52 protein-coding genes and 1 tRNA gene (1 of these 53 cut by a window edge) are annotated in these 56,869 nt (G+C 63.7%); 38 read left to right on the forward strand and 15 right to left on the reverse strand.

Features of this window, described 5'->3' with window-relative positions; all coding sequences use genetic code 11:
• Positions 1–612 precede the first annotated feature (612 nt).
• The 9 genes from RMO51_RS19010 (at position 613) to RMO51_RS19050 (ending at position 5,824) form a co-directional block, all read left to right on the forward strand.
• Positions 613–1,539, forward strand: coding sequence for a carboxypeptidase regulatory-like domain-containing protein (locus RMO51_RS19010; RefSeq protein ID WP_310397385.1), 927 nt, complete (start codon positions 613–615; stop codon positions 1,537–1,539).
• Between the two features lie 14 nt (positions 1,540–1,553).
• The gene (locus tag RMO51_RS19015; RefSeq protein WP_310397387.1) at positions 1,554–2,063 is read left to right on the forward strand and encodes a hypothetical protein; all 510 of its coding nucleotides are present in this window, start codon (positions 1,554–1,556) and stop codon (positions 2,061–2,063) included.
• 40 nt (positions 2,064–2,103) lie between these two features.
• Positions 2,104–2,484 (forward strand): TIR domain-containing protein, encoded by a 381-nt coding sequence (locus RMO51_RS19020; RefSeq protein ID WP_310397389.1) that lies wholly within the window; start codon positions 2,104–2,106, stop codon positions 2,482–2,484.
• Between the two features lie 14 nt (positions 2,485–2,498).
• Positions 2,499–3,461, forward strand: a complete 963-nt coding sequence (locus RMO51_RS19025; RefSeq protein ID WP_310397391.1) for a caspase family protein — start codon at positions 2,499–2,501, stop codon at positions 3,459–3,461.
• Positions 3,458–3,940: a hypothetical protein gene (locus RMO51_RS19030; RefSeq protein ID WP_310397393.1), complete on the forward strand. Its 483-nt coding sequence runs from the start codon at positions 3,458–3,460 to the stop codon at positions 3,938–3,940. The genes RMO51_RS19025 and RMO51_RS19030 overlap by 4 nt, the downstream gene beginning before the upstream one ends.
• A 257-nt stretch (positions 3,941–4,197) precedes the next feature.
• Positions 4,198–4,398, forward strand: coding sequence for a hypothetical protein (locus RMO51_RS19035; protein ID WP_310397395.1), 201 nt, complete (start codon positions 4,198–4,200; stop codon positions 4,396–4,398).
• Positions 4,395–4,607 (forward strand): type II toxin-antitoxin system HicA family toxin, encoded by a 213-nt coding sequence (locus RMO51_RS19040; protein WP_310397397.1) that lies wholly within the window; start codon positions 4,395–4,397, stop codon positions 4,605–4,607. Before RMO51_RS19035 ends, RMO51_RS19040 begins: the two co-directional genes overlap by 4 nt.
• A 261-nt stretch (positions 4,608–4,868) precedes the next feature.
• Positions 4,869–5,033 carry a DUF3606 domain-containing protein gene (locus RMO51_RS19045; RefSeq protein WP_310397399.1) on the forward strand — a complete coding sequence of 55 codons (165 nt, stop codon included), beginning with the start codon at positions 4,869–4,871 and terminating at the stop codon, positions 5,031–5,033.
• A 212-nt stretch (positions 5,034–5,245) separates the two neighbouring features.
• Positions 5,246–5,824: a type 1 glutamine amidotransferase domain-containing protein gene (locus tag RMO51_RS19050; RefSeq protein WP_310397401.1), complete on the forward strand. Its 579-nt coding sequence runs from the start codon at positions 5,246–5,248 to the stop codon at positions 5,822–5,824.
• A 148-nt stretch (positions 5,825–5,972) separates the two neighbouring features.
• Here the strand turns inward: RMO51_RS19050 and RMO51_RS19055 are convergent, their stop codons facing one another.
• The 3 genes from RMO51_RS19055 to RMO51_RS19065 form a co-directional block, all read right to left on the reverse strand.
• Positions 5,973–7,139: a CocE/NonD family hydrolase gene (locus RMO51_RS19055; RefSeq protein WP_310397403.1), complete on the reverse strand. Its 1,167-nt coding sequence runs from the start codon at positions 7,137–7,139 to the stop codon at positions 5,973–5,975.
• 227 nt (positions 7,140–7,366) lie between these two features.
• Positions 7,367–7,882, reverse strand: coding sequence for a DUF6992 family protein (locus RMO51_RS19060; RefSeq protein WP_310397405.1), 516 nt, complete (start codon positions 7,880–7,882; stop codon positions 7,367–7,369).
• A gap of 125 nt (positions 7,883–8,007) precedes the next feature.
• A complete protein-coding gene (locus tag RMO51_RS19065; RefSeq protein ID WP_310397407.1) occupies positions 8,008–8,694 on the reverse strand; it encodes a porin family protein in 687 nt (228 codons plus the stop codon).
• A gap of 201 nt (positions 8,695–8,895) precedes the next feature.
• Here RMO51_RS19065 and RMO51_RS19070 point away from each other — a divergent pair.
• Positions 8,896–8,970 (forward strand) — tRNA-Val (locus tag RMO51_RS19070).
• A gap of 357 nt (positions 8,971–9,327) precedes the next feature.
• Here the strand turns inward: RMO51_RS19070 and RMO51_RS19075 are convergent.
• The gene (locus tag RMO51_RS19075) at positions 9,328–9,723 is read right to left on the reverse strand and encodes a hypothetical protein (protein ID WP_310397409.1); all 396 of its coding nucleotides are present in this window, start codon (positions 9,721–9,723) and stop codon (positions 9,328–9,330) included.
• A 274-nt stretch (positions 9,724–9,997) separates the two neighbouring features.
• Here RMO51_RS19075 and RMO51_RS19080 point away from each other — a divergent pair, with 274 nt between their 5' ends.
• Positions 9,998–10,903, forward strand: a complete 906-nt coding sequence (locus RMO51_RS19080) for a histone deacetylase (protein ID WP_310397523.1) — start codon at positions 9,998–10,000, stop codon at positions 10,901–10,903.
• A gap of 387 nt (positions 10,904–11,290) precedes the next feature.
• The gene (locus tag RMO51_RS19085) at positions 11,291–11,596 is read left to right on the forward strand and encodes a hypothetical protein (RefSeq protein ID WP_310397412.1); all 306 of its coding nucleotides are present in this window, start codon (positions 11,291–11,293) and stop codon (positions 11,594–11,596) included.
• A gap of 32 nt (positions 11,597–11,628) precedes the next feature.
• On the opposite strand, the gene RMO51_RS19090 is transcribed toward RMO51_RS19085, so the two are convergent.
• From RMO51_RS19090 to RMO51_RS19100, 3 genes are all read right to left on the reverse strand, one after another.
• Entirely contained in the window at positions 11,629–12,432 is an 804-nt protein-coding gene (locus tag RMO51_RS19090) for a methyltransferase domain-containing protein (protein ID WP_310397414.1), read from the reverse strand.
• A gap of 16 nt (positions 12,433–12,448) precedes the next feature.
• Positions 12,449–13,639, reverse strand: a complete 1,191-nt coding sequence (locus tag RMO51_RS19095; RefSeq protein WP_310397416.1) for a type III polyketide synthase — start codon at positions 13,637–13,639, stop codon at positions 12,449–12,451.
• Between the two features lie 184 nt (positions 13,640–13,823).
• Positions 13,824–14,969, reverse strand: coding sequence for an FAD-dependent oxidoreductase (locus RMO51_RS19100; protein ID WP_310397418.1), 1,146 nt, complete (start codon positions 14,967–14,969; stop codon positions 13,824–13,826).
• 153 nt (positions 14,970–15,122) lie between these two features.
• Here RMO51_RS19100 and RMO51_RS19105 point away from each other — a divergent pair, with 153 nt between their 5' ends.
• Positions 15,123–15,512 (forward strand): T9SS type A sorting domain-containing protein, encoded by a 390-nt coding sequence (locus RMO51_RS19105; protein WP_310397420.1) that lies wholly within the window; start codon positions 15,123–15,125, stop codon positions 15,510–15,512.
• Between the two features lie 285 nt (positions 15,513–15,797).
• Here the strand turns inward: RMO51_RS19105 and RMO51_RS19110 are convergent, their stop codons facing one another.
• The 3 genes from RMO51_RS19110 to RMO51_RS19120 all read right to left on the reverse strand — a co-directional run bounded on the left by RMO51_RS19110 (position 15,798) and on the right by RMO51_RS19120 (position 21,238).
• Positions 15,798–16,886, reverse strand: coding sequence for an NAD(P)-binding domain-containing protein (locus RMO51_RS19110; RefSeq protein WP_310397421.1), 1,089 nt, complete (start codon positions 16,884–16,886; stop codon positions 15,798–15,800).
• A 14-nt stretch (positions 16,887–16,900) separates the two neighbouring features.
• Positions 16,901–19,795 (reverse strand): PAS domain S-box protein, encoded by a 2,895-nt coding sequence (locus RMO51_RS19115; protein WP_310397423.1) that lies wholly within the window; start codon positions 19,793–19,795, stop codon positions 16,901–16,903.
• Positions 19,796–19,879: 84 nt separating this feature from the next.
• Entirely contained in the window at positions 19,880–21,238 is a 1,359-nt protein-coding gene (locus RMO51_RS19120; protein ID WP_310397425.1) for a sigma-54 dependent transcriptional regulator, read from the reverse strand.
• Between the two features lie 524 nt (positions 21,239–21,762).
• Here RMO51_RS19120 and RMO51_RS19125 point away from each other — a divergent pair.
• The 15 genes from RMO51_RS19125 to RMO51_RS19195 all read left to right on the forward strand — a co-directional run bounded on the left by RMO51_RS19125 (position 21,763) and on the right by RMO51_RS19195 (position 41,423).
• On the forward strand, positions 21,763–23,844 hold the full coding sequence (locus RMO51_RS19125) for a T9SS type A sorting domain-containing protein (protein ID WP_310397427.1): 2,082 nt from the start codon (positions 21,763–21,765) through the stop codon (positions 23,842–23,844).
• Between the two features lie 266 nt (positions 23,845–24,110).
• Positions 24,111–24,995 carry a DNA/RNA non-specific endonuclease gene (locus RMO51_RS19130; RefSeq protein WP_310397429.1) on the forward strand — a complete coding sequence of 295 codons (885 nt, stop codon included), beginning with the start codon at positions 24,111–24,113 and terminating at the stop codon, positions 24,993–24,995.
• Positions 24,996–25,521: 526 nt separating this feature from the next.
• Entirely contained in the window at positions 25,522–26,559 is a 1,038-nt protein-coding gene (locus tag RMO51_RS19135; protein WP_310397431.1) for an amino acid--tRNA ligase-related protein, read from the forward strand.
• A 215-nt stretch (positions 26,560–26,774) separates the two neighbouring features.
• The gene (locus tag RMO51_RS19140) at positions 26,775–27,614 is read left to right on the forward strand and encodes a hypothetical protein (protein ID WP_310397433.1); all 840 of its coding nucleotides are present in this window, start codon (positions 26,775–26,777) and stop codon (positions 27,612–27,614) included.
• Positions 27,615–27,727: 113 nt separating this feature from the next.
• On the forward strand, positions 27,728–28,507 hold the full coding sequence (gene pyrF / locus RMO51_RS19145; RefSeq protein ID WP_310397436.1) for an orotidine-5'-phosphate decarboxylase: 780 nt from the start codon (positions 27,728–27,730) through the stop codon (positions 28,505–28,507).
• A gap of 52 nt (positions 28,508–28,559) precedes the next feature.
• Complete coding sequence (gene pyrE, locus RMO51_RS19150) at positions 28,560–29,186, forward strand: orotate phosphoribosyltransferase (protein ID WP_310397438.1); 627 nt, start codon at positions 28,560–28,562, stop codon at positions 29,184–29,186.
• A 162-nt stretch (positions 29,187–29,348) separates the two neighbouring features.
• Positions 29,349–32,501, forward strand: coding sequence for an AIR synthase-related protein (locus RMO51_RS19155; protein ID WP_310397440.1), 3,153 nt, complete (start codon positions 29,349–29,351; stop codon positions 32,499–32,501).
• A complete protein-coding gene (locus RMO51_RS19160) occupies positions 32,501–34,051 on the forward strand; it encodes a phosphoribosylformylglycinamidine synthase subunit PurQ (RefSeq protein WP_310397442.1) in 1,551 nt (516 codons plus the stop codon). The genes RMO51_RS19155 and RMO51_RS19160 overlap by 1 nt, the downstream gene beginning before the upstream one ends.
• Entirely contained in the window at positions 34,048–35,469 is a 1,422-nt protein-coding gene (locus RMO51_RS19165; RefSeq protein WP_310397444.1) for a phosphoribosylaminoimidazolesuccinocarboxamide synthase, read from the forward strand. The genes RMO51_RS19160 and RMO51_RS19165 overlap by 4 nt, the downstream gene beginning before the upstream one ends.
• Before the next feature lie 32 nt (positions 35,470–35,501).
• Positions 35,502–36,038, forward strand: a complete 537-nt coding sequence (locus RMO51_RS19170; RefSeq protein ID WP_310397446.1) for an N-acetyltransferase — start codon at positions 35,502–35,504, stop codon at positions 36,036–36,038.
• Complete coding sequence (gene purD, locus RMO51_RS19175; RefSeq protein ID WP_310397448.1) at positions 36,035–37,324, forward strand: phosphoribosylamine--glycine ligase; 1,290 nt, start codon at positions 36,035–36,037, stop codon at positions 37,322–37,324. The genes RMO51_RS19170 and purD overlap by 4 nt, the downstream gene beginning before the upstream one ends.
• Positions 37,325–37,413: 89 nt before the next feature.
• Positions 37,414–37,986: a phosphoribosylglycinamide formyltransferase gene (purN, locus tag RMO51_RS19180; RefSeq protein WP_310397450.1), complete on the forward strand. Its 573-nt coding sequence runs from the start codon at positions 37,414–37,416 to the stop codon at positions 37,984–37,986.
• 105 nt (positions 37,987–38,091) lie between these two features.
• Positions 38,092–39,594: an amidophosphoribosyltransferase gene (gene purF, locus RMO51_RS19185; protein WP_310397452.1), complete on the forward strand. Its 1,503-nt coding sequence runs from the start codon at positions 38,092–38,094 to the stop codon at positions 39,592–39,594.
• 137 nt (positions 39,595–39,731) lie between these two features.
• Positions 39,732–40,907, forward strand: coding sequence for an AIR synthase-related protein (locus RMO51_RS19190; protein WP_310397454.1), 1,176 nt, complete (start codon positions 39,732–39,734; stop codon positions 40,905–40,907).
• 48 nt (positions 40,908–40,955) lie between these two features.
• Positions 40,956–41,423 carry a hypothetical protein gene (locus tag RMO51_RS19195; RefSeq protein WP_310397455.1) on the forward strand — a complete coding sequence of 156 codons (468 nt, stop codon included), beginning with the start codon at positions 40,956–40,958 and terminating at the stop codon, positions 41,421–41,423.
• 183 nt (positions 41,424–41,606) lie between these two features.
• Here RMO51_RS19195 and RMO51_RS19200 read toward each other — a convergent pair whose 3' ends face one another.
• Complete coding sequence (locus RMO51_RS19200; protein ID WP_310397456.1) at positions 41,607–43,097, reverse strand: nicotinate phosphoribosyltransferase; 1,491 nt, start codon at positions 43,095–43,097, stop codon at positions 41,607–41,609.
• 266 nt (positions 43,098–43,363) lie between these two features.
• On the opposite strand from RMO51_RS19200, the gene RMO51_RS19205 reads away from it, so the two are divergent.
• Complete coding sequence (locus RMO51_RS19205; protein ID WP_310397458.1) at positions 43,364–44,026, forward strand: DUF1345 domain-containing protein; 663 nt, start codon at positions 43,364–43,366, stop codon at positions 44,024–44,026.
• 169 nt (positions 44,027–44,195) lie between these two features.
• Here RMO51_RS19205 and RMO51_RS19210 read toward each other — a convergent pair whose 3' ends face one another.
• A complete protein-coding gene (locus RMO51_RS19210; protein ID WP_310397460.1) occupies positions 44,196–44,852 on the reverse strand; it encodes a response regulator transcription factor in 657 nt (218 codons plus the stop codon).
• 267 nt (positions 44,853–45,119) lie between these two features.
• Here RMO51_RS19210 and RMO51_RS19215 point away from each other — a divergent pair, with 267 nt between their 5' ends.
• From RMO51_RS19215 to RMO51_RS19235, 5 genes are all read left to right on the forward strand, one after another.
• The gene (locus RMO51_RS19215; RefSeq protein WP_310397462.1) at positions 45,120–45,767 is read left to right on the forward strand and encodes a response regulator transcription factor; all 648 of its coding nucleotides are present in this window, start codon (positions 45,120–45,122) and stop codon (positions 45,765–45,767) included.
• Positions 45,768–46,127: 360 nt separating this feature from the next.
• A complete protein-coding gene (locus tag RMO51_RS19220; protein WP_310397464.1) occupies positions 46,128–47,033 on the forward strand; it encodes a hypothetical protein in 906 nt (301 codons plus the stop codon).
• 218 nt (positions 47,034–47,251) lie between these two features.
• Positions 47,252–48,016 carry a DUF1223 domain-containing protein gene (locus tag RMO51_RS19225; protein WP_310397465.1) on the forward strand — a complete coding sequence of 255 codons (765 nt, stop codon included), beginning with the start codon at positions 47,252–47,254 and terminating at the stop codon, positions 48,014–48,016.
• A gap of 209 nt (positions 48,017–48,225) precedes the next feature.
• Positions 48,226–48,804 carry a sigma-70 family RNA polymerase sigma factor gene (locus RMO51_RS19230; protein ID WP_310397467.1) on the forward strand — a complete coding sequence of 193 codons (579 nt, stop codon included), beginning with the start codon at positions 48,226–48,228 and terminating at the stop codon, positions 48,802–48,804.
• Positions 48,805–48,815: 11 nt separating this feature from the next.
• The gene (locus tag RMO51_RS19235; RefSeq protein ID WP_310397469.1) at positions 48,816–49,070 is read left to right on the forward strand and encodes a hypothetical protein; all 255 of its coding nucleotides are present in this window, start codon (positions 48,816–48,818) and stop codon (positions 49,068–49,070) included.
• 104 nt (positions 49,071–49,174) lie between these two features.
• On the opposite strand, the gene RMO51_RS19240 is transcribed toward RMO51_RS19235, so the two are convergent.
• The 3 genes from RMO51_RS19240 to RMO51_RS19250 all read right to left on the reverse strand — a co-directional run bounded on the left by RMO51_RS19240 (position 49,175) and on the right by RMO51_RS19250 (position 51,163).
• Positions 49,175–49,501 carry a 2Fe-2S iron-sulfur cluster-binding protein gene (locus RMO51_RS19240; RefSeq protein WP_310397471.1) on the reverse strand — a complete coding sequence of 109 codons (327 nt, stop codon included), beginning with the start codon at positions 49,499–49,501 and terminating at the stop codon, positions 49,175–49,177.
• Positions 49,502–49,593: 92 nt separating this feature from the next.
• On the reverse strand, positions 49,594–50,601 hold the full coding sequence (locus RMO51_RS19245) for an NAD(P)/FAD-dependent oxidoreductase (RefSeq protein WP_310397526.1): 1,008 nt from the start codon (positions 50,599–50,601) through the stop codon (positions 49,594–49,596).
• Between the two features lie 172 nt (positions 50,602–50,773).
• Positions 50,774–51,163 (reverse strand): hypothetical protein, encoded by a 390-nt coding sequence (locus RMO51_RS19250; RefSeq protein WP_310397473.1) that lies wholly within the window; start codon positions 51,161–51,163, stop codon positions 50,774–50,776.
• A 253-nt stretch (positions 51,164–51,416) separates the two neighbouring features.
• Here RMO51_RS19250 and RMO51_RS19255 point away from each other — a divergent pair, with 253 nt between their 5' ends.
• The 4 genes from RMO51_RS19255 to RMO51_RS19270 all read left to right on the forward strand — a co-directional run.
• The gene (locus RMO51_RS19255; RefSeq protein ID WP_310397475.1) at positions 51,417–52,748 is read left to right on the forward strand and encodes a hypothetical protein; all 1,332 of its coding nucleotides are present in this window, start codon (positions 51,417–51,419) and stop codon (positions 52,746–52,748) included.
• 129 nt (positions 52,749–52,877) lie between these two features.
• Positions 52,878–53,288 (forward strand): hypothetical protein, encoded by a 411-nt coding sequence (locus RMO51_RS19260; protein ID WP_310397477.1) that lies wholly within the window; start codon positions 52,878–52,880, stop codon positions 53,286–53,288.
• 108 nt (positions 53,289–53,396) lie between these two features.
• The gene (locus tag RMO51_RS19265) at positions 53,397–54,884 is read left to right on the forward strand and encodes a hypothetical protein (protein WP_310397479.1); all 1,488 of its coding nucleotides are present in this window, start codon (positions 53,397–53,399) and stop codon (positions 54,882–54,884) included.
• A gap of 180 nt (positions 54,885–55,064) precedes the next feature.
• Positions 55,065–56,869, forward strand: the 5' portion of a protein-coding gene (locus RMO51_RS19270) for a hypothetical protein (RefSeq protein ID WP_310397482.1). Its footprint extends 1,606 nt past the window's final position; the window shows 1,805 of its 3,411 coding nt (coding positions 1–1,805); the start codon lies at positions 55,065–55,067; its stop codon lies off the right edge, out of view.

The raw sequence follows: 56,869 nt of genomic DNA on the forward strand, positions 1-56,869 counted from the left end.
GGGGAGGGAGTTGGTGGGGGGTAAAACTACGCGGGGGTGCCTCACCCCCCGGCCCCCGGCCCCCTCTACTTCAGAGAGGGGGAGACACGGCGGCGCTTGGTGCCAGGTTATGTAAGGACGCATACTTGCGTCTCGTCGTTGAACGGCCTCGATGGGCGGTGCCCGTGCGGCGCGGACGACGAGACGCAAGATGTTGCGTCTCTACACCGTTCCGAAAATAAGATGTTTCGGGTACCGCCGAGGAACGAATTTGGAGCATCGAGGAACGAATTTGGAGCACCGAGGAAGGGAATTGGAGGGAGCGGGGAAGTAATTGGAGCGGCGTGTAACGGAATTGGAGGGAGACAAAAGGGGATTGGAGGGGGTGAGAAAGGCATTGGAGGCGGACAGAATGGCAAAATCGGGGGTGGGGACGGGTATGGAGGGGGCCGGGGGCGGCGTGGAGGGCGCGGGGGCCGCAACGGCTGCGGACGGGGCAAAAGCCGGTGCTGGAGGAGAGGCGTTTTTGTGTTTTTCTCCTATTTAAGCAGAAGGGTAACTGCCTGGGAATCTTCGCCGGAATATCGGCCTACATTTGAGACTTACGAACCACAACAGTCTACCCCTGAACGGATGAAGAACCTCCCAATGTCGCAGAGCGACCTGGCGCTGCTATTGCCCCTGGCCTGGCAGCACTACCTCGACCACCAACCCAAATTCGGGGAATACAAGGCGAGCTACTCGCCCGAACTGGCGGCAACGGCGCTGGCGCGGCTGAAGGCGGCCGAGGCCCTGCCCGACGAGGCGGCGCGCGGGGCGCGGGCGGAAATGACGCGGGGCGAGCTGCTGGAGCAGGGACGCGAGTTTCTGGCGGTGTGGCAGCAGCTGGACGGGTACATCGAGGGGGCGTTTCCGGCGCCGACGGCCTACAAGGCCATGCGCGAGGCGGCGGGCTACGGCCGCTACGAAGGGGCGGCCGATAGCGACTGGCCGGCGATGACGGCGCTCATCAACTCGGCGCTGGGCTTTGTGGCGGCGCAGGGGGCGGCGCTGCGGGCGGGCGAGATGCCGGAGGCGTTTGCGGCGCGCCTGGCGGCGGAGGCGGCCGACGTGCAAGTGCTCATCGGGCGGTTTAACCAGGAGACGGCGGCGGCCCAGCAGGGGACGAGCGCGCGGGGCGCGGCGCTGCTGGCCTGCTTCGAGGAGTTTGTGAAGATGGGGCGCGACGGGCAGCGCATCTTCCTGCGGCAGCCGGAGGTGGCGCGGCTGTTTCAGACGGACTACTTGCTGAGCATCGTGCGCGGCACGGGCCAGGCGGGGGTGCGCGGCACCCTCACCCTGGCCGATGGCGCGCCCGCGGCGGGGGTGGCAGTAGCGGTTTCGGGGCCAAGAGCCGGGGCGGCAGTGAGCGACGCTGACGGCCGCTACGCGCTGGCCCTGCCGGCGGGTGACTACACGGTGGCGTTCAGCGGCGCGGGGTTCGTGCCGCAGGAGGTGGCGGTGACAGTAGAAGCCGGGGTGAAGCGGCGGGTGGATGGGGTGATGGGGCGGGTGGCGTAACTAAAACGAGTTGAATGAAAATCCCTGTCTTTGTATCGCGTCCATCAAATATTAGTGACAAGCAGCAGATAAGTTTAGACTTAGTGCTTGAGGAATTGGATGCGCAACGTTTAGAGCCCCGCTTACTTGGCCAGAGTGACTACCCGACAAATTTGCCATTGCGTGACGTGCTCAGCATTGCACACCACTGCGCAGGAGGAGTAGTTCTTGGCTTCAAGCAATTTGAGGCAGAATTCGGTCTTTGGAAGGAAGGGACTGATAAAAAGCGCTTACAAGAAACCCCAGTCAAGTTCCCCACTCCTTGGAATCATCTTGAGGCAGGAGTAATGTATGCCCTGCAATTGCCCCTCTTAATATTTCGTGAGCCGGGCATAGAAGGTGGAATATTTGACATTGGAAGCAGTGAAGCATTCGTTAATGAAATGCCTGCAGGCGAACTGACTGACAAACAATCTGAAGGTTTGAGGCATCTTTTTATAACATGGGCTGCAAGAGTCCGACAGCACTATTATAAAATTAATTAAGCTATAAATTTTTCAATTCTCATTTTAACAAATCAAAATCATGGCAGACAAAAAGATTGTTTTCATAGCATTTGCAATTGAGGACGAAGCGCAGCGAAACTTATTCACGGGGCAATCAGTGCATCCAAAAACGCCATTTGAATTTATCGATATGTCTGTCAAAGAGGCGTACGAGTCAGATTGGAAGGTAAAAGTCCAAACAAGAATCCGCCGCTCGCATGGGGTCATCTTATTGGTTAGTAATAATTCTCTCAAATCTGATGGCCAAAAGTGGGAGGTTGAGTGTGCAAAAGCGGAAAAGAAAAAAATAATTGGAGTGTGGTGCTACTCTGATGACAGAACTAATCCTGCTTTCATGAATGGGATTGAGATTACCGAATGGACTTGGCAAGCAATTGCAAACTTTATTGACACACTTTAATCGTCTAGTTAATCATGTTAAAGCGCGCATTATTAGTCGGAATTGATGATTACGACGAATTTTCTTGCCTCAGGGGTTGCGTTAATGATGTAACCGCATTGTATCCTTTACTCCGACGTAATGATGATATCAGTATAAACTTTAGCTGTCAGGTTTTGACAAGTGACAAACACAGGATAGATAGAGAAATATTACTGGAGTCAATTGAAGCACTGCTTGCGCCAGGAGCAGATGTAGCATTATTTTATTTCGCAGGACATGGCGATAGGGTGTCAAATGGTGCCGATGTAGCACTTGTGGCTCAAAACGCTACTCACCGCGAACCAGGGGTTACATTGTCATCAGTTCTTGCACAAGTAGTAGCTTCTCCTGTAAAAGAGGTGATTATAATACTAGATTGTTGTTTTTCAGGGGCAGCAGGAGGGGTACCACAACTCGGTGAAAATAGTGCTTTGTTAAAACAAGGGCTATCCATACTTACAGCAAGTAGAGGAGACCAGTTGTCTGCTGAAACACCAGATGGTCGCGGTCTTTTCTCTACTTACCTCTGCGGCGCATTGGACAATGGGGCTGCTGACACGCTGGGAAAAGTTAATTTGGCTGGAATCTATGCCTATCTCACAGAATCTTTTGGAGCTTGGGACCAAAGGCCTACATTTAAGGCCAATGTAGATGGGCTACATGATTTAAGAAGGTGCAAGCCAGCGGTGCCGCATGAAGAATTGTTGCGGTTGACGGAAATCTTTACCGATGTCGACTACGTTTTGCCTTTGGATTCCAGTTACGAGCCGGAAGCTGAACCACAGCACCCAGAGCACCAAGACATTTTTGCTATACTACAACGTTGTAGGGCCGCGAAGCTCGTAGAACCTGTTGGACATGAGCATATGTGGCATGCTGCAATGTTTAATTTTGGATGCCGCCTAACGCCATTAGGTAAACACTACTGGACGATGGTTGATAAAGAGCAATTATGATTCGTAAAGTCTTTGGCGTAACAGGTCATCAAGTAATTCCATCAGAAGCCATTCCTTTTTTGCAAAAAGGAATGGCTGATATAATCACTAGTATTCGCGAGGAAATAGTTTGTGTTTCTTCGCTGGCCGCAGGTGCAGACCAATTATTTGCTAAAGCGGTTTTAAAAGCAGGTGGGCACCTTCATGCGGTGATTCCATGCAAAAACTATGAAACAGCTTTTTCTGAAAAGGCACAGATTGCCCAATTCCGAAAGCTATTGAACAAGGCAGAAAATATTGAAATCCTTGACTATGAATCGCCATCGGAAGATGCTTTTTTGAAAGCAGGATTTCAGGTGGTTGACCTCTCCGATGTTCTTTTGGCAATATGGGACGGAAAGAAAGCAAAGGGAAAAGGTGGAACAGCAGATATTGTCAGTTATGCTAAGCGGCAAAACAAACAAGTAATAGTAATGTGGCCTGAGGGAGTTGAGAGGTAGATAAACGTGTAAAATTTAAAGCCCCGCCTAGTCACCCAAGCGGGGCTTTTGTGTCCCTGGTTGCTTCAGTTACTTGCGCACGGGGTGGTTGGGGACGCAGCTCGCTAACAGGGCTGAAGCTGCTAAAGCGGCTTTGGTTGCTTGGGCGCGACGGGCTGGACAGTGGAGCTAGGTCACTAGGCGAGGGAGGGCCTTGACCGTCCTGAGGATAAGGGGTAATTCGTGTAAATTTGGATAATCAACTTAGGTGACGGCTTATGACTATTGAAACGGAACGCGAAGCGGATGGCCGCTGGCTAGCGGAGGTGCTGGAAATAGCGGGGGCGCTGACGTATGGCGCGACGCGGGAGCAAGCCATTGCTGGCGCGAAGGCCTTGGCGTTGCGGGTGATGGCGGAGCGGTTGGAGCAGGGCGAGGAAGTGCCGGACTTGGCGGGGGTGTTTTCGGTGGCGGCGTGAGTCAGTTTGGGGCAACCAAGGCCCGGCAGGTGCTGGCGGCGCTGTTGCGCATTGGGTGGGAGCAGAAGCGGCAATCGGGCTCGCACCGCACGCTGGCGCGGCTGGGGTGGGACGACTACACGTTTGCCTTTCACGATGGCGACGAAATAGGGCCAGTGATGCTCGGCCGCATAGCTAAGAAAACGGGTTTGCAGCCAAGCGACTTGTGAGGTAACAGCTTCCTGCATTTGGTGCTCGAATGCTGGGCTACTGGTTTGGGTTAATTATCGCCTCCTGCCAGCCGCACGACACCGCCGTAGTGCGCATCAGAGCCCAGCAATACATCCGCAGCGTGGAGAAACTGGCAGATGCGGCGGTTGGTGGCGGGGCGGCGGGTGCGGTGGGGTAGTTTTTTGGGCCGGGGGCGCCGGCTGAAGGAACGTTGCGAAAGCCAAGCCGGGTTACGAGGGCGTTCCATTTGCTTCCCTGCTTTGTCTCAGCTACCCACCACCGATACTACCCGCATCAACCTGCAATCCGCCAACGCGGTGAACTACTGGTGCCAGGCGCTCAACTGCTCCGAAACCCGGCTGCGTAATGCCGTGCTGGCCGTGGGCGTGCTGCCGGCCGACGTGCGCGCCTACCTGAACCGCTAAACCGGTGGGGTGCGGCTGCAAGGGGCGGGGCCGGACGACGGCAGTTTCACGAAGCCCCGCTGCGCGCTACGTGTCCCGTTCTGGAAACCGCTGCCTCAAGCCCGGCCCGCGGCCGGGTGGCCCCGGCCGCGCAGGAACCAAAGGCAATGGCTGGCGTAAACCAACGAAGCCGGGGCTACTCCCGGCTCTTTCCGTTTTACGCCAATTCAGCTATGAGCATCTTCAGCAGCGACAAACTCAAGGGCAAGAAAATTGCCATCATTGCCACCGACGGCTTCGAGCAATCGGAGCTTGACGAGCCCAAGAAATACCTGGAAGGCGAGGGCGCCGAAACCCACGTCATCTCCCTCAAGAGCGGCGCCATCAAAGGCTGGGATGGGCCGGCCAAGGACTGGGGCCGCAAGGTGGACGTGGACAAGGTCATTGCCGACGCCCGGCCGGCCGACTACGACGCCCTGGTGCTGCCCGGCGGGCAGATGAACCCCGACATTCTGCGCATGGACAAGGACGTGGTGGCGTTCGTGCGGGAATTTGCCGGCTCGGGCAAGGTGGTGGCGGCCATCTGCCACGGGCCCTGGACGCTGATTGAGGCCGACGTGGTGCGCGGCAAGCGCGTGACCAGCTGGCCCAGCCTGCAAACCGACCTGCGCAACGCCGGCGCCCACTGGGAAGACGCCGAAGTGGTGACGGACCACGGCCTCATCACCAGCCGCAAGCCCGAGGACCTGCCGGCCTTCAACAAGAAAATTGTGGAAGAGATGCTGGAGCCCCAGCACGGCGGCCAGAGCTAAGCGGCTAGTGGCCGCAATAGGCAAAAGGCCCGGCAGTGAGCATTGCCGGGCCTTTTTGGGCGTTGCCTCCGTTGGTTGTGGTTGGCTGGCGCGGGGCCGGTCGTTCCACGGGGAGACGCAAATATGCGTCTCTACAAGGTTCTGGCTCTTATTTCTGGCTGATAATCCAGTTGCGGATGTCGGACGGGGTGGTGCTGAAAGTTTTGGCGGCTTCGGCGGTGGTGGGCAGCAGGGCATGGTCGAGGCCGGCGTAATGTAGCTCGGCCACGCGCGGGTTGTTGCGCAGGCCTTTTTTGAGCAGGGGCAGGTTGATGGCGCCGTTTACCTCGGTGTCGGCGTCGCCTTGCAGCAACAGGACCGGGCAGTGCACCTGGGCCAGGGTGGGCTGGGGGTCGAAGGCGAGGTAGCTGCGGTAGGCGGGCGTGGTGAGCAGGTGCACGCTGGCTTGCATGTCGGCGGGGGCAATGCCGGGGTAGCGCTGGCGCAGCATGTTGCTCAGAATGGCCTGGGCCTGGGCGTTGTCGGTGGTTTGGCGCACGATTTCGAGCATGGCGCGCTGGTGCTTCACCAAGGCCTCGTCGTCGCGGCGCTGGGCAGCTTTCTGGCGCAGGCGCTGCTGGTCGAGGTAGGTTTGGACCTGAGCGGCGTTGGAGCCGCGGGCGCGCATCTTTTCGGCTTCTTGGTTGGCGGCCAGCAGCTCGCGCTGGTACTGGGCCCGGCGCCGGGCATCGGTCGAGTCCTGGCCGAGCAGCTTGCCGTACATGGTGGGCTGGGTGGCCAGCAGCTCACGGCCGGGCAAGCCGGCGGCGGCCAAGGCCACCACGAAGGTGGGCGCCAGCGGCTGGGCCCCGGCCAGCAGGGCCACGTTGGCCCCTTCGCCGTGACCAATGAGGCCGAGCCGGGTGGCGTCGAGCTGGGGCCGGGTGCGCAGGTAGTTAAGGGCCGCGATGGCGTCGGCCGAGCGCTCGGCCAGCGTGGCGGTGCCGGCCTGGCCTTCGGAGCCGCCCTGGCCGCGGCCGTGCAGGCGCAGCACGGCCACGCCCTGGCTCACGAGGTAGTCGGCGAGGGAGCCAAGGAGTTGGCTATCGGCCGAGCTGGCGTGGCTGGCGTCGGCGTCGTGTTCGGCCAGCAGCACGGCGGCCGGGAAGGGGCCGGGGCCGGTGGGCAGGCGCAGCGTGCCATTTAGCCGCACGCCCCCGGCGGGGGAAGTCAGTACCACGTCTTCGACAAACGCAAGCGGGGCAGCGTGAGTCTCGAAGCGGCCGAAGGTGAGCAGGACGCAGAAGCAGGCGAGGGCGGAGAAGAGCTGGTGCATAGTAACTGAGCGTGGCGGTGGCCGAGGTGGCGCCGCCTTTGATTGGTGGCGGCCGGACCTACGCTCAAAAGTCCTCCAGCCGCGCCGCGGCTGTTGGGTAATCAGTCGAACTGATAGTTTTCGTCGGCTTACGGGGGCATTCGCTAGCTGGGCGGCGGCGGCTTATTCTCAAATTGGGCCATGGTTCCCATTGTGGGATTGACGCACCTGCCCCCGTGGACGTCGCCTCAGCCCAGCAGCGGCAGCCAGCTCGTGCCAAGTCCGTGCAGCAGGCTCCACATCACGGCGTCGAACACCAGCAGGAACCCGCCTTGCACCCACAACGACCGGCCGAAGCCCAGCAGCCGGGCGGGCTGCAGTTGGTCCGGTCCGGCGGCCAGGGCCCGCAGGTAGAAACCGGTCATGACGTAAGCCACGTCCAGCCCGGCGTTCAGCAAAAACAGGTTTTCGTTGAAAAGCTGCTCCTGCACCAATTCGGCCAGCCGCAGCCCAGGCGGCGCGGTGAAGTGCAGGTGCAGGATGCCCCAGCAAGCCAGGCCCGCATTCACGAGCCCCCAGCCCACGTTCATGCCGTGGAAATAGTAGGGCTGGTAGCGGCGGTCGGCCCGCGCCAGCAGCAGGCCGCTGCCCACCAGGTTGAGCAGCGCCCAGGCCGCCAGCACCGCCAGGCCGCGGCCCAGCAGCAGCTCGCGGGTTTGGTGCAGGGCGGCGAGGTCGGCGGGGGAGAAGGATGGAGCGGGCACGAGAGCGGGGAGGCGATTGGTGAAGCAGCAAAGTGCCACCCTAGACCAACGAGCGAGGCGTCTTGTTGCGAAAACAAAAAAAGGAGGCCGTCAGGGCCTCCTTTTTGAGCAGTGACTAAAACGGACTATTGGGTGAGCCCGATGCCGACGTACACCTGAACCAGGTTATTGTACAGGTCGCCGTCGCGGAATCGGGGGTCTACCAGGCTCGTCCCGCCGTTTCCGTCCTCGAAGATTTTGCCCAGGCTCAAGTTGTAGCGCGCCCCGACCCGCGCCGGACCAACGCGTGCTTCGAGCCCGCCAACCCCGCCAAAGTCGAAGGTGTTAAAACCATTGCCGGACAGGTCGAGGTCCTTGTCGTCGAGGACGGCCTTGGTGAGCAGCGACACTTGGGGGCCAATGTGGAAGCTGAGGGTCTCCGTGAAATTGCCAACGTACATAATAGGCAGCATGAAGTACGTGGTCTGGTATTCCTGCCGGATGCTGCCAGTAGCGGCGCCGATGTTGGCTTCGAAGCCCTGGCGCGAGTAGAGCAGCTCGGCTTGCACCGACGAGAATTCATTGATGCCAAACTGGCCGTAGACCCCGGCGTGAAAGTCGTTGCGCGAGTTGCGGTCGATGCCCTTGATGTCGTCGCCGCGCAGGCCGCTGAGGTTGTAGCCGCCCTTCACGCCGAAGCCGGTGTTGCGGGAATCCGTAACGGCCCCGCCGGTGTAGTCTTTGGAGGAAAGCTCGCCGCCGGGGCGGGCCTGGGCAAAAGCCGCCGGCGCGGAAGCCACGGCCAGCAGTAAAAACAGAAGCGTCTTTTTCATGGGTGAAAAGAAATAAAAGGAATAAAGGGAATAAAACCTGAGGCCGGGAAAGATTACTATTTCCACTTGCCCCTATACTTTTCCAGGGCCAGAAGGTTGCCGGACGACCCCGCCGATGGGAAAAAATAACAGCGGCCAGTACACCGTGGGCGGCGGAGTGCTACCTTTGGCCCCACGGTCCCGCCGCGCGGGGCCCCGACCGGGGTGTTAGCTCAGTTGGTTCAGAGCGCCACCCTGACACGGTGGAGGTCGTTGGTTCGAGCCCAATACGCCTCACGAAAAACCCTCCCCTGACATTAAGGAGAGGGTTTTTTTATAAATAGCCCCTGGCTGCGTTACAGCCCTCTGGCCATGGGCCGAAGCGCGGCGGGCCGCTCGTGGGCTGGTCGAGTTATAAGAGGGAGTGAAATTGAGCGGATAAGGCGGTTTGGCCAAAAACCCAACTATTTTGCCCTGGTCGCCGGTTGCGGGAGGGGGTGCCGGTCCAGGGCCCGGCCACGGTTACCGCAGCGTTTGAACGGTTTGAATTGGTAGGGTATTCACAGAAAATGCCCCTGCTGGTCAGGCAGGGGCACTCTCTGTAATTAGCGCAAAATAGTGAACCAAGGGGTTCAGCAGGCAGAGACGGCGTTGTTATTCGGGGATGAATGGTCCCGGGCCGCAGGTGCTGCAGGGCGGGTTGCTGCCGCCAGGCCCCCCGCCGCCAGTGGGTCCACAATAAGCAGGTTGGTTGTAGCCCTCGTGCATGCCGTCGAGATAACCACGAAAATACTCTTCCTCTGGCGTGCCCACGCTGCTGTCGTAATTGATTTGAGCCTGTTGCTCGTAGCGCAAGTAGTTGGCTGAAAAATTATTACCGTCAATGCATTTATTGTCCTGGGTTTCCCGAAAACCTCGGCTGTAACCTTCTTGGTATGTATAGTCATAAGCGCGTTGCCGGACTACTGGCATACCAACTGCCGCTACTGGGGCGGCGTCGCCCAAGGCGAGAAAACTGGCGAGGGCAAGAATGCGGATGATTGTCTTCATGCGGGCGAATGGGTTAGGTGAATGACACCTCAAAAGTGTTCAGTTTTCAACACTTTGTCAAGGACACTACCACTGGTATTGCGACTTAAATAATTCGGTTAAATAATGTGACAATTAAACTGAAGTTGTTGTCTGATTTGATAAGAACCAATTTCTAGTGGCACCTAAACTGCTTTATTCGCTCGATTTAAGACATTGGCAGCCCGCCCGAGCCGGGTTAACCTTATTCAGTTCATAGCGCTATCCGGCACCGCCCTAGTTTTGTGGCCGCATGATGCTCCCCATTGCCTTCGCGCCCGGCTACGCCCACCCCTTGCCGGCGGGCCACCGCTTCCCGATGCTGAAATACGAGCTGCTGCCCGAGCAGCTCTTGCGCGAAGGCACGGCCACGGCGGCCGATTTTTTCGTGCCCACCCCGCCGCCCGTGGCGGATGTTTTGCTGGTGCACGAGGCCGCCTACTACGAGCGGTTGCGCCTGGGCCAGCTCACGCGGCAGGAGGAGCGGACTACCGGTTTCCCGTGGTCGTCGGCGCTGTTTGAGCGCGAGGTCACCATCCTGGGCGGTACCATTGAGGGCGCGCGGCGGGCCTTGGCGCAGGGTGTGGCCTTCAACATTGCGGGCGGCACGCACCACGCGTTTCGGGCGCGGGGCGAGGGATTTTGCCTGCTCAACGACCAGGCCGCCGCCGCCGCCTGGCTGCTGGCGCGGGTGCCCGCCGTTCGGCAGGTCCTCATCGTGGACCTCGACGTGCACCAGGGCAACGGCACGGCGGCCATCTTCCAGGCCGAGCCGCGGGTGTTTACTTTCTCCATGCACGGCGCCCGCAACTACCCGGCCCGCAAAGAAGCCTCCGACCTCGACCTGCCCCTGCCCGACGGCACCGACGACGACGCGTACCTCAAGCTACTGGCCGACACCTTGCCCCGCCTGCTCGACGAAGTGCGGCCCGACTTCGTGTTCTACCTGGCGGGGGTGGATGTGCTGGCGACCGACAAGCTAGGCCACCTGGCCCTCACCCGGTCCGGCTGCCGCCAGCGCGACGAACTGGTGCTAGGGCTGTGCCACCGCCACCGCCTGCCCGTGGTGGTGTGCATGGGCGGCGGCTACTCCGAGCGCATCAGCGACATCGTGGAAGCCCACGCCAACACGTTTCGGGCGGCGGCGGACTTGTGGGGATAGCGACGCGGCAATGCGGCGGCTTGGTGGGGCGGGCGCTTTGCGGCAAATGGGTCGTGGGCTGCCATTGGTTGACGGAACACGGCGGTTGGTTGAAATAATGCGGCCAAGGGTCGGCGGCGGCGCTTGCTTTGGGCATTACTTCATCCTCAACCCTGGCTGCCCGATGAATCCCACTTGAGTTTCGACCTTCCCCGTCCCGGTCCCGCAGCTGCTGGCCTCTCCGGGAAGGAAGAAACCAGGGTCCCGCCCCCAACAACGCGGGAGCATCCCGGCTGGCCACTGACGGCCCCGGGGCCTCAACCGCCGCCGCGGCTCAGGACCTCATCCCCCACAACGCTTTACCGGGGTAACTCCGCCCCATCTTTTTCACCATTTTCACTTTTTATTATGAAACGCTTAGTGATGTTCGCCGCCTTCGCCCTGACCGCCCTCGGCGCCAGCGCCCAATCCACCACCCCCACTACTTCTCCCACCGAGCGCCAGGATACCCGCCAGACCGGCGCCAACGCCCGCCTGGACGCCGAGCAGGCCGCCCGGCCCAATCGCCAGGCCGGCCGTCAGGCAGCCCGGGCAGAGGGCAATTATGCTAAACCGAGCGAGGCCCGTCAGCAAGGCCGTCAGGCCGCCGCCATTGAGAAGGCACCCACCCGGCAGGCTACTCGCACGGCCCGCCGTAGCGGCCGCTACAACTAAGCGATAAGCAAATTGTTCTCAGTTGACCGCTCTTAACCGGCCGTTCCCGGACCATCCGGGAGCGGCCGGCTTTGGGTTTTAGCGCGAATTCTTGGCGATTTCCCTACGGCTTCGTCGCCGGGCCAATCTCCCTCGTCACGCAGCAGAACCACCTGCCAGCGGAACGCCCAGCGCCAGCGCAGCTCGTACCGCGCCACGCCCGCCCGGGTCAGCAGCACCACCCAGTCGGCGCGCCGGAAGGCCCGGGCCACGGACAGCGGCGCATCGTGCCGCACCAGGTAGGAGCCGCCCAACAGCCGGGTGAGCCATTTGATACTGTGGTAGGCCAGCCAGTGCCGGTGCAGGTCGTTGACGATGACGGCCACCCGCGCCTGCCGCTGCCACTGCCGCAGCAGCGTCACCAGCTCCTCGTCGGTGAAGTGGTGGCAAAACAGGCTGCACGTGAGCACGTCGTAGGGCTCGGCCTGAAACTCGGGCGTAAAAATGTCGAACTGCCGGTAAGTGATTTCGGGGTAGTCCCGGCTTTTGGCGGCGGCGTATTCCAGCATGAAGGCGTTGGCATCGATGCCCGTCAACTCCACGGCGACGCCGTTTTGGCGCGCCCAGCGGGCCACGTGGCGCAGGGTGTCGCCGCCCCCGCTGCCCAGGTCCGCCAGGCGCAAAGGCCGGCCGGCCGGAAATTGGTCCTTCAGCCGGGCCAGCGCATTCAGCACCGGCTGGTAGCCGCCCAGCCAGGTGTTGATGGTTTCCAGCTCGTCGAGGTTTTGGCGCAGGGCGTCGGTACCCAGCGTCAGGTCGTCCATCAACTCGGGGCCGGGGGCTCGTTCTTCTAACATTCGCAGTGAACAGTTATCAGTGAGCAGTGAGCAGTTGGGCGGCCTGCTCTACGGCATTTTCCTGATGATGGCTAGTGCCTACTAACTGCTCACTGCTCACTGATAATTGCAACAGCATGGCTTCCATAGTCAGCCCCGGCCCAAAGGCAAAGCTGAGCACCGGCGCGCCGTGGTCGGCCGGGGTGGCGTGGGCCAGCACGTCGCGCAGCACGAACAGCACCGTGGCCGACGACATGTTGCCGTAGTCGCGCAGCACCCGGTAGGCGTGGCGGTTGTCGGTGCGGGTCAGGCCCAGCTCGGTTTCAATGGTTTCCAGAATCTTGCGGCCGCCGGGGTGGATGGCGAAGTGTCGGATGTCGGCCAGTTGCAGGGGCAGGCTGGCCAGCAGCCCGTCGGTGAGGTGCCGGATGCCGCGCTGAATGAGCTTGGGCACGTAGCTCGACAAGGTCATCTCGAACCCAAAATCGTTGATGTGCCAGGCCATGTCGTCGTGTCCGTCGGGCTCCAGGCCGCAGTGAAAGGCCTGCAGGGCCAGGCTCGGCGCGCCGTTGGGCAGGGGCTCGGCCAGCACCAGGGCCGCCGCCGCGCCGTCGCCAAACAGGGCGTTGCTGATGAGGTGGTCCTCGGCCGGGCTTTTTTGGAAGTGCAGGGTGCACAGCTCCACGCTCACGATGAGCACGCGGGCCGCGGCATCGGCCCGGCAAAAGGCGTCGGCCAGCTTCACGGCGTTCACGGCCGCGTAGCAGCCCATGAAGTTCACGCAGGTGCGGCGCACCTCGGGCCGCAGGCCCAGCACCTGCACCAGCTCAATGTCGAGGCCCGGCGCGTACATGCCCGTGCAGCTCACCGTGACGAGGTGGGTGATGCTGGCCGGGACCACGTCGGGCACCTGGCGCAGGCAGTCGCGCACGGCCGCGGTGGCCAGCGGCAGGGCCTCGCGGCGGTACACGGCCATGCGCTGGCCCACGCTCGGGAAGGGCTCCAGGTCGGGCGTGTTGGGGAAGAACGTGTACTCACCGTTGGCCCGGCCGTAGTCGGGCACCACCGAATAGCGCTGCTCGATGCCCGACACCCGGTACAGGGCCCGCAGCTTGCGCGTGTCGTCCTCGCCAAAGCCCAGGGCTCCGGCCATGAAGCTGGCAATCTGCGGCTGGGCAATGCGGTGGACGGGATTGGCAGTGCCAATGGCACCTAGATAACTCGGCATTCCAGGGGTGATTACGGGGGTGGAAGCAAGGAGAAGCAGCGCGGTGGACCCCGGGTGGGCAGCCCCGGCCGCATTAAGGCTCCTATTTACGGGATAACAAACGGTTTCGCGCTTCGCTTGGCAAAAACCGGGCAATAACTTTGTGGCGTTGGGCCTCCGCGCGGGCACGGCTTCGCCACGGGCCTCAGAATTCCTGGCCGTGGGTGCGGCGCATCAGGGCCTGCACGGCGCCCGGCCAGTGGCGCAGGCCGCCCACCGCCAGCTCGCTCAGCACGGGCCCGCCGAAGAGCCGCTGCACGGCCCGCCCCACCCGCAGCCGGGTACCAAACCGGGCCGTCCAGGCCCGGGCGTACGCCGCTTCCATGGCCGCGCGGGTGGTTTTAGCGGTGAGGAAATCATGGGCGGCCGCGGCGGCCAGCGCCGCGCCGTGCAGCGCCATGGCCATGCCGTTGCCGCACAGCGGGGTGATGAGGCCGGCCGCGTCGCCGCACATCAGCACGTGCTGCTCCACCGGCTGCTTGGGGGCAAACGAAATTTCGTTGATGACCTCCGGTTGCGGGTACAACCGCTCGGCCGCCCCCAGAATTTCGCGCAGCCGCGGGTTTTGGGCCAGCACGGCTTGCTCCAGGGCCGGAATGGTGCCGTGGCGCTTGAGGTTCCGGCGGGTGGTGAGGTAGCAGAAGCACAGCTTGTCGTCCTCGATGGCCGAAATGCCCGCGTAGCCGTCAGCAAAATTGTGTAGCGCAATCACGTCGCGCGGGAAGCCGGGCAGGCGCAGGTGGTACTTCACCCCGAGGTAGGGCGAGCGCTGGGTAAAAAAGGTCCGCTGCAGTTGCCGGTCCAGGTTGGCGCGCTTGCCGAAGGTGCCCAGCACCACCCGCGCGGTGAGCACCCGGCCGTCGGCCAGGGTCACGCGGTGCTGGTCGGTGGCCGGGTCGAAGGCCACGTCCGTCACGGTGTTCTTGAGGTGGAAGGCCACGCCCCGGGCCATGGCGCGCTGGTACAGAAAGTCGTCCAGCGCGTAGCGGCTCACGCCGAACCCGCCGAGGTCGAGCGCCGCCGTGAGCACGCGCCCGCCCGGCGACGACAACAGAAAGGTGCGGATGTTCGCCGGGGCCAGCGCGGCGGGGTCGGCGTGCAGGCGGCGCAGGTAAGGGAGTACCTCGTTGCTCACGTACTCGCCGCACACCTTGTGGAACGGGTACTGCTTGCGCTCCACCACCACCACGCGGTGGCCGCGCCCGGCCAGGTCCAGCGCCGCGGCCAAGCCCGCCAGCCCGCCACCAATCACTAAAATATCCATTTGGTTGGTCGGGGACTTGAGAACCATGGCAGCACAAATACCGTAGTTTATCGGGGTTATTGAATATTTCAGTAGGGCCATTGGAATCAGTGGCGTACCTTTGTCAACCAAAATCTCTACCAATCGTTAAGCCTCAATGCGCTACGCGTGAACTTTGGCTTTCCACTAATTATTACTATGATGCAACGCTTACTTTTGTCCTCGTTACTGGTTGCTTGCCTGGGCCTGGGCCTCGGGTTCGGTCCGCGCGCGCACGCGGCGCCCCCGGCTGTGGCCGCTGTGGCACCCCGCCCCGGCCAGCCGGCCAAGCCCGGCGACGATAAAACCCTGCTGGTATACCCCAACCCCAGCACCGGCATCGTGCACATCACCATCAATAATCTACAAGGCAAAAAGGTGGAATTGAGCGTGCTGAACGTTATCGGCTCGGTGATGTACCGCGAAACGGTGACCGAGCTGAATGACCGGTACTCCAAAATCCTCGACTTGAGCAAATTCGCCAACGGCCTTTACTACGTGCGGCTCGAAGCCGACAACACCAGCCGGATATGCAAGCTAGTCATCCGCTAGTTTCGATTTCTTTGCCCGCAAGAATAGCCCACAAAAAAAGCAGCTTTCGGGCTGCTTTTTTTGTGGGCTATTCTTGCGGGGTTACTTTGCGCGGACGGGTACCGGGACAAGCATTTCCCTGACATTGGACACCGTTTTGAGCGCGAGGATGGCGGTGGCCACGAGCAGGCCAAGCATGAGAATAAACATAAGTAATAAGAAAAGGCGGGTGAATAAACAGCAACTCCCAACCGGGGTGCATCTGCAGGATTCAACCCGGAAAAGACCGGCGGGGTTTCAACAACATTAGGGCATTTTGAGCAGCTCTGCTACCACGCGCCGGGCGTCAGGCCCGGCCCCGTTCAGCAGGGCCGAGCGGCGGCTGTTCAGCCAGTCGAGCCCCAGAAAAGCCACGCCCGGCGCGGCCGTCAGGCCGCGGTGGTGGCGCGGGTGGCCGTCGGCCCCCAGGATGGGTAAGTCAATCCAGCGGTAGTCGGGTTGGTAGCCGGTGGCCCACACCACCGTGGCCAGCGGGGGCGTGGTGGCGCGCGTGCCTTGAATGGCGCCGTTGGGCAGCGCCGCCGTGGCCCGGCCGATGAACAGGGCATTGGCGAAGCGGCGCAGCTGGGCCAAATCGCCGCTTACCACGGGCTCGGGGCGGCCGAAGAGCGTGCGGCCCAGCGGCGAATGGCGGGAGGCCCGGAGCAAACCCGCCAGCACCAGAAACGCCCACATGGGCTGGTTATTGGGCAAAGCCGGGGTTGTCTCGTCGAAGGCCACGAACACCGGGCGGCCGGTGGCGGCCACGTCGGCCGCGATTTGCAGGGCCGAGTTGCCGCTGCCCACCACGGCCACGGGGCCGGGGCCGGGCAGTTGGGCGGGCCGCTGGTAGAAACGGCTGTGCAACTGGGCCACGGCGGCCGGCAGCTCCGGGGCCCAGGCCGGCACGCGGGGCGTGGTGAAGGGCCCCGTGGCCACCAGCACCCGCCGGGCCGCGTAGGTGGGGCCTTCCGCAGTTTGCACCAGGTAGCCAGGCTGGTCCGGGGCGGCGGCCAGGCGGGTCACCCGCCGGTTGGGCTCGAAGGGAAAGCTGAAATGGGCGGCGTAGTCGCGGAGGTAGGCGGTGGTTTCGTCGCGGGTGGGGTAGTGGAGCGGGTTGCCGGGCCACGGCCGGCCGGGGAGGCCGCTCGCCCACGCCGGCGAAAACAGCCGCAGCGAATCGTAGCGGGCCGCCCAGGCGGCCCCGGCCGCGGGCGCCGCGTCCAGCAGCCGGAAATCAACGCGGTTTTGCCGAAGGTAATAAGCCGCGGCCAGCCCGGCTTGGCCCGCCCCGATTACCACCGTATCGGTGCGAACAAGGGCTGCCGCAGATGGAATGGTGGTCGATTCGCTCATGCCACACGGTTCGGTTACGGCTGCTCAGGAAACTCAACGCGGAGGTCGGCCATTACCTGCTCGGTGATGGCGCGCACCCGGGCCACCTGCTGGGCCGCGTGGGCCGGCGCGGGCGGGTTGCTGCCGTACGCCTCGATTTCGCGGATGACGAGGCGCAGGCTTTCCACGCCCAAGCCGTCGAGCGAGCTTTTGAGGTGGTGGGCGGCGTCGCCCACGGCTTCCCAGTCGGGCCGGGTCAGGGCTTCGTCGAGGGCGGTGAGGATGGCGGGCGTGGTTTCGATGAAGGCCCAGGCGAGGCGGCGGACAATGGTTTCGTCTTGGCGCACCAGTTGGCGCACGTTGCTCAGGTCGTAGAGGGGAGTGGGGGCGGGCATGGGGAGGAGCGCAGAATAAGGGGCGGTGGATTCGGGGGCGTGGCTCTGGCGGGCCAGCACGGCGTGCATGGTGTCGAGCAGCTGCTCTTCCCGGTACGGCTTGGCCAGGTAGCCGGCAAAGCCAGTCGCCTGCAGGCGCTCTGCTTCGCCGGCCTGGGCGCGGGCGGTGAGGGCAATGACGGGCGTGGCGGCCCGCGCGGGGTCGGGGTGCTCGCGCAGGGCGCGGGCGGCGGTTTCGCCGTCCATGCCCGGCATCTGAATGTCCATCAGCACGAGGTCGAAGGGGCGGTGCTCAAACAACTGAATGGCTGCTGGGCCGCTGGCCGCCGTGGTCACCTGCCAGCCCCAGTTGCGCAGCACGGTTTCGGCCAGCAGGCTGTTCACTGGGTTGTCTTCCACCAACAGGATGCGCCCCGTCAGGGGGCGGGCGGGCGGCACGGCAGGGGCCAGGGGCGGCGCCGGGGCGGCCACCGGAACCGGCAAGAAGGCCAGCGTGAAAGCGAAGGTGCTGCCCCGGCCTACTTCGCTGCTCACCCGCAGCACGCCCCCCATGAGCTCCACCAGCCCCTCCGAAATGCTCAGGCCCAGGCCCGAGCCGCCGTATTCGCGGTTGGTGCTGGCGGCGGCCTGAGTGAAGGGCTCAAACACTTTTTCCAAGGTCTCGGCCGCAATGCCCATGCCCGTGTCGCTCACCGTGAACTGCAGCCACACCGTGCCCGCGGGCTCTTGGTGGCCAACCGGCGCCGGCATGGCGCGGCCGCGCAGCCGCACCTGGCCGGTTTCCGTGAATTTGATGGCGTTGCTGACCAGGTTGAGCAGCACTTGCCGCAGCCGGTGCGCATCGCCGAGCACCACCGGCAGCCCGCCGGGCTTGTCCACGCGCAGGCGCAGGCCTTTTTCGCGGGCGCGGGGCCGCAGCAGGGCCGCGCAGCCCACCAGCAGCTCTTCGGGATTGAAGGGGGCGGTTTCGGGCTGCAGCTTGCCCGCGCCGAGGCGGGCGGTGGTCAGCACGTCGTTCAACACCACCAGCAGGTGCTCGGCCGACTCGCCTAGGAGTTGCAGATAGTCGTGCTGGCTGCGGCTGAGCGTGGTTTTGGCCAGCACCCCCGTCAGGCCCAGAATGCCGTGCAGCGGCGTCCGAATTTCGTGGCTCATGTTGGCCAGAAAGTCCTGCTTGGCCTGCGCGTCCACCTCGGCTTCGCCAATGGCCGCTTCCAGGGCCAGTTGGGCCCGCTTTAGCTCGGTGATGTTGCTGTCGACGCCCAGCACCTGAACGGTGCCATCGGCGCGCACGAACGGCCGCTTCACGCTGCTGAACCACGACACCTTGCCGTCGGGGTAGGTGTAAGATTCTTCCAGGGTCAGGTCCTGGCCGGTGGCCAGCACTTGCCGGTCCTGGCTAAGGTAGCGTTCGATGTCACCGGTGGCGGCGAGGGTGGCATCGGCCACGCCCCGGCGCACCAGCTCCTCGGGGGTCATCCCAAAAAGGTCGGCCATGGCGCGGTTGGCCAGCATGTAGTTGCCGCGGTCGTCCTTCAAATAGATGGGGTGCGGCAGGGCGTCGATAATCTGCCGAAAAAGGCGGTGCTGCTCGGCCAGCTGGGCCGTGGCAGCCCGGCGGCATTCGTCGCGCGCCCGCTGCTCGGTGATGTCCTCGGCCACGCCCACGACGCTGATGACCTGGCCCTGGGCGTCGCGCGCAAAAGGAGTGTGCACGCCGCGCTGCCAGCGCAGTGCGCCGTTGCGGTGGTGGATGGGAAACTCAATGGTCAGCGTTTCGCCATCGGGCAGCTGGGCCACGGCGGCCATGTGCTCCCGCAGGGCCGCCAAGGCGTCGGGCGGTACCAGGTGCGGCAGCAGCTCGCCGTCGGCGAAGGCCAGCAGGTCCGCGCTGTTGTAGCCCAGCAGCGTTTCGATGCGGGGGTTGCTGTAAACGTTGCGTTCCAGCCGCAAGTCGTAGATGTAAATCAAGTTGGGCACCAGGTCCATCACCCGCCGCAGCATGTGCCGGTTCTGGCGCAGCTCGTCCACGGCGGCGCGGTGGCGGGTCACGTCTTCGGCGCTGCCCATCACCTCCCGCACCCGTCCGTCGGGCCCACACGCACTGGCCCGAACCCGAACGCGCAGCCACCGCCAGCCGCCGTCGCGGTGGCGCAGGCAGCAGTCCCAGCTCAAGGCCCGGTCTTTGGTTAGCCGCGCGCCCACGTTTTTCTTCTGGAATTGCTCCAGCGAGGTCGTGTGCAGCAAGCGCGTGGCCAGGGCCGCGCCCATGCCAATCAGCTCCGGGCCGGTGTACCCCAGCACCGTGTGGCAGTGGCGGTTGCAATGCAGCAGTTGCCGGCGCAGCAAGTCGTAGCTGAATAAGATGAGCGGCACTTTATCGGCCAGGCCCTGCCCAAACAGCGGGAGGGGGGCGCCGCTGGGGGGCCCGCTGGCGCGGCGTGCCGCGGGGCGCACGGCCCGCTCTGCCAACCGCCGCGTGGCCGGTACGGCCGCCCGGCGGGCCAGACGGGGAAAGCGAGGGCGGCGCATCATCGGGCAGAAGCGAAGAACGGTAAAGCGAAGAACGGTAAATGGATTTCAACTAAAGATAAGGCTGCCGATGGCGGCGGCGGTCGCTCAGCTGAGGTGCAGCTCTTGTTGCTGTATCATGCGGTAAATGGTGGACTTGCCGATGCGCAACCGGGCCGCAACGGCCAGCACGTCGCCGCCCAGCTCGTCGAGGCACTGCTGCACGATGGCAGTGGTTTGGTCGCGCAACGAAAGCTGACTGCCGGCCCCCACGGTGGCGCGCCCCGGGCGCAGGGGCAGGTCTTCGGCCCGAATTTGTTCGCCGTCGGCCAGCACGGTGGCCAGCTCCACCACCGCTTTTAGCTCGCGCACGTTGCCAGGAAAGGAATGCTCCTTCAACAAGTTGCGGGCCTCGATGGTGAGCTGGCGGGGCGTGAGGTTGTTGAGGAGGCAAAACTCGCGCACGAACACGTCGGCCAGCAGCAGCACATCGCCCCCGCGCTGGCGCAGCGGCGGCAGCACAATGGGCAAGCCCAGCAGGCGGTAGTACAGGTCTTCGCGGAAGCGGCCGGCCTGCACCTCGGCCAGCAGGTCGCGGTGGGTAGCCACAATCAGGCGCACGTCGAACACCACGCGCTGGTTGCCGCCCACGCGGGTCACTTCCCGCTCCTGCAGCACGCGCAGCAGCTTGGCTTGCAGGCTCAGGTCGAGGTCGGCAATTTCGTCCAGAAACAGGGTGCCGCCGTTGGCCTCTTCCAGCCGGCCCACCCGCCGGGCCACGGCCCCGGTGAAGGCGCCCTTCTCGTGCCCGAACAGCTCGCTCTCGACCAGCTCGCGCGGGATGGCCGCCATGTTGACGGCCACGAACGGCTGGCCCGCCCGGCCCGACTGAAAGTGAATGGCCTTGGCCACCAGCTCCTTGCCGGTGCCGGTTTCGCCGCTCACGCTCACCGTGATGGTGGTGCGCGCCGCCTTGGCAATGAGCGTGTGCACCAGCAGCACCGACGCGTGCTCGCCGAGAATGGCCTGGCCGGGGCCGTAGCGGGCCCCGATGTGCTGGCGCAGCTGGCTGTTCTCGCGGCGCAGGCGCACTTGCTGCTCCACTTTGCCCACAAGGTTCCAAAGGCGGTCGAGCGTATTCTCGTCCTTGACCAAGTAGTCGTAAGCGCCCTGGCGCAGCATGCTTACGGCCGTGTTCACGTCTTCCTGGCCCGAGATGACAATGACCTCGGTGCCGGGCAGCCGCTCGCGGATTTGACGCAGCACTTGCTCGCCTTTGGCGTCGGGCAGCGAATAGTCGAGGGTGATGAAATCGGGTCGTTCGCCCAACTGGTCGAGGCAGGCGCGGGCGGTGGCGAACCGAAGTACGCTGTGGTTGGGATTTTGGCCCAGTCGGTACACGAGCAACTCGCCGTACCACTCGTTGTCCTCGACGACAAAAATTTTAAAAGGTAGAGTAGGAGTCATAAGAGTAGGCTTAAAACAACGGCGAATTCCCAGCGCGGGCAACAACTAGTATGCGCGTAACCCAGTGGCTGGGCCAATATTAGAAAAATTATATCGCAAAAATAAGGCACTATCAGCTAACACAACAGCAAATAGCGGCAAAAACGAGAATGTACGAATGTAAAACGTAATTGGATTTAGAGGATAAAATCCTGAATTTCTCGTTTTAGGAATATAATCCCAAATCAGGACTCTTATGGGTTATGCTAAAAAGTGTATGTGGCTGATAACTAACCGAGGGAAAGACCCGTGCCAGCATGGACATGGAATTGCATGTATGATGTGGCACTGTGCCAATGACTTAAAATATTTTTCAATTATTTATCATGCAAGCCTTTACTCCATCTGTCGTTTCATATGCTCGGATTCGGGCTTGGCTAGTAGTGGCCATTTTATTGTCGCTGAGTTCAACTGCACTGGCCGCCGCCCCAAGCTACTCAAACACCGGGGTATTTTCTAATTTCCGCTCGTACAGTTCCACGACCTTGACTATTATCGGCATAGGAACTGTTATTCGAGAGTTCGGCGTCCAGTTTCCTGAGCGAGCAGCCGACGTCAACCTCAACGACTTCGCCATTATCAACTCGGCCATTGGCATCGGTAGTACCGAAACGCTGCGGCTGGGCCTGGGCGGCTCGGGCGGGGTGGCCGGCTACCGGGCGGGCATGTTGGTGAGCAGCCCCGTTACCAATCGGAATTTAGCAAATTTCAACGCGCTGGGGGCCATACGGCTGGTTACCTACAACGGCGGCGTGCAACAAGAAACGCAAACCGTGTCGGCGGAAGTAGCCAAGGACTTGCTGGAGGGCGAGGGCCGCCCCACCCAAGTGGAGTTTGTGGCCAGCCGGCCTTTCAACAGCATCCAGATTGAGGTGGACGGGGTGCTCATGGTATCTTATAAAATCCAGGTGCACTATGCCTACGCGGTGCCGTCGCTGATTCAGCCCCAGGCCCGGGGGGTGCTGTCGCGGTTTGCCGGCGCTGGCGCAGACCTCGCGCCTTATTACGGCGCGGGCACGTCCAATGCGGGTGTGGTGAGCGCGTGTGTTAATGCTGGCATTCAGAACCCCGAGAATGCTGTAGATAACGACCTCACCAATTTTGCCCGGTTCAACAACTTGGCCACGGTGTCGTGCCCGGCGGCGCTGTCCGTCAAGTTGGAAGGCGGCCGGCCCGCCCCGGGCGGCTACTACGCCGGGTTCGTGATTGGCGACGACCAGCTGCTCGACGCCAGCGTGCTGTCGGGCTTGCGGGTGAGCACCTTCCGCAACGGCGTGGCCACCGGCGAGTCGGCCACCGGGGCGGGCGTACTGGAGCTGCGCGTGCTGCCCGATGGCAAGTCGCAGGTGAGCTTCCCCACCACGCTGCCCTTCGACGAGGTGCGCATCGAGCGGATAGGCCTCGTGACCGTGCTCGACGACCTGAAGCTCTTCTACGGATTCGGGGTGGAACCGCGGGCGTTCCTGGGCACGACCCAGGTGCTGTCGGACTTTGCCCCCAACCAGCCCGTCGACCAGTTCAAAGTAGACAATAACTCCGCGCTGTGCCTATCCTTGGGCAACCCCTGCGGCGTCACCAATCCGCAGGGCGCGGCCGACAAGGACCCCAATACTTTTGCGGTGCTGAACGTCCCCGTCGGCGCTTTGCCCAACGTCGAGCTGAAGCTGAATCTGAACGGCGTGGGCATGGCCGGCAACCGGGCCGGCATGGTCATCGGCGACGGCCGGAGCCTGCTTGATGCCCGGGTGCTTGACCAACTCACGATTACCACCTACGACGAGTTTGGCAACGTGCTGGAAAGCGCATCGGGCAACTCGGCGCTCGCGCTCAACCTGCTGCCGGATGGCCGCCAGGAGCTTTCCTTCCTCACCACCCGGCCGTTCACATCCGTGCAGCTGACCGCGGCGTCGGGGGCGGCGGCGTTCAACAACATCCCCATCCACTTCGCTTTCGCCGACGACCGCACGGGTGGTTTGCCTTCGGTCATTACCCCGCTGCCCGTGGAGCTGGTGGCCTTCGCGGGCCGCTGGGCCAATGGCGCCAGCGAGCTGACCTGGGCCACCGCTTCGGAGAAGAACAGCAGCCATTTCGTGGTGGAGCGCTCCACCGGCGGGGACGCTGCCTTTCGCTCGGTGGGCCGGATTGCTGCCGCGGGTAGTACCAGCAACTCCCAGAACTACCGGTTCCGCGACGCGGAGGCCGGCACCCAGGGCGTGGCGGTGCTCTACTACCGCTTGCGGCAGGTGGACGTGGATGGCAAGGAGGCGTTCTCACCAGTGGCTGCCGTTGCCATTGCCAAGCTTGCCGTTGCTGCTCCGCAAATAGAAGTATATCCGAACCCCGCAGCCGAGGCCCAGGCCGTGATGGTGCGCTGCCTCAACCTGCCCGCAAACGGCGGCACGGTGCAGACGTACTCGCAATTGGGCCAATTGGTGAGCCAGCTGCCCCTGACGGCGGCGGCTCTCCTCACGCTGCCCACGTTGGCCCCCGGCCTTTACCACGTGGTGCTGCGCAACGCTACTGGCCAGCAGCTGGCCACTCAGAGGCTGGTGGTCGGGGGCCGCTAGCCGCATCTTCTTTCTGCAAAAAAGCCCCGCTGGCATTGTCAGCGGGGTTTCTGTTGTTGAGGCAATATTCTGGGCTTAAGCCGATGGGGCCCGTTGCAGACGGAGGCAACTGCACGCAATTAGCATTGAGGCGCGCAGGCATGGTTTATGAGCTTTAAATGCACAAAATATTGGTAATTCAGTGGTAATGTAATGGTGTTGTTGTGGCAATTCCGGTACTGGACTTTTGCGGACGCATTCCTCAGTCCCCACCTCCACAATTTTTTATGAAGCTCACCCTTACCCGCACTGCCAGCTTGGCGCTGCTCACCCTGTTGGCCGTGTCTTGTTCGAAAGACGACCAAAACGGCCCTGCCGCCCCGGTAGCCGCCGAAGTGACGCAAGATGCTACTGCCACCCGCGACAGCCACCTGGCCCTGGGCAACCCCAGCGGTGCCACTGCCAACGCGGCCTATCCCACCAACTACCTGCTCTCTAAAACCCAATACGCCGCCTCTTACCACCGCGACCGCGGCATTCCGAACTGGGTGAGCTGGCACACGAGCACCTCTTGGCTGGGCACCACGCCGCGCCAGAACGACTTCCGCAGCGACCCTGCGCTGCCTTCGGGTTGGTACCGCGTGGGCTCCACGGCCTACAGCGGCTCGGGCTTCGACCGCGGCCATAACTGCCCCAGCGCCGACCGCACCGCCTCCGTGGCCGATAACTCGGCCACGTTCTACATGACCAACATGATTCCTCAGGCCCCTTACATGAACCAGCAGACCTGGGAAAACATGGAGTCCTACGTGCGCACCCTGGTGCGGGCCGGCAACGAGGTGTACACCATCATGGGCCAGTACGGCACCGGTGGCACGGGCAACAACGGCTACGCCACCACCATCAACAGCGGCCGCACCGCGGTGCCGGCCCGCGTGTGGCGCGTGATGGTCATCATGCCCAACGGTTCGTCCGACGCCAGCCGCGTGAGCACCGCCCGTGTTATTGCCGTGAACGTACCCAATACCAACAGCGTGAGCACCTCCTGGGGCACCTACCGCACCTCGGTGAATGCCATTGAGGCGGCCACCGGCCTTGACCTGCTCTCGGCCGTGGCGAGCAGCGTGCAGAGCACCGTCGAAGCCCGCGTAGATAACGGGCCGACCAACTAAGCAGCCCTGCCGGATAAGCAAAAGACCCTTGGTACTCAAGTGAGTATCAAGGGTCTTTTCTTGCGGAAATTACCGCTGAGAATCAAATGGCTTTTGCTGCGGAACAAAGAGCAAAGGTACGGATGAGAGTAGATGCGCGGCAAGCGACGCAGCGAGCTTGAAAAAAGATTATCAGCCATTTGGCCGGGGAAATATCGGCTATCTAATTCCAATCGCAGAAAACGAAAGCGGAAAAAAATGTTGAAAAAAATGCTCAACAAAAAATTAACATTACGAATGAATAGCGCGGCGTAATCATTCCGTAATTTTGCATCGTGCTTCAACCCCAAGAACAGTTGATGAAGTGCGGGACGCTCTCCAACGCCCCGCAGCGAGACCGGAAGGTCTCGGCCCCCGTTGGTGTTGACGTTTTTTCTGGTTGTTGCCCCGCCCCCGTTTTGGTTTTCGAAACGGTTTTTTTATGCCCGGGCGGCTCGGTTCTTTTTGCCTAATCTCACCTCTCTTTAACCCCCCAAACTAAAGAACAATGGACACCAACACCCTCGCCCCGAACGTGGCCGCCGCCACCCTCGCCTCGGCCCACGCCGGCAACCGCAACCTGAGCACCGACCCCAAGCGCATGGCGGTAATTAAAGTGTGGGACGCCATGATGCGCGGCGCCCGCAAATACTGCGAGCAGGAAGGCTTCGTGACCGTGCACAACATGCCCCACATCGTGGGCGTAACCGGCGCCTGCGAGAACACCGACACCCTGTTCACGCTGGACTGGTACGACGGCAAGAAGATGTTCCTGCCCCAGAGCAACCAGCTCTACATCGAGATGCTGACCCAGGCCATCGACGGCGGCCGCGTATGCGGCGAAATCCAGAGCTTCCGCAAGGAGCTGAACGCCGACAACCGCCGCCTGGCGCAGTTCACGTTGTTCGAAATTGAGCACCTCGGCGGCCTCGACGAGCTGCTGGGCCACCTGAGCGGCATTGTGCGCACGGCGGCCAACGAAGTAGCCGCCAAGTGCGCCAAGGAGCTGGCCCTGTTCGGCCGCAAGGCCGAGGACCTGGTGGACCTGACCTTCAAGCGCATGACCTACGCCGACGCCATTGAGCTGCTGAAGCCCAACGGCTTCCCCGACCTGCAGTGGGGCGACGACCTGGGCGCTGAAGAGGAAGGCCGCCTGACCGAGCTGGAAGGCCCCATCTTCATCACCCACTACCCGGCCGACATCAAGTTCTTCAACATGCGCAACAACGACGAGGACCCCCGCGTGGTGAATTCCTCCGACCTGCTGCTGCCGCTGTCCGGCGAGTCGGCTGGTTCGGCCGAGCGCGAGTTCGACGGTGCCAAGCTGCGTCATAAGCTGGAAACCAGCTCGATGCTGGCCGGCCTCATCCGCCAGGGCATGAAGCTGGAAGACTTTGAGTGGTACCTCGGCTTCCACGAGCAGCACGACGTGAAGCTGCACAGCGGCGCCGGCGTGGGCATGGCCCGCGTGGCCCAGTTCATCCTCGGCCAGACGGACATCCGCGACTGCGTGCCCTTCCTGATTAACCGCGAGAACGTTATCTAGTACGCTCTGACGTTCGCCTCACCCCCTAGCCCCCTCTCCGATGGAGAGGGGGAACTAGTTTTTAGCACTATTGTCGTTTTTAATGGGGAATGGTGAGAGAGAAGGATAAGTGGAGTTGACTCGCAAGGGTAGTAGCTTTAAACAAGTCGTCAGGCTCCCCCTCTCTTTCGGAGAGGGGGCCGGGGGGTGAGGCGAACGTTAGAACAATACGACCTATGAAACTCGGCGGCATTACGTTACAGAATTCGGTGTGCCTGGCCACCGCGCCGTGGGACCTCGACGGGCCCGGCTACGAGCAGTTGGGCGCGATTTTCACCAAGACCGTAACCATGGAGCCCCGCGCCGGCCTGCCCGGCGACGACGGCATCCTGCAAGTGGCCGACCAAACCTTGCTCAACCGCACCGACCTGCGCACTGAGGGCGCCGAGGGGCTGGTGCAGGAGCACCTGCCGCGGCTGCGGCGCTTTGGCGTGCCGGTGTTCGTGAGCATCACGGCGCCGGGCGTGCCGGGCTTCCGCAAGATTGCGCGCTACCTGCAGCGCGAGGCCGGCGAGCAGCTGGCGGGCCTGGAGGTGTACATCACGGCGCCGCACACCGGGGCCGGCCCGGAGGTGACGGCCCGCTACGTGCGCGAAGCCACCGAGGCCGTGCGCACCGAGCTGCGCACCGACGCGGCCGTGATTGTGAAGCTGCCGCCCTGGCCCGACCACATCCGGGGCCTGGCTCTGGGCGCGCAGGAGGGCGGGGCTACGGCCCTGGCCGCCACCAACACCCTGAAGGTGCTGCACCTGCCCACCGACCGTGGCGCCGCCCCGCTGGTGGGCGGCCTCTCGGGCGAGGCGTTGCGGCCGCTGGCCCTGCGCTGCGTGTGGGAGCTGGCCAACGACGCGCAACTGCACCTGCCCATCTTTGGAACGGGCGGCATTTTCACCCTGCGCGACGTGGAAGACTACCTGCGGGTGGGCGCCCAGGCCGTGCAGGTGGCCAGCGGCGAGTGGCTCTCGCCGGGCCTCTCGGCGCGACTGGCGTCGGAAGTGGCGGTTAGCAGCTATTAGCCGTTAGCCACATGAGTTCTCCTTTTTTTAAGAGTTAAAAGTTAAAAGTGAAGAGTTAAAATTGGACGCCTGCTTTTAACTCTTCACTTTTAACTTTTAACTCGAATCTCCCGATGCAAAAGCTCCTGACTCGCGTTCAAACCGCTAATTCCCTGCTCTGCGTGGGCCTGGACCCCACCGGCGACGCCGCCGCGGTGGCCCAGCGGCTGCGCGAAGTAATTGCCGAAACGGCGGCTTACGCCGCGGCTTTCAAACCCAACCTGGCCTTCTTTCTGAGTCGTGAAAACGGAGTGGCCCTGCTCCAACAAACCGTGCAAAGCATCCCGGCCGACATCCCCGTGATTCTGGACGGCAAATTCGGCGACATTGCCAACACCGCCGAGCAGTACGCCCGCTTCGCTTACGACGTGGTGGGCGCCGACGGCGTGACGGTGAACCCTTACATGGGCGACGACACCATCCGGCCGTTTGCGCGGCCCGGCAAGCTGGTGTTTTCGCTGGCGAAAACTTCCAACAAACCCCAGCACGGCCTGCAGGACGCCGCCATGACCCGCGGCGGCTCCATTAGCGACTGGGCGGCCCGTCTGGCCAAGCTCATGGACGAGGAAATGACCGAGTCGACCGTAGGCTTGGTGGTAGGGGCTTCGGAGCCCGAAACCGTGGCCAAGCTGCGGGCCGCCTGTCCGCAGCAGTGGTTTCTGGTGCCGGGCATCGGCGCGCAAGGCGGCGACTTGTCGGCCACCCTCCGCGCCGGCCTGCGGGCCGACGGCAGCGGCCTGCTGATAAATTCCTCGCGGGGACTGTGGCAGGCCGAAGACGCGGGCGCCGCGGCGCGGGAACTGATGGAGCAAATCAACCAATTTCGGACCGTGACAAGCCCCGCCCAAGCCTGACTAAAAGAGCCGCCTCACCGCGGCTTTTTGCATCCTAGATTCTCTGCAGAAAATGAGTTCATCTCCCGAAATAAGTTCTCCCAACGTACTTGAAAGCGGCTTGCTGGAGCAGCAGCTCTTGCAGGAGGACGCGCTGCTGCGCGGGCACTTCCGGTTGTCGTCGGGCCTGCACTCGGACACCTACGTGCAGTGCGCCCGCTACCTGCGCCGGCCGGAGCTGGCCGCCCCTGTCGCCGCCGCGCTGGCCGCTCAGATTCAGGCTGCTGGCTTGCGGGCCGATGTGGTGGTGGGCCCGGCCATGGGCGGCGTGGTGATTGGTTACGAGCTGGCCCGGCAGCTGGGCGTGCCCGGCATTTTCACGGAGCGCGACGCCGACGGCCAGATGGCCCTACGGCGCGGCTTCAGCATTGCGCCCGGCGAGCGGGTCATCATCGCCGAAGACGTGGTGACGACTGGCAAAAGCACTCTGGAAGTGGCGCGAGTGCTGCGCGAGCTGGGCGCGGAAGTGCTGGCCGTGGCCTCGCTAATTGACCGCACCGGCGGCAAAGGCGGGCTGGATTTCCAGCATTTCGCGCTGCTTTCGGTGACGGCAGCGACCTTTGCCCCGGAAAGCTGCCCGTTGTGCGCCGCCGGTGTGCCGGTGGTGAAACCCGGCAGCCGGCCGGAAAAAGCATTTTGAGCGGTGCGTGTTTGAGTCGATTCAGAAATTGAAATAGAACGTCATGCAGAGCGCAGCGAAGCATCTGGCTCGCCTCGTTGCCATCAGCATAGATTGGTGCCCCAAGCAAGATGCTTCGCTGCGCTCTGCATGACGTTTTGAGTGATGTTGCATAATCCTTCAATGACCGATACCCACACCATCCAGCTTACCCTAAAACCCGGCCAGCACGACGGTGACGGCCAGCGCCTGGCCGAAGCCGCCGCCCGCCACCTGGGCCTGGCCACCGGCCGGGTGCGCAGCGCGGCGCTCTATACGGTGCGCTACCCGCTGAGTGAAACGCAGTTGAGTGATTTCGCCACCCGCTGCCTGGCCGACCCGGTGCTGCACGACGTGCGCCTGAACGAGCTGACGGCTGTGCCCGGCTTCGCCACTTACATCCTCGTGGCCCGCCGGCCCGGCGTGACCGACGACGAAGGCACCTCCGCTCAAAACGCCCTGGCCGACTTGCTGAACGAGCCGCTGGACACCCACACCCAGCACATTTTCAGCAAGCGCCTCTACCTGCTCGAACACGACCTGCCCGCAGCTGACCTGCGCCGTATCGCCGAAGAGCTGCTCGGCAATAAGCTCATCAACTGGCTGGAAGTGGGCCGCGTGGCCGACGGCATCCGCGACTACACGCCGCGCCCCGGCGGCGGCGCCGAAGCCATTACCGAAATTATTTCGCTGACCGGCCGCAGCGACGCCGAATTGGTGCAATTGTCGAAGGACAACATCTACGCACTGAACCTGGAGGAGATGCGGGCCGTGCGCGACTACTTCGCTGCGGCTGAGACGCAGACGGAGCGCCAGGCCGCCGGCCTGCCCGCCGACCCGACGGATTGCGAGCTGGAAATCATCGCCCAAACGTGGTCGGAGCACTGCAAGCACAAGGAGTTTTTGGCGCTCATCAACTACAAAGACCTGGAAACGGGCGAGGAGAAACAGGTTGACTCGCTCTTCAAAACCTACATCAAGGACGCTACCGCCGAGGTGGACCGCCAGTTGCGCGCCAACGGCAACGACTGGCTGGTGAAGGTGTTTTCGGACAACGCCGGGGCCGTGCGCATCAACGCCGACTCGCTGTTTGTATGGAAGGTAGAGACGCACAACTCGCCCTCGGCCATTGATCCGTATGGCGGGGCCATCACGGGCATTTTGGGCAACAACCGCGACCCGCTGGCCACTGGCATCGGGGGGGCGCGGCTGCTGTTCAACACCAACGTGCTGTGCTTCGGCAACCCCGAGTACGACGGGCCGCTGCTGAGTGGGCAGCTGCACCCGCGTCGCATCCTGGAAGGCGTGCGCAAGGGTATTGAGGACGGTGGCAACAAGTCGGGCGTGCCGACGGTGAACGGCGCCATTGTGTTCGATGACCGGTACGCGGGCAAGCCGCTGGTGTACTGCGGCACCGGTGCGGTGATGCCCATGCAATTCGCCGGGCTGGACTCTTGGGAGAAGAAGATTGACGCCGGCGACCGCATCGTGATGGCCGGCGGCCGGGTGGGAAAAGACGGCATCCACGGCGCTACGTTCTCCAGCATCGAGCTGGACGAAACTGCGCCCGCCACGGCCGTGCAAATCGGGTCGCCCATCACCCAGAAGCTGGCCATGGACTTCCTGCTGCTGGCCGCCCGCCGCGGCCTGCTCAAGTGCAGCACCGACAACGGCGCGGGTGGCCTCTCGTCCTCCGTGGGCGAGCTAGCCGGCATCAGCGGGGGCGCGGTGGTGGAGCTGGCGCGGGTGCCGCTGAAGTACCCCGGCCTGCGGCCCTGGGAGATTTTTGTGAGCGAATCCCAAGAGCGATTCACGCTGGTGGTGGAGCCGGGCAAGATGACCGAGCTGCTGGCCCTGGGCCAGGAAATGGAAGTGGAGCTGACCGACATCGGCCACTTCACCGCGGACGGTTTCCTGGACGTGCGTTTTGATGATGCCCCGGTGGCGCAGCTCAGCATGGATTTCCTGCACAATGGGGTGCCGCGCAAGGCGCTGGAAGCCGAGTGGATGCGGCCAGCGCTGACGGAGCCGGTGATTGCCTCACCCCCCGGCCCCCTCTCCTTCAGAGAGGGGGAGACTGACGGCACCCGAACATTTTCGTCTGGCTCCCCCTTCTCTGAAGGAGAAGGGGGCCGGGGGGATGAGGCCTCCGACTACACCGCTACTCTCACCCGCCTGCTGGGCTCGCTCAACATCTGCTCGCGCGAGTCCATCATTCGCCAGTACGACCACGAGGTGAAGGGCCGCACCATTGTGAAGCCACTGATGGGCGCGACGGGCCAGGCGCCGCAGGACGCGGCCGTGGTGCGCTTCAATTTTGAGAGTTGGGAAGGTGTGGCGGTGAGCAACGGCATTCTGCCGCGCTATGGGGATTTGGATGCCTACCACATGTCGGCCGGCGCGTTCGACGAGGCGGTGCGGCAAATTATTGCCGTGGGCGGAAAGCTCCCGAACCTGACGCCGGGCGACGGAATTTTTTGGTCGGTAAACGACAATTTCTGCGTGCCCGATTCGGTGTACGACCCCGTGAGCAACCCCGACGGTAAGCAGAAACTGGCCAAGCTAGTGCGCATGTGCGAGGCCCTGCGCGACGCCACGGCCGCCTACTGCATCCCGCTCACCAGCGGGAAGGACTCGATGAAAAACGACTTCAAGGCCGACGGCGTGAAGATTTCGGTGCCGCCGACCGTGCTTTATTCCATGACGGCCAAAATGGAGGACGTGCGCCGCGCCGTGACCTCGGACTTCAAGCAGGCCGACGACGTGGTGTACCTGCTCGGCGAAACCTACGACGAGTTGGGCGGCTCCGAGTTTTATGCTTTGCACGGGCAGCTCGGTGCCAATGTGCCCAAGGTTGATTTCGCAAAAGCCAAGGCGCTGTACACCCTCGTGGGCCAGGCCAACGAGCTAGGCCTGATTCAGTCCTGCCACGACCTGAGCGACGGCGGGCTGGCCGTGGCGCTGGCTGAATGCACCTTTGGCTACAGCTGCGGCGCGAGCATCACGCTGCCCGAGGCTGGCTTGGCGCTGCCGGTGCAGCTGTTCTCGGAGTCGCATTCCCGCTTCCTGGCCACGGTGGCGCCGGAAGATGTGGTGGCGTTTGAGCAGCTCCTTGGCAGCCGCGCGACGCGCCTCGGTGTTGTTACCGATGAGGCGCGCCTGGTGGTTAGCCACGGGGGCCGCGCGGTTATTTCGGCCGATGCGGCGATGCTGCGCCACGCCTGGACCAATGGCCCGGTAAACCAGCTGCTGGGCGTGGGCGACGTGGCCAACCTTTCTCCTTCAACTTCCCTGTAATGGCACAAGACTCATTTCCGTTGGCCCAAAAGCCCTTTGAGATGGTACAAGATGCCACCCGGGTAGTACATAACATTCAACCGGAAGCACAAGCTGCCGTATCGGAGGGAGCTAGTTCAGTACGGCCGCTGGTTCTGACGGGCTTCGGCATCAACTGCGAGGAGGAAGTGGCCGCGGCTTACCATTTGGCCGGTGCCACCGCCACCATCGTGCACCTCAACCAAGTGCTGCACGGGCAGGTGAGCATTCACGACTTCGACGTGCTGAACTTCCCCGGCGGCTTTTCCTTCGGCGACGACCTGGGCTCGGGCGTGGTGTTGGCCAACAAGCTGCGCTACCGCCAGACCGGCCCGGGCGGCCGCACGCTGCTCGACGACATCCGGCAGTTCATCGCCGACGGCAAGTTCGTGCTCGGCATCTGCAACGGCTTCCAGGTGCTGGTGAAGCTGGGGCTGCTGCCCAACCAGGGCGGCAACGTGACCCCCGAAGTAACCCTGACCCACAACGCCAGCGGCCGCTACGAGGACCGGTGGGTGACGCTCCGCGTGAACCCCAACGCCTGTACGCCTTTCCTCAAAGACATCGATACGCTGGAAGTGCCCGTGCGCCACGGCGAGGGCCGCCTCGTGGTGCCCGACGCCGCCACCAGCGCCGCCATCGAAGCCGGCGGCCTGAACTGCCTGAGCTACATCGACGCGGCCGGCGACGGCACCGACGTGTACCCTTTCAACCCCAACGGCGCCGCCCTGAACTGCGCCGGCCTCACCGACCCCACCGGCCAGGTATTCGGCCTGATGCCGCACCCGGAGGCATTTCTGTCGGCCTACAACCATCCCGACTGGGCGCGGCGACGGCGGCAGAATCCATCTGCTTCTGAGGAGGGGGCGGGGCTGCGGATATTTAGGAACATTGTGGCGCATGTGGCGCAGTTACGAATGCTTCACCCCCCCGGCCCCCCTCTCCTTCAGAGAGGGGGGAGCCTGGAGGCTTCTGCTGATGTTGGTGATGGCAAGGAGGGCATTGCCGACAGGGTTGAAGAGTCTGCGGCTGGGTATGGCAGTGGGGCATCGTCGCTGCATCTAACGGCTGATAAGCGGAGCTGGCATGGGCAGTTGAAGGGGTTTGGGCAGCAGATGCGCAAGCAGCCGACCCAAGCAGAAGAACAGCTGTGGCAGGAGTTGCGGGGCCGAAAGCTGGAAGGTTATAAGTTCCGGCGCCAGCACGCCATTGAGCATTACATCGTGGATTTTATTTGCCTGGAAGCCGGCCTAATCATCGAGGCCGATGGCGGCATTCACCAAGAGCCTGGCCAAGCAGAATACGACCAAGGCCGAACCCACGACTTGCAAGCTTTGGGGTATCGTCTCCTGCGCTTCAGCAACCACGAAATTCTCAACCAACCGGCGGCAGTGTTAGCCACCATCACGCACGAACTCCACCTCAAAACACCAAAATCAACCCCAACCACCACGCCCCAGTCTCCAGGCTCCCCCCTCTCCGAAGGAGAGGGGGGCCGGGGGGATGAGGCACTTGCTGAACAACCCGCATGAACACGCTCACCCACTTCGCTTCCCCCCAACTTCCCCTTCTGCACCGCGGCAAAGTCCGCGACAGCCTGCGCGCGCCTTCCGGCGACCGGCTCATCATCGTGACGGACCGGCTTTCGGCCTTCGACAGCGTGCTCGAAACGGCCATTCCGCACAAGGGCGCGGTGCTCAACGGCCTGGCCAATTTCTGGTTCGACAAGACCCAGCACATCATCCCCAATCACGTCATCAAGCTCGTGGACGCCAACGCCATGCTGGTGAAGGAAGCCGAGCCAATCAAGGTGGAAATGATTGTGCGCCAGTACCTCACCGGCTCGATGTGGCGCGGCTACCAGGCCGGCCAGCGCACGTTCTCGGGCGTGACGGTGCCCGACGGGCTGACCAAGAACCAGCCGTTTCCGCAGGCCATCGTGACGCCGACCACCAAGGAAGAGTCGGACCGCGAAATCACGCCCGACAATCTGGTGAGCGAGGGCTGGGTGAGCAAGGAGCTGTACGACCAGATGGCCGTGAAGTCGCTGATGCTGTTTGCCGTCGGCTCGCGGCTGCTGGCCGAGAAGGGCATCATTCTGGTGGATACCAAGTACGAGTTTGGCTTGCTGAACGGGCAGCTGATTCTCATCGACGAGATGCACACACCGGACTCGTCGCGCTTTTGGTCGGCCGAGGACTACGCCCGCAACCCCGAAACGGCCGAGCAGATGGACAAGGAGTACGTCCGCCAGTGGCTCATCGCCAACAAAAAAGACGGCCAGTACCTGCGCGCCCTCACCCCGGAAGTGGCCCAGGAAGCCAGCCGCCGCTACCTCGACATCTACGAGCGCATCACCGGCGAGGCCTTGCCCACCGCCGAGCCCGCAGCCCACGCCGACCGGCCCGGCTCGGGCCGCCAGGACGCCCGCGCCCGCCTGCTGGCCAACCTCGTGCAAGCCGGCTTGGTGAAGGACGCCTGGGTGAACATCGTCATGGGTTCGCCGGCTGATAAGGAACATTGCGAGAAAATCCGCCAGCAGTTTGAAGGCTACGGCATCTTCACGCAGATGCGCGTGACGTCGGCTCACAAAAACGGCGAGGAAATTGCCGGCATGGCCGACATCTGGAACAACAGCATCGAGCCCGGCGTCATCATCGCCGTGGCCGGCCTCTCGAACGGCCTCGGCGGCGCGCTGGCGGCCAACGTGAACGTGCCCGTCATTTCGTGCCCGCCGTGGAAGGACTACGCCGAGCTGGCCATGAACCTGAACTCCTCGGTCATCATGCCCAGCGGCACGCCCAACCTCACGGTGGTGCGCCCCGACAACGCCGCCCAGGCCGCCCTGCGCGCCCTGAACGTGCCGCGCCTGCGCGAGCGCCTGAACCAGGAAATCAAGGCCACCAAAGCCAAGCTGCGCGCCGCCGACGCGGAACTGCGGGTGTTATAAAATCTAGCGCGCCCAAAACCAGCCGTTGCACTGTGAGTGTTGCCATCCGACAGCTTGAGGCTACCGACCGCCTGGCCTACCGCCGTGTGCGGCTCAACTGCCTGCGCGAGTTTCCTGATAATTTTGGGTCTTCGTATGAAGAGCAAAGCCAGTTGGCGGAGCTTCCTTTTGAAGCAAACTTGGCCGTCGAAGCCAGTCCGTCCTTTCTCATGGGCGCTTTCGACGGCGAACAGTTGGTGGGCATCTGCGCATTCGTGCCCGAGACGCGGGCCAAAACCCGGCACCGGGGCGAGCTGCACCAGGTGTACGTCAGCCCTGTCCACGCCGGCCGGGGGGTGGGCCGGCGGCTGGTGCAAGCCACGGTGGAGGCTGCTTTTGCCCGGCCCGGCATCGAGCAGATTACGCTGGGCGTGATTGCCGGCAACGAAGCCGCCAACCGCCTCTACCAAAGCCTGGGATTTACGGAATACGGTTTTTTGGAAAACTCCCTGCTGGTAAACGGCTGCTATTTACCCCAACGATTTATGGTGCTCAAGCGCCCTTCCGCCACAACGCAAGCCCACTCGTGACCCAAGCCCCATCCATACTCCTCCTCGGCTCCGGTGCCCGCGAACACGCGCTGGCCGAAAAGCTGACCCGCGACAGGGCCACGGTGCACGTGCTGCCCGGCAACGCCGGCATTCCCAACAGCCACCCCGAGGTGAACCCGCTGGATTTTGCGGCGGTGAAAGCCTTTGCCGAGCAGCAAGGCGCGCAGTTGATTGTGGTGGGCCCGGAGGCGCCGCTGGCGGCGGGCATCACCGACTTTTTTGCCGGTTCCGACATCAAGGTGTTTGGGCCGACCCGCGCCGCGGCCCGGCTGGAAAGCTCCAAGGTGTGGAGCAAGGAGTTCATGCGGCGCCACGGCGTGGCCACGGCGCAGGCCTGGCCGTTTCGCAGCGATAACGTGGCCGCTGCCCGCGCCAAAGCCGCCGAGTTGGGCGGGCACGTGGTGGTGAAGTACGACGGCCTGGCCGCCGGCAAAGGCGTGTACGTGTGCGCGTCGGTGGCCGAAGCGGAGGCGGCGCTGGACGACTTGCAAACGAATTACACCGGCTGGTTTTCCTTTCTGCTCGAAGAGAAGCTGACCGGCCCCGAAATCAGCATCATCGGCCTCACCGACGGGCGCGAAATCAAGCTCCTGGCCACCTCGCAGGACCACAAGCAGCTGCTGGCCGGCGACCAGGGCCCCAACACCGGCGGCATGGGCGCCTACTGCCCCGTGCCCTTCGCCGACGACAACGTGCTGGCCACTTTGCGCCGCGACATCGTGGACCCCACCCTGCGCGGGCTGCAAAACGAGCAGTTCGACTTCTGCGGCTTCCTCTATTTCGGCATCATGCTCACGCCCGCCGGCCCCAAGCTGCTGGAGTACAACGTGCGCCTCGGCGACCCCGAAGCCGAAGTGCTGCTGCCGGCCCTCGACAGCAGCCTGCTCACCCTGATTGAAGCGACCCTGGACGGCACGCTGGCTAAGCAAACCGTGCGGCAGCGCCCCGGCGCCTTCGTGGGCGTGGTGCTAGCCTCGGGCGGCTACCCGGCCCCGAAGTTTTCCACCGGTTTCCCCATCTCGGGCCTGGACGGCCTGCCCGCGCACACCCGCGCCTACCACGGCGCCACCCGACGCGACGAAGCCGGCCAACTGGTCACCAACGGCGGCCGGGTGCTCGTCCTCACCGCCCACGGCGCCGACCTCGAAACCGCCACCGCCCGCGCCTACGAGGCCTGCGCCCACGTCACTTTCCAGGACGCCTACTTCCGACCTGACATTGCCCAACGCCCGGCGCCGGTGCTAACCACCAGCGTTGTAAATTGAAGCCATTAAGCCCCGCAATGACCCACGCCGCCGCCCCCGAACAAAACCGCCCGGCTCCTCCCTCTCCACGGGAGAGGGAGGTCGGGAGGGTGAGGTCCCGCCTGGCCATCCTGCTCTCCGGCCGCGGCTCCAACATGCTGGCCTTGGTGCACGCCACCAAAACCGGCGTGCTGAAAGACCTTGCCGAAGTCGTTGTGGTGTTCAGCAACAAGCCCGACGCGCCCGGCCTCGAAGCCGCGGCGGCACTGGGTTGCCCCACGGCCGCATTGCCCAGCCAGGGCCGCCAGCGCGAAACGTTTGATGCCGAAGCTGCGCAGTTGCTCCAGCACTATCGGCCCGACTTGGTGGTGCTAGCCGGCTACATGCGCATCCTCTCGCCGGCCTTCATTCAGCCGTTTGCGGGCCGCATCCTCAACATTCACCCCGCCGATACGCACCAGCACCAAGGCTTGCACGCTTACGAGTGGGCTTTTGAAAACAAGCTGCCGGAAACCAAAATCACCGTGCATCTCGTGGACGAAGGCCTGGATACCGGACCAATTTTGATGCAGCAAACCGTGGACCTGCGCGGGGCCGACACGCTGGCCGAAGTAGAGCGGCGTGGGCTGGCCGTGGAGCACGAACTGTACGCTAGCGCCCTTGCGGGCTTAATTAAAAATTAAAAATTATGGATTAAAAATGGCCCTTGTTTTTGCTATCGGGTGCCGTTTGGACATCACGACGGATGATTTTTAATTTTTAATTTCTAATTTTTAATTCAAACTGATATGTGCGGAATAGTAGGTTTTCACGGTCCCGATAACGTGGTGGCGGACATGATAGTCGGCCTCACCGCGCTGCAACACCGCGGGCAGGACGCCGCCGGCATCGCCACGTTCGACGAATCCTTCCACCTGTGCAAAGGGCAGGGGCTGGTGAACGACGTATTCAAGCGCAAGCACATCAAGAAGCTCAGGGGCCACACCGGCATCGGCCACGTGCGCTACACCACCCAGGGCGCCAACGACTCCGACCTGGCCCAGCCCTTCACCACCAGCTACCCGTTCGGGCTGGCCATGGTGCACAACGGCAACGTCATCAACTTCCGCGACGTGGCCAAGCGCCTGCACGACCAGTACCACGTGCTGCCCAAAACCACCAACGACCTGGAGCTCATCATGTACACCTTCGCCTCGGAGCTGCGCGTGAAAGACCTGAACCACCTTTCGGTGGTCGACATCTTCGACGCCGTCGAAACCACCCAGGCCATCGTGGAGGGCGCGTATGCCACCATCACCATCATTGCCGGCCACGGCTTGCTGGCTTTCACCGACCCGCTGGGCATCCGGCCGCTGGTGCTGGGCCGCCGCGACACGCCCAATGGCCCGGTGTACGCCTTTGTGTCGGAAAGCACGTGTTTCGATTATCTCGATTTTGAGTTCGTGGAGAACGTCGGGCCCGGCCAGGCCATCTTCATCGATAATAACTTCCAGGTTCACTACAAGAACCCCTACGAGCTGCCCAAGCACTTCTGCGCGTTCGAGCAAATCTATTTCGCCCGCGAAGACTCCGTAATTCACGGCCGCCTGGTGGCCCGCGAGCGGGTGCGCCTGGGCAAGCGCCTGGCCCGCAAGGTGGCCGACGCCGGCCTGCAGCCCGACATGGTGATTGACGTGCCCAGCAGCGGCTACTTCGCCGCCTCCGGGCTGGCCGAGGCCATCGGCGTGCCCTACCGCCGGGCGCTGGTGAAAAACAACCACATGGGCCGCTCGTTCATCGTGCCCACCCAGGCCGGGCGCGAGGACGTGGTGAAGAAAAAGCTCAACCCCATCCGCGAGTTCGTGGAGGGCAAAAAAGTGGCCGTGGTCGACGACAGCATTGTGCGCGGCACCACCTCGCGCCGCATCGTGCGCCTGCTGCGCGAGGCCGGCGCCACCGAGGTCTACTTCATTTCCAGCGCCCCGCCCATCGTGTCGCCCTGCATCTACGGCATCGACATGGCCATGAGCACCGAGCTGATTGCGGCCAACTACACCGAGGACGAAATCTGCCGCTACATCGAAGCCGACCGCGTCATCTACCAGGACCTGGAGGACTTGCAGGAGCTATTTTCCGAAGACAAAGGCCACGGCGGTAGCTGCTTCGCCTGCTTCTCGGGCCGGTACCCCACCGGCGACGTCACCCACTACCTGCGCCACGTGCAGGAGGAGCGCGCCAGCCACCGCGGCGGCAAAGGCGAGAAAAAAGGCCAGTCGGTGAGTGCGAAAGCGCCCGAGCCGACGGAGCACTGAGCGCCTCACCCCCCGGCCCCCTCTCCTTCAGAGAGGGGGGAGCCAAACGAAACTTGTCGTAACCAATACCAAAATACCCGCGCCGCCGTGGCTCCCCCTCTCTGAAGGAGAGGGGGCCGGGGGGTGAGGCCCCCGCCATGAACGACTCCCAAAACAACCCCGCCGGCTACTCCATCGATGCAGGCAACGCCGCCTCGCGCAACGCCTACGGCTGGGCCAAAAAAACCTTTGCCAACCGCGCCGGCCGGCCCGGCGAGTCCGCCCAGGACCTCGACGGCGGCTTCAGTAACGAAATCCGCTTCGGCGCCGAGCGCCTCGGCATCAGCTCCGACGGCATTGGGACGAAGATTGAAGTGGCCGAGCGCCTGAACCGGTACGACACCCTCGGCTACGACCTCATCGCCATGACGGCCGACGACCTCATCGCCGCCGGCTTCGTGCCCACCAACCTCTCCAACATCATCGACGTGAACCACCTCGACTACGACGTGGTGGACCAGCTGATGCGCGGCCTGCACGACGCCGCCAACTTCGCCAAAATCGCCATTACCGGCGGCGAAATCGCTGAGCTGGGCAACCGCATCGGCGGCTGGCCGGGCGCCAAGATGAACTTTAACTGGTGCTCCACGGCCATAGGCGTGCTACACCCGAGCCTGGCTCGGCCCCTGAGCGGCGAAACCGCCCGGGCCGGCCACGCCGTGGTGGCCCTGCGCTCGCCCTCGTTCCGCTCCAACGGCTACTCGCTGGCCCGCAAAACGCTGCAAAACGTCTTCGGCGACAACTGGCATGACGCTGCGCTTAATGAAGAATTAGGAATGAAGAATGAAGAATTGGGGACGCCGGCTCATTCCTCATTCCTCATTCCTCATTCCTCATTAAGCGCAGCGGCACGCGCAGCGCCCACCACCTGGGGCGAGGCCCTGCTCGCGCCCTCGCTCATCTACGCGCCCGGCGTCACGGCCCTGCTCGATGCCGGCCTGCCGCTGCACGGCATCGCCCACATCACCGGCGGCGGGGTGGCCGACAATTTTCAGCGCGTGCTCAAGAATGGCCTCGGCGCGGTGCTCGACAACCTATTCGAGCCCCTGCCGGCCATGCAGCGCCTCTGCGAAATCGGCCACATCACCGCCGAAACCGCCTACCTCTACTGGAACATGGGCACCGGCATGCTGCTGGTGACCGAAGAAGCCAGCGCCGCAGCCGTAGTGGCCTCGCTGCAAGCCAGCGGCTACGATGCGCAAGTGGCCGGCCACCTCACGGCCGAAGCTGGAGTTACGTTACGTGTGGGTGCGGGGGAGTTGCGGTATGCTTGAGAATTTTACTTCTCACTGCCTTCGTCTGCCAACCTCAAACCCGCCCCCATGCCTGTCCCGCCGCTGCCCCCGCTCATCGAGCAGTTTTTAACCCAAAACCCAAGCTTTGAGCAGCCGGTGCCGCTGCCCGACCGCTACGCCAACCCAGCGCAGTTCGACCTTTTTCAGGCCGGCTACCGCTACAATGCCAACACAAATGAATCCCTGGTGGGCACCAAGTTCGGTGACTTCCAGGAAAGCTGGTACGTGGTGGCTTCCAGCTACTTCGCCGACCCGTTCATCGTGGATTTAGACCAGGCGGCGGCTGGATATCCCGTTTACTACAGCCCGCACGGGGCCGGACGCTGGACGCTGGTTCCGGTGGCCGAAAGCCTGGCTGCCTTCTCCCGGCTCCTGGCCGATTTGAGTCGGCTTTTGCCCGACCGGGCGCAGGCCGCCAGCTATTTGCGGGCGCAGGTAGACGGGGAAAACGAGTTCTGGCAAGAAGTGCTGAGCGGTCTGGAAGAGGAAATGTGAGCGCCGCCAGTTGGCGGGGCGGCACCCTACCGGCCAGACTAAGCTGACAGTCATGGGCTAACTAAAAAATTAAGACATCCCAATCACGAAATCGGTAAAATAAAATCGTAAAATTGTACGTCGAAAAATCCTTGCCAGCAATGGTGAGGATTTTACCATTTTAACGAACTACGCGGCGGGGGTTCACGCCCCGCGCACCGGCCGCTTCTCCAGAATCAGCTGCGTGCGGTACTCGCAGAGGGTTTTTTCCAGGCCGACGGGGTACACGTGGGGGTTGAGGAAGCGGCGGATGCTGGGGTCCAGGCTTTGCACTTCGCGCTGGGCGTGGGCGCGGCTTTCGGCCAGGGTGGGCAGGTCGAGTACGCGCTGACCCTGGCGGAACACGGGCTCCAGTAGCTCGCGGAAGGTGGTTTCGGGCTTGATGACCAGGCGGCGGGTGTTGTCGGCCGGGTCGATGAGGGTGAGCTGGTCGGGGAGGGGCTCGGCGGTGTTGTAGAGCATGTCGGCGCGGGGCTTGCCGTACTCGTTGAGGTAGCGGCGCACCTGCAGGATGCCCGGAATGCTGGTTTTGGCCACCTGCTCCGAGAGCTTGATGGTGAAGTCCCAGCCCGAGCCGTCGGCCTTGCGCAGGGCGGCCAGCTTGTATACCCCGCCGAGAGCCGCCTGGTTGTAGGCCGTCACCAGCTGGGTGCCCACGCCCCAGGTGTCGATGCGGGCGCCCTGCTGCTTGAGGCTGCTGATGAGGTTCTCCTCCAGGTCGTTGCTGGCCACGATGCGCGTTGCCGTAAAGCCGGCCTCGTCCAGCACCGCCCGCGCCTCACGGCTCAGGTAGGCCAGGTCGCCCGAATCGAGCCGGATGCCGGCCAGCTCGTGGCCGTGGGCGCGCATCTCGCGGGCCACGTGAATGGCCCGGCGCACGCCCTCCAGGGTGTCGTAGGTGTCGACCAGAAACACCGAGTCGTCGGGAAACGCTTGGGCGTAGGCCGAAAATGCCTGCGTTTCATCCTCGAAGGCCATGACCCAGCTGTGGGCGTGGGTGCCGCGCACCGGAATGCCGTAACGCTGCCCGGCCAGCACGTTGCTGGTGGCGTCGGCCCCGCCCAGGTAGGCCGCCCGGCTGGCGCCCAGGCCGCCGTCGAAGCCCTGGGCCCGGCGCAGGCCGAACTCCAGAATCTGGTCCGCCGGCCCGGCGGCTTCGCGGATGCGGGCGGCCTTGGTGGCCACCAGCGTTTGGAAGTTGATGAGCGTGAGCAGCGCCGTTTCCAGCAGCTGGGCCTGCAGCAGCGGCCCGCGCACCCGCAGCAGCGGCTCGTTGCCGAACACCACGGTGCCCTCGGCCACGGCGTCGAGGTCGCAGGTGAACTTGAGCTGACGCAGGTATTCCAGGAATTCGGGTGGAAAAAGTACGCCGCCCTTGCTGCCGTGCAGGCCGCCCAGGTAGGCGAGGTCGTCTTCGGAAAAATGCAGGTTCTCGACAAAATCCACGACCAAAGCCAGGCCCGCCGCCACCGCGTAGCCGCCCTGGAACGGCGCCTTGCGGAAGTACAGGTGGAACACCGCCTCGCGGTCCTGCAGGCCCTGCTGCCAGTAGCCGTAGGCCATGGTGAGCTGATACAAATCGGTGACGAGGGCGAGCGAGGGCGCGTAGAGGCCGGAAAGCGGAGCTAAGTTCATGAATCGGAGTGACGGCAAGGAGGGCAGTTGGCGCCGCAAAGGAAACGAGTGCCGAGCCAAAGCCCCTAGGGCCGGCCTCGCCCATGCAGCGGCAGAAAGCGGCGCCGGCCAACCGCCCGCATCACGACCGCTGCGGCAGCAACGCTTTGCCGTGCCCACGCAGCCATCAGAGTAGTTGCCGAATCAGGGTGCAGGGCCTCGTCTCCGCTGCTTATTTCCTTCCTTTGCGCCCCGTGCCACCGCCTTCTTCAACCGCCTTTTTTCGCTTGGCCCACCGCTTGGGCCGAATTTCGGCCAAGTACCGCACGCTGATTGGCCTGCTGCTGGGCGGCACGGCCTGGGCCCTGGCCCCCGCCGGCATCGATGCCGTGAGCCGCTGGGTGGCGGCCTGGGACGTGTTCGCGGCCATTTCGCTGCTGCTCATCGGGGCGGCCATGTTCACGGCCGATGCCGCCACCATCCGCAAAGTAGCCAATAGCGAAGACCCCGGCCGGGCCGTGGCCTTCGGATTCGTACTGGTGGCAGCGCTGGCCAGCCTGATGGGCGTAGTGGCGCTGCTCGGCACCATGGACTCCCTTTCCGGCGCGGCCCTCACGCGGCATGTGGGGCTCAGCATTGCCGCCGTAGTCGAGTCCTGGCTGCTGGTGCACACCGTGTTTACGCTGCGCTACGCCCATATTTTCTACGACAGCGACGAGCAGGCCGGCGGCGACGTGGGCGGCCTGGGCTTCCCCGGCAACGAGCCCGAGCCCGACTACCTCGACTTCGCCTATTTCGCCTTCACCATCGGCATGGCCGCCCAGACGGCCGACGTCACCATTCCCGGCCGGCGGCAGCGGCGCACCGCCCTGCTGCACGCCATCATCTCGTTTGGTTTCAACACCGCCATTGTGGCCCTAAGCATCAGCGCCCTGAGCGGGCTTTTTTAGTGGTTAATGATTAGTGTCAGTGACTGACGGTTAGTGATGAGGAAGCTGTTTGATAATTCAAAAACCCCCGGCGGCGCTTGGCATCACCGGCCAATGAATTCCTGAACAGCTTCAAGCAGACCGGAGAGTTGCCCCCAATCGTTAACTGCTAACCGTTGATTATGAACCCCTAAGAAATGAGCCCCCGGCTCACGGCCAGCTTGATGAGGGCGGCGGTGTTCTTGGCCTGGGTTTTGGCGATGATGTTCTGGCGGTGGGTTTCGATGGTGCGTTTGCTGGTGAAGAGCTTATCGGAGATTTCGCCGTTGGTCAGGCCTTCGGCGATGAGCTTGAGCACTTCCAGCTCGCGGGCCGTGAGGTCGGCGCCGCCGGGGCCACCGGCTTCGTCCGTGGCCGGGCCAATCGACTGGGTTACGGCCTTGTAAAGCATGTTTATCCCAATTTCGGTGCACAAAAACTGGTTGCCGGCCGCCACCGTGCGGATGGCGTAGGTGATTTCGCTGATGGCTGCGTTCTTGAGCACGTAGCCCATGGCTCCGGCTTCGAGCATGCGGGCCACGTAGTTTTCGTGGTCGAGCATGGTGAGCACCAGCACCCGCACTTCGGGAAAGCGGCTGCGGAGCTCGGGCATGGTGGCGAACCCGTCCAGAACGGGCATTTGCACGTCCATCAGCACCACGTCGGCGGGCGTGGTTGCGAGCAGGGCCAGCACTTCGGCGCCGTTGCTGGCTTCGCCCACCACGTCCAAATCGGCGTCGGCCGAAAGCAGCGCCCGGATGCCGTCGCGCAAGATGGTGTGGTCGTCGGCGAGCAGTATACGGGTCATAGTGCAGGGCAAGTGAAGTTATCGAAACGCGGGGCAGCCGACAAAGTTGAGCCCACGGGGTATACGAAAAAGCCGGCTCCGTATTTGTACGAAATCGAAAGTCGCCACCTCGTTTTTTGAAGGGATTTATACGGTTTTTATTGCAGGCGCAACAGTTGAGCTTGCCTGAAGTGGTATTTTCGGGTTGGGAAAAATTGATTTACCGGCTCCCCCCCGAATTAATCGGTAATTGCAACTCTCTCCCGTTCCTCCCACCTACGCCTACCCATGATTCGCCTGCTCCTCACCGATGGCCACGCCCCCACGCGCGAGGCGCTGCGCATTGGCGCGGCGGCGGCGGGCCTGGAGGTTGTGGGCGAGGCCGGCACCGGCGACGAGCTGCTGGCCCAGCTGGCCGCCACCGCGCCCACCGTGGTGCTGCTCGACCTGAGCCTGCCCGGCCCCGACGCCTTTGCGCTGCTGCCCGCGCTGCGCGAGCAGTACCCCTTGCTGCGCGTGCTGGCCCACGGCGAGCTCACCAACGAACACTACGTGGCCCGGGCCTTTGACCTGGGCGCGCACGGCTACTTGCTGAAAAGCGCCCGTTCCACCGAGCTCATGCACGGCCTGGGCACCGTGGCGGCGGGCCGTCCGTTCCTGTGCTCGGCCATCGGGTTGGTGCTGCTGGGCCGGCTCTACGCGGGCAGCCCCGCGGCCGGCGACACCGCCCGCGCGACCCTGGGCCTGAGCAAGCGCGAAATGGAGGTGCTGAGCCTGGTGGCCGAGGGCTTGACCAACGCCGAAATTGCCGTGAAGCTTTTCACCAGCAAGCGCACCGTGGAAACCCACCGCCAGAACATCATGGACAAAACCCAGACCCGCAACACGGCCGCCCTCATCAAGCTGGCCGCTCGCCAAGGGCTGCTGCCGGAGTAGCGGAAGGGGACATTGGTCCCGCCTGCCACCGTGGGTTCGTGCAAACGCGAAACACTCGGAAGAAGGTAGGCCACCATTTCTGTCGCGGCCGCCGGCAGTGGGCACGGGCGCGCCAGTCCAGTAGGTAGCACGGGGCCCGCCAAATGACTTCCCCCGGTTAAGCAGCTAGTGCGGGTATTTTACTGCCGTAAATGGCGGCGAAAAGGAGCAGTCTGGGCTGTTCGTGGGGGTGAGAGGAAGCCCCGTGATTTTAGAATAGAATTGTAATTATCCCGGAAAGCGTATCTTAGCATTGCGAACAGACTACGCTTGTATCTTATGAAGAATCAGTTGAAAATAGCGGTTATAATGGCCGTTTTGATGCCGTTAGCATCCCAGGCTCAATCGAGCCGGGAGGCGATGGTAGCGGCAGAAATTGCATTTGCGGCCCAAGCCCTCCAGACCAGCACCGAAGCGGCTTTCCTGGGCAACAGCGCCCCCACGGCGCTCGTGGCCGAGGAAGGAAAGCTGGCCAACGCCCAGGAGGTGTGGCGGGTCCGCCCCGGCCGGCCCGGTAGCCGCCTGCAGTGGTACCCGACGCTGGCCGATGTGGCGCAGTCCGGGGACCTGGGCTACACCACCGGCCCGTGGACGCAGCTTCAGAATGAAAAGCCCCAAACGACCGGCGAGTACGTGACCGTGTGGCGCAAACAGGCCGATGGCCGGTGGAAATTCGTGGTGAACATGGGCACCGAGCGGGTGGGCACCGCGCCGGCGGCGGCGGCCGTAGTGCCCCAGCCGCGGCTGATGGTGGCCGCCGCGACGCCCAGCGTGGCGCCTTCCAACATCTTGCTCGACCTTGACCACAAGTTTGCCGCGGCCGAGCTGATGAAGCCCGGCGCAAGCTACCAGCTGTACCTCAGCACCGAGGCCCGCCTGTACCGTCCCGGCTTGTCGGTGATGCAAGGGCCCGCCGCGGCCGCCAACATGAAGAACCTGGACGGCGGCTACCTCTTCACCGCCGCCAGCGGCTACCTGGCCGCTGCCGGCGACCTGGGCTACGTGGTGGGCACCCTGCGCCGCGCCGCCGCCGGCACCAAGCACCCCGAGGAAAACGGCAGCTACCTGCGCATCTGGCGGCGCGAAGCCGTGGCCGGTTGGCGCATTGTGCTGGAAGTATTCAACTTTACGCCCACCACGGCCGATGCCATCGTGGCGCCCGCTACCCCGCCGGCCGATGGGGGCCGCGCCACCGGGCAGGGCCCGGCTGCCAAACCCGGGCAATAAGCACAAGCCCGCGCGGGCCGCGCGGGCTTCGCTGCTAACCATGGCTGCAAAAGCACCACCCCAAAGCCCCGCGCGGATTTTTCCGGCGGGGCTTTTTCTTGTGGGCTTGGGCCGGCCAGCGCCGGTGTAAGGTTGGTTGAGGGCAAGCGTCTGCCGGGCCGTTGGCTCGTCGGTGGCAACCGCGCCGAGGGCCCGTTCACCTCATTCATCCTGGTATCATGAAAATCTTATGGATAGCGGCGCTGCTCGCGGCGGGCTTGCTGGCCGCACTGGTCGCGCTGGCCTCGGCCCGGCCGGCCGCCACGCCCGCCGCCCGCCGCGTGCCGGTCGTCGTCGAGCTCTTTACCTCCGGGGGCTGCTCCAGTTGCCCGGCCGCCGACGCGGCCCTGCGCGCGCTCGAAAGCGCACAATCAGTGCCCGGAGCGGAGGTCATTGCCCTCGGTGAGCACGTCGACTACTGGAACCGCCTGGGCTGGAAAGACGGTTTTTCTTCGGCGGCCTACACCGCGCGCCAGCGGCAGTACGCGCAGGGCTTCGGCACCGGCTCTTACACGCCCCAGGCCGTGGTGAACGGCCGCTACGAGTTTGTGGGCAGCCGCCCCGGCGCCCTTGCCAGCACCGTGGCCCAGGCCGCCAAATTGCCCCGGGCCGCCGTGTCGGTCACGGCCGGCGGCGACGCGGCGCGGGTGCGCGTGACCGGGGTGCCGCCCGGCACGCCCGCCGCCGAAGTACTGCTGGCCATCACCGAAAGCGGCTTGGCCTCGCGGGTGGGGCGGGGCGAAAACTCCGGCCAGCTGCTGCGCCACGCCGCAGTGGTGCGCCAGCTCATTCCGCTGGGCCAGCTCCGCGCCGACGGCACTTTTGCGGCCAGCCCCGCGCTGAAGCTGAGCCCCGACTGGAAGCGCCCCAACCTGCGGGCCGTGGCCCTGGTGCAGGAAACCGCGTCGCGCCGCATCGTGGGTGTGGCGGCCACTGCGCTTTGATTCACCCCTTCGTTTCACTTCTTCATTGGGGCCTCGCCACGTGGCCCTGCGGCGCCGCAGCCGCGAGGGGCCCTGCTGCTGGGGAGAACATGCCGAGTGGCGCGTTTTTATTCAATAGCTCTTTTTGGCAAGCCCAAGCAGTTGTTATACTTTCGTGATGCTCCCATAATCTTGTGGTGCGACCTTCGCCGGCTTACTCGTCGCCCTGCATGACCCCTTCCGTTCCCGTTCCAACCCAGTGGCCCGGCCGCTACGGCGACGAACTGTACCGCTTTGCGCTGAGCCGAGTTTCTGATGCCGACGCAGCCGAGGAATTGGTGCAGGACACGTTCCTGAGCGCCCTCGACGGCTTGGCCACGTTTCGGGCCGAGGCCTCGGAGCGTACCTGGTTGTTCGTTATCCTGCGCCGCAAAATCATCGACCACTACCGCCGGCAGGCCCGCGCCACCCACGTGGGCCTCGACCAGCTCGGCGAAGGCGGCCCCACCGAGGCCGACTTTTTTGCCGCTGAAGACGGCCACTGGACCGGCCCACAGGCCCCCGCCAGCTGGCTCAGCGCCGACGCGGCCCTGGAACAGCAGGAGCTGCACGAAATCCTGCAACGCTGCCAGGAACGCCTGCCGCCGCAGCACGGCGCCGTGTTTGCGCTGCGGTTTGTGGAGGAATTGCCGGCCGAGGAAATTTGTCAGGAGCTCGGCCTCAGCTCGGCCAACTACTGGGTGATTGTGCACCGGGCCAAGCTGCAGCTGCGGCGCTGCCTTGAAAAACACGGCCTGGGAAAAAACTAACGCTACCGACTATGCTACGCCTTATTACTTGCCAGAACGCCACGCTGCTGCTGGAGCAGCAGGTTGACCAGCCCCTGGCCCGGGCCGTGCGGGTTGGCCTGTGGCTGCACTTGCGCTACTGCCCCTACTGCAGCCGCTACGCCCGGCAAACCGTGCTGATAGCCGAGTGGGCGCGTACCGCCGCCGCCGTCCGGGCCACCACCGGCCCCGTGTTGCCGGAGGCGGCCAAGGAGCGCATGCGCCAACGATTGGTGGCGGCTCGCTAAGCCGCCGGCCTAGCTGGCTCACTCGCCCAGGCCATAAAGAAAAAGTCCTGCTACGCCACGCAGCAGGACTTTTTCTTGTAATGCCGTTGGCGGTCAACTCGATGTCAGGCGCCGGTGGGGGCGAGGCGCACCACCAGCCCGTCGGTGCGGGGCGTGAGGCGAATCTGGCAGCTCAGGCGGCTGCCGGGGTGCACCACGGGCAAGGTTTCCAGCATGTCCAGCTCGTCGTCGCCGGGCTCGGGCAGGGCCGGGCCGGCCAGCACTTCCACGTGGCAGGTGGCGCACAGGGCCATGCCGCAGCAGGTAGCCATGATGTCGTAGCCGCTGGCTTTGAGCATTTCCATCAGGCTCAGGCCCATGTCGGTGGGCGCTTCGATTTCGCGGCGTTGGCCGGGCGCTTCTTCGACGTAGATGCGGATGTCTTCAGTCATACTTTGAATGAAGAATGAGGAACGAGGAATGAGGAATTGAGAACGGCTGTCAGAGCTAATTCTTTATTCTTCATTCTTCATTCCTCATTCTTTTACATGGAGGGCGCCCCGTTCACGGTCGTGTATTTGAGCGTGTATTTTTTGTCGGGGTAAATGTATTTGAACGCGCCCTGGCACATGAGCGCGGCTTCGTGGAAGCCGCAGAGGATGAGCTTGAGCTTGCCTGGGTAGGTGTTGATGTCGCCGATGGCGAACACGCCGGGCAGCGAGGTGCTGTAGGCCTCGGTGTCGACCACGATGGCGTCGTCGGTCAGCTCCAGGCCCCACTCGCCGATGGGGCCGAGCTTGGGCGTGAGGCCAAACAGCGGGATGAAGTGGTCGAGCGGCACGGTTTCGGCGGTGCCGTCGTTGCCGGTGATGGTGACCTCGGCCAGCTTGCCGTTGCCGTGCAGGTGCGTCACGTTGGAGCTGAGCACCAGCTTGATTTTGCCGGCGTCGGCCAGGGTTTTCACCTTCTCGGCCGAGTCGGCGGCGCCGCGGAAGGTGGTGCCGCGGTGCACCAGCGTCACGTCGGCCGCCACGTTGGCCAGGAAGTTGGTCCAGTCCAGGGCCGAGTCGCCGCCGCCGGCGATGACGATTTTCTGGTCGCGGAAATGTTCGGGGTCGCGCACCATGTAGTGCACGCCTTTGCCGCCCTCGAACCGCTCCAGGTTTTCCACGGCCGGCTTGCGGGGCTCGAACGAGCCCAGGCCGCCGGCAATGGCCACGGCCTTGCACTGAATCTCGGTGCCGTCGGTGGTGTAGAGCTGGAACGAGCCGTCGTCGAGCTTGGCAAACCGCTCCACCCGCTCGCCCAGCGTAAAGGTGGGGTGGAAAGGCTCGATTTGCTTCATCAGGTTGGTCACCAGGTCGCCGGCCAGGATTTCGGGAAAGCCCGGGATGTCGTAAATCGGCTTCTTGGGGTAGATTTCGGAAAGCTGCCCGCCGGGCTGGGGCAGGGCGTCGACCACGTGGCAGCGGAGCTTGAGCAGGCCGGCTTCAAAAACGGCAAACAAGCCGACCGGGCCGGCCCCGACGATGCAAATGTCGGTGGAAATGATGTTGGGCATAAAAACGAATAGTGCCTGACCAGGCGCCGAAAAAAAGCGGCCGCGACCGTGGGAAAGCCGTGGGGCAAAGGTAAGGTGGGCGGCCGGGGCTGCCAACCGCGGCCCGTTTCATAACAGCCGGACGGGCAAAATCGTTGGCCGCTGGTCCGGCGAACGGGGCTGCTCAGAAGTCGTCGAGGAACTGGTCGGCCTCCCAGAGGCTCAAAAACTGGCGCACGGGCATGGCCTGGCTGGTGGTCACGGCGTCGCAGTGGCGGCGGGTGGGCCAGCCGGGCACGTGAATCTCGGCCACCATGCGCACCTCGCGTGCCACGATGAGCCGCTCGACGGCCTGAAACGTGGCCAGCAGCGCTGGGTTGCCCTGGTTAACGACCTGCATGTCGCTGAGAATGCAGAAGCCCGGGCGCACTTCGGCCAGCGCGGCGGCCCAGTCGGTGAGGTAATGGGGCAGGGACACGGCGCCCCGCATGGGCCCAAAGTTTTGGTAAAAAATGCGGTTGTGAACGTCGTCCACCGTCAACTGGTACTCGGGGCGAAGAGCGATGAGGTGCATGCGGCAACGGGGCGGGGCGGGCGTAAAGGTCGGGAGTTGCGGGCAAAGTCGCGCGGCGCCCCGGGGGGCCGGGCGGCACGTCAGGCGCGGGTAAGCGGCCCGGGACTGGCCGGGAAGCGCCAGTATTGCCAGGCTTTTGAGCCCGCGTGCCGCCAGCGCATGGGGTACGCTTTGGGCGTCGTGGTTTTCGGCCGGCGGGGCGCTTGGCTGCGTAATGCCTATACTTCGCCCCGAAACCTGTTTTGCCTTGCTTATGCTGCTAGTTGATTTCGCGGGGCGGCCCGCGTCGGTCGCCACTCGCCCTTGGGGCGCGCTCAGGGTTCTGGTCGGCGCCGCTGTGCTGCTGAGCAGCTGCGGCGGTGAGCCCGCCGAAACCACGTCTACGTCGGCCAAGCCCGGCAAAACGGCCCAGTCCGCCCCGGCGGCGCCCGCCGCCCCCGCCCCGCTCCACGTGAGCGTATTTCTGGAGTACTCGGGCGGCATGAAGGGCTTCGTGCCGCGCGGCGGGGCCGACCAGCCGGCCACCGAATTTCAGCAGCGCATCGGCGCGCTCATTACCGAGACGCAGGTGAGCCCGGCCGTGGCCAAGCGCACGTACTACGTCTGCGAAAACGCGGCGCCCCGGGCCGTGAAGTTTGACCAGTTGCGCAGCCTCGTGCAGGGCAATGTGGCCCGGGCCGCCCTGGGCACCGAGCTGCCCCAGATGCTGGAGGGCATTCTCAACCGGCCTAACGCCACGGACGAAGTGAGCGTGGTGATTTCCGACTTCATCTACGGGCCCGAAGACCGGTCGGCGTTTTCGCAGCTGCCCAACCTCATCCGCACGGCCATCGCGCCCGTGAGCCAAAAGCAACTGGCCGTGGCCGTGTTCGGCGAAACCTCGAAATTCTACGGTACCTACCACCCGGCCGTGAAAACGCCGGTGGCCAAGCGCACGCTCAAGGGCGAGAAAGTGCCCTATTACGTGTGGGTAATCGGGCCGCCCGCGCTGGTGGCGCGCTACGCCGCCGAGGTGTTCAAGAATGCGCCGGCTCAGCAGGCATTTTTTGGGTTAAAAACCACTACGCCGGCCTTTGCCCCGGTCCTGACCAAGCTCACCGACGTAAAGCTGAAGCCCAGCGGCAGCGTGTACGGCGAAGGCAACGGCCTCACCCTGAATGTTTCGGACGACCCCGCCGACTTTTCGGTGGGCCTGAGCCTGAAAGAATTGCCCGCCGCGTGGCAGCAGCCGGCGTTTTTGGCCCAACATCTGCAAGTGCGCCTGCCCAATGGCCAGGCCAGCGTGGTGCCCGGCTCGGTGCGGGTCCTCACGGCTATCGAGCAGGACGGCCAGCCCGTGCTGGCGCCCTACACGCACGTGCTGCGGCTGCGGGTGAGCCAATTGGCCAGCCCCACGGCCACGCTCAGCCTGGCCCTGCCCGCCCCGGAAACGCCGGGCTGGGTGGCGGCCTGGTCTACGGTCAATGACAATACGCCGGCCCCGCGCACGTTCGGGCTCGACCAAATCCTGGCCGGCGTCCGGCTTTCGTATCCAACGCCGCTGCCACCCGTATTCACGGTTCAGCTTCCGCTTAAGAAAGACTAGTTATTAGCGGTTAGTGGTCAGTGGTTATTTGTCAGTGCGTTCTGCCCACGCAGAACTAACGAATAACTGCTGACAGCCGGCTGCTAACAACTAACCGCTAACAACTAATCACTGACCACTAATCACTACATGCAAAGCTTCTTCACCAGCCTGTACTCGGCCCTGATTTCCATCTTCCAAAGCCAGCGCCCGGCCGACTACGGCTTGTACAAAACCGATCTGTTCGGGCTGGTGGGCTGGAGCACGCTGGGCGTGAGCCTGCTGCTGGTGGTGGCCTTCTACTACGTGTTCAACTCGGCCCTGCGCACGGGCTTGTTCCGCATGCCGCACTGGGCCCTGACGCTGGCTTTGGCCGCCGGCATGGGCGCGTTCATGGCCAACAGCCTCAGCAAAAATCACGGCGCCGAGGCCAGCAGCTACCTCGGTTATTTTATGGTGGTGAACCTGCTGGTGGCGTCGCTCTGGTTCCTGCTGCTGTCGGTGCTGCTGAAGCGCTGGAGCACCTACGCCCGCACCACGCCGTTTGTCGGCCCTTTTTGACAGTGGTTAACGGTTAGTGGTTAGTGGTTAACTGGTAGATTTTCTACTGACCACTAACCGCTAATTACCAACCGTTCACCACTAACCGTTAATCACTAACCACTAAAAATGAAGTTATTCATCTTCGCCGTGGGCGGCACCGGGGCCCGCGTGCTGCGCTCCCTCACCATGCTGCTGGCCGCCGGGGTGCGCATCCCCAACTGCGACCAGGTGGTGCCCGTGCTCATCGACCCCGATACCCAGAACGGCGACGTAACCCGCGCCGTGGCCCTGCTCAAGCGCTACGCCCGCATCCACGAGGCGCTGTACGGCGACGGGCAGAAGGAAAAAACCGGCTTTTTCAGCCAGCCCCTCAACACCCTGGCCAACCTAAATACGAACGGTGGGGCGGGAGAGGAGCTGCGCGACTCGTTCGTATACGATTTCGGGGGCATCAGCCAGCCGTTTCGGGACTACCTGAAGTACAACGACCTTTCGGTGGAAACCCAGGGCCTGGTCGATTTGCTCTTTACGTCCGACAGCCTCGCGGCCAACCTCGACGTGGGCTTCCGCGGCTCGCCCAACGTGGGCTCGGTGGTGCTGAATGCGGTGGTGCAGAGCAAGGAAATGCGCTACCTCGCCCAGAGCCTGCAGGACGGCGACCGGGCGTTTTTCATCAGCTCGATTTTTGGGGGCACGGGCGCGGCGGGCTTCCCGCTGCTGGTGAAAAACCTGCGCGACACGTCGGGCGCTTCTTCGCTGGCTCACCCCGAGGTGCGCCGCCGCCTCAAGGCCGGCGCGCTGGTGATGCTGCCCTACTTCAAGCTGCAGGAGCCTTCGGCCGACGAGAAGGCCGCTGGGCAGGATTTCATCGACTCCAACACCTTCATTACGAAGACCAAAACAGCCCTCTCGTACTACGCCGACAACCTGCAGGGGCTGGAGGCCCTGTACTACCTCGGCGACCAGCCCGGCCAGCCGCTGGCCAACCACCCCGGCCGCGCCGAGCAGCGCAACCAGGCCCACCTGCTCGAAATGCTGGGCGCCCTCGCGGTACCGCACTTCATGGAGGTGCCCGACAACCAACTCGACGGCAACCAGCCGCTCTACCACGAGTACGGCCTGAAATCAGACGCCGCCGACGTGGACTTCGGCCAGCTGCCCACCGACCTGCGCCAGGACGTGGCCCGCCCGCTCATTCAACTGCACTACTTCGCCCGCTACTTCCTCAAGCACACGCCCGACGACGCCAAAGCCCCCTACTACGAAGCCGGCGACCTGGCCGCGCAGCTCCGTAACAACCGCGCCCTGCGCGAGCTGAACGACTTCTTCGGCGAGTACAACGAGTGGCTGCGCGAGCTGGGCGTGAACCAGCGCCGCTACACCGCTATCCGCGCCGAGGAAATGGACTTCAACAAAATGGTGAGCGACAAGACGGTGGAAACCGGCATTTTCAGCAAGGGCATCACGCCCGGCTTCTTCCGTGACGAATTGACCAAAGCCGTGGGCAAAGTCACGCTGAAGAACCCGACCGAGAACGAGGCGCTGCGCTGGGTGGTGAAGGCCTTCGAGGAAGCCACCGGCGAGATTCTGGACAAGAAACTGCAGTACTCGTAACCGTTCACCTCACCCCCGACCCCTCTCCCGCGGAGAGGGGAGCCTGACGACGTTTTGACGAAGTAACCTTTTGAATCGAAAATAGAGGCCAATTCCAGCCAGCATAAATTCCTCTCGGCTCCCCCCTCTTTTGGAGAGGGGCCGGGGGTGAGGCGAACGGCGCCTCTTTCAACCCAACACATGGCTAAAATCCTGCGACTACACGACACCGGCTCCAGCACCCACGAAGGGTGGGGGCCGACCGGTAAAATTGGCCCCCACGAAGTGGAGCGGCTGCTCGACCCCCAGGGCGGGCGCGCCGCCAAGGTGGCCGTGTCCATTCCCTCGCCGTTTGCGCGGCTGCATTTGGTGGAAACGGCCCTGCGCTTTGTGGGCCAGGGCGGCACGGGCCAGGACTCGGTGTACCACCAGCTGGTGAGCCACTTCTGGGACGTGTGGGAGATGATGTTCAATGTGCACCAGCGCAAGCTGGCCAGCCAGCGCCTGCAAATCCGGGCCTGGCGCAAGGACGAGGAACTAGCCAAGCTGCGGGCCAACTCCGCCACCCGGCCGCTGGCCGACGTGCTGAGCCTGTACCTCGACGGCCGCTTCGCCAAGCTGACCGAGCTGCACCTGATTTACTTTCCCGGCGCCAACGGCGTGCCCCAACTCATTGGCGGCACTTCGCCGCTCACGCTGTTTTTTCCGGCGCCCAACCTCCGGCCGCTGCCGGTGCAGCGGCCGCAGGGCGGCGGCTATTATTTCGACAGCCAGTACGTGCCGCTGGCCAGCCGCGAGGCGGCGTTCCGCGACTTCGTGTACCAGCAGTTCGTGGGCGACCCGGCCCTGATGGCGCTGGCCCCGCTGGTGCGCGACACCCTCGACCGCGGCCTGCTGCAAAAGTGGGCCCTGGACGGCACCGCCAACCTCGCCAATTTCCCGGTGCTCACCGACGCCTCGAACAACCAGATTGACGTGGCCGGCGTGCTGCTGCGCGTGCGCCCCGACGAGGGCACGGTGCGCAGCTCCGACCTGTTCATACAGCCCACGCGGGCGGGCCTGGTCGGGCCGCTGCCCATCGTGCTGCGCCCGGGCCTGAAAGCCGTGGGCAAGAAGTACTACAACGAAACGCTGTTTGCCGACGGCGGCGCCATCGTCGTGCCCGTCGCCGATGCCCGGCCGCTGAAGGAGCGGACGTTGCCCGGCCCGGAGGTGACGTATCCGTACCTGACGGTGAACGACTTGCTGGAAGAAACCCTGCTGGCCGTGCCCTACGAGGTGGACGAGGCGCGGTTCTACTGCGGCAGCGTGAGCATTGCGCCGGGCTTTCGGCCCAGTAACTGGCCCTTGCTGCCGCTGCGCCCGGCCTACTTCGACTACTTCTCGGCTCAGGACTTGGCTGAGCACCTGAGTCTGGAGTTGGACCCGGCCTGCGTGCGCGTGAAGCTGCGCGTGCCCGTGAGCGGCGGCGGTTTCGTGGATTACGAGCGCGCCTACTACCCCAACCCGCAGGGCGACAACGTGGGGCGCCTGCGGGTGACCAACGTGGCGCTGTCGGTGTTTCCGTTCGTGAAAGTGGCCGACGCGCCCCAGTACAACGACTTCTACAAGGTGATGCTGGTGGACGCCAACAACATCGACCCGAGCCTGGTGACCAAGAAAGTCGACCTGAAATTTTGGGTCGGCACCCACCCGCTGGGCGAAACCGGCACCGGCCAGAGTGCCACCCGCTACGAGCGCACGCCCAAGACCAGCCAGGACGAAGGCAGCACCTACTACGAGGTGCGCGGCACTCACTTCGACTACCTGGAGGTGCTGAACCCGGCCCCGGCCGAGGGCCGCGCCTTAGTCATTCCGCGCTGGCCCGAGGTGCGGCAGGGTACCAAAGAGTACCGCTTCGCCATCGACTTCGGCACCACCAACACCCACGTGGCCATGCAGGACAGCCCCGGCCAGGAGCCCAAGCCGTTCAGCTTCGGCCTGGCCGACACGCCGGTGGCCCTGCT

This window comes from Hymenobacter sp., assembly GCF_031398885.1.
GTDB lineage: Bacteria > Bacteroidota > Bacteroidia > Cytophagales > Hymenobacteraceae > Hymenobacter.

Coding starts and splice junctions, on each gene's coding strand:
- RMO51_RS19010 (WP_310397385.1), top strand. CDS start 613: ATGAAGAACCTCCCAATGTCGCAGAGCGACCTGGCGCTGCTATTGCCC.
- RMO51_RS19015 (WP_310397387.1), top strand. CDS start 1,554: ATGAAAATCCCTGTCTTTGTATCGCGTCCATCAAATATTAGTGACAAG.
- RMO51_RS19020 (WP_310397389.1), top strand. CDS start 2,104: ATGGCAGACAAAAAGATTGTTTTCATAGCATTTGCAATTGAGGACGAA.
- RMO51_RS19025 (WP_310397391.1), top strand. CDS start 2,499: ATGTTAAAGCGCGCATTATTAGTCGGAATTGATGATTACGACGAATTT.
- RMO51_RS19030 (WP_310397393.1), top strand. CDS start 3,458: ATGATTCGTAAAGTCTTTGGCGTAACAGGTCATCAAGTAATTCCATCA.
- RMO51_RS19035 (WP_310397395.1), top strand. CDS start 4,198: ATGACTATTGAAACGGAACGCGAAGCGGATGGCCGCTGGCTAGCGGAG.
- RMO51_RS19050 (WP_310397401.1), top strand. CDS start 5,246: ATGAGCATCTTCAGCAGCGACAAACTCAAGGGCAAGAAAATTGCCATC.
- RMO51_RS19055 (WP_310397403.1), bottom strand. CDS start 7,139: ATGCACCAGCTCTTCTCCGCCCTCGCCTGCTTCTGCGTCCTGCTCACC.
- RMO51_RS19065 (WP_310397407.1), bottom strand. CDS start 8,694: ATGAAAAAGACGCTTCTGTTTTTACTGCTGGCCGTGGCTTCCGCGCCG.
- RMO51_RS19075 (WP_310397409.1), bottom strand. CDS start 9,723: ATGAAGACAATCATCCGCATTCTTGCCCTCGCCAGTTTTCTCGCCTTG.
- RMO51_RS19080 (WP_310397523.1), top strand. CDS start 9,998: ATGCTCCCCATTGCCTTCGCGCCCGGCTACGCCCACCCCTTGCCGGCG.
- RMO51_RS19085 (WP_310397412.1), top strand. CDS start 11,291: ATGAAACGCTTAGTGATGTTCGCCGCCTTCGCCCTGACCGCCCTCGGC.
- RMO51_RS19090 (WP_310397414.1), bottom strand. CDS start 12,432: ATGTTAGAAGAACGAGCCCCCGGCCCCGAGTTGATGGACGACCTGACG.
- RMO51_RS19095 (WP_310397416.1), bottom strand. CDS start 13,639: ATGCCGAGTTATCTAGGTGCCATTGGCACTGCCAATCCCGTCCACCGC.
- RMO51_RS19100 (WP_310397418.1), bottom strand. CDS start 14,969: ATGGTTCTCAAGTCCCCGACCAACCAAATGGATATTTTAGTGATTGGT.
- RMO51_RS19105 (WP_310397420.1), top strand. CDS start 15,123: ATGCAACGCTTACTTTTGTCCTCGTTACTGGTTGCTTGCCTGGGCCTG.
- RMO51_RS19110 (WP_310397421.1), bottom strand. CDS start 16,886: ATGAGCGAATCGACCACCATTCCATCTGCGGCAGCCCTTGTTCGCACC.
- RMO51_RS19115 (WP_310397423.1), bottom strand. CDS start 19,795: ATGATGCGCCGCCCTCGCTTTCCCCGTCTGGCCCGCCGGGCGGCCGTA.
- RMO51_RS19120 (WP_310397425.1), bottom strand. CDS start 21,238: ATGACTCCTACTCTACCTTTTAAAATTTTTGTCGTCGAGGACAACGAG.
- RMO51_RS19130 (WP_310397429.1), top strand. CDS start 24,111: ATGAAGCTCACCCTTACCCGCACTGCCAGCTTGGCGCTGCTCACCCTG.
- RMO51_RS19135 (WP_310397431.1), top strand. CDS start 25,522: ATGGACACCAACACCCTCGCCCCGAACGTGGCCGCCGCCACCCTCGCC.
- RMO51_RS19140 (WP_310397433.1), top strand. CDS start 26,775: ATGAAACTCGGCGGCATTACGTTACAGAATTCGGTGTGCCTGGCCACC.
- pyrF (WP_310397436.1), top strand. CDS start 27,728: ATGCAAAAGCTCCTGACTCGCGTTCAAACCGCTAATTCCCTGCTCTGC.
- pyrE (WP_310397438.1), top strand. CDS start 28,560: ATGAGTTCATCTCCCGAAATAAGTTCTCCCAACGTACTTGAAAGCGGC.
- RMO51_RS19155 (WP_310397440.1), top strand. CDS start 29,349: ATGACCGATACCCACACCATCCAGCTTACCCTAAAACCCGGCCAGCAC.
- RMO51_RS19160 (WP_310397442.1), top strand. CDS start 32,501: ATGGCACAAGACTCATTTCCGTTGGCCCAAAAGCCCTTTGAGATGGTA.
- RMO51_RS19165 (WP_310397444.1), top strand. CDS start 34,048: ATGAACACGCTCACCCACTTCGCTTCCCCCCAACTTCCCCTTCTGCAC.
- purF (WP_310397452.1), top strand. CDS start 38,092: ATGTGCGGAATAGTAGGTTTTCACGGTCCCGATAACGTGGTGGCGGAC.
- RMO51_RS19190 (WP_310397454.1), top strand. CDS start 39,732: ATGAACGACTCCCAAAACAACCCCGCCGGCTACTCCATCGATGCAGGC.
- RMO51_RS19195 (WP_310397455.1), top strand. CDS start 40,956: ATGCCTGTCCCGCCGCTGCCCCCGCTCATCGAGCAGTTTTTAACCCAA.
- RMO51_RS19200 (WP_310397456.1), bottom strand. CDS start 43,097: ATGAACTTAGCTCCGCTTTCCGGCCTCTACGCGCCCTCGCTCGCCCTC.
- RMO51_RS19210 (WP_310397460.1), bottom strand. CDS start 44,852: ATGACCCGTATACTGCTCGCCGACGACCACACCATCTTGCGCGACGGC.
- RMO51_RS19215 (WP_310397462.1), top strand. CDS start 45,120: ATGATTCGCCTGCTCCTCACCGATGGCCACGCCCCCACGCGCGAGGCG.
- RMO51_RS19220 (WP_310397464.1), top strand. CDS start 46,128: ATGCCGTTAGCATCCCAGGCTCAATCGAGCCGGGAGGCGATGGTAGCG.
- RMO51_RS19225 (WP_310397465.1), top strand. CDS start 47,252: ATGAAAATCTTATGGATAGCGGCGCTGCTCGCGGCGGGCTTGCTGGCC.
- RMO51_RS19230 (WP_310397467.1), top strand. CDS start 48,226: ATGACCCCTTCCGTTCCCGTTCCAACCCAGTGGCCCGGCCGCTACGGC.
- RMO51_RS19235 (WP_310397469.1), top strand. CDS start 48,816: ATGCTACGCCTTATTACTTGCCAGAACGCCACGCTGCTGCTGGAGCAG.
- RMO51_RS19240 (WP_310397471.1), bottom strand. CDS start 49,501: ATGACTGAAGACATCCGCATCTACGTCGAAGAAGCGCCCGGCCAACGC.
- RMO51_RS19250 (WP_310397473.1), bottom strand. CDS start 51,163: ATGCACCTCATCGCTCTTCGCCCCGAGTACCAGTTGACGGTGGACGAC.
- RMO51_RS19255 (WP_310397475.1), top strand. CDS start 51,417: ATGCTGCTAGTTGATTTCGCGGGGCGGCCCGCGTCGGTCGCCACTCGC.
- RMO51_RS19260 (WP_310397477.1), top strand. CDS start 52,878: ATGCAAAGCTTCTTCACCAGCCTGTACTCGGCCCTGATTTCCATCTTC.
- RMO51_RS19265 (WP_310397479.1), top strand. CDS start 53,397: ATGAAGTTATTCATCTTCGCCGTGGGCGGCACCGGGGCCCGCGTGCTG.